Below are 55814 nucleotides of genomic sequence, written 5' to 3'. Positions count from 1 at the left end.
TCTCGACCGCCCGGTCGGCGACCCGTCTGGCGTGCTCGGGCGAGCAGTCGAACGCCTCGACGGGGTCGCGGGCCCGCCCGACGCTCGCGTCGCTCTCGACGGCGGCGTCGGGGATCGCCTCGGGAGTCAGCGCCGCGCGGGCGTCCATCCCCGGGCCGGGCTCGACGCAGACCACGTCGAGGATTCGGTTGCCCGGCGCGCGGACCCCGCCGCCGATCTGGCGGCCGACGACCCACTCCTCGGTCGCTTCGAGGTGAGCGCACAGCGCCAACTCGAAGGGGAACTCTCGCACACTCTCGCTCCGGACGCCGGAAACAAAAGCTAATCGCCGGTCGGGATCGGCTCGTCGCGTCCGGGCTCGGTCGCGTGCGGTCCGTCAGGTCGCCGTCGCGTCCTCGGCGGCCGACGGCGCGGTTTCGCGCTCCATCTCGAGCACGTCGAGTTCGCCGTCGAGAGTCACCGCCAGCACCTCGTCGTCGAGCGGGATCTCGATCCGGATCCGCCACGGATCCTCCGAGCGGACGGTGGTGTACTCGTCGCTGACACACCACGGCAGGTCCCAGTAGGGCTTCGTACAGAGGTCGACGCCGTGGTCGCGGTGGAACGTTACCACGTCCGACTGGTCGAGTAGCGAGAGGCCCACCGCCGAGTAGAGCCGGTGGCGACACTGCTCGCACTCGTGGTCGACCCGGACCTCCAGCCCGAGGTAGTCCTCGTCGTCGTGGGTGACTGCGGTCTTCATCCGGCCGTTACACTCGGGGCAGACCCCGTCGGCCGCCAGACAGTGGAGGTGGCGGACGCGCTGATTGAACGCGTCGAGGATCTCCTCGCGGGTCCGGTCGTTGAGTCCGCCGGGCGGGAACGGATACTCTCCGTGGTTCTTCTCGCACTCGCTACACGCGATGGCCAGCATCTCGTCGGCGTAGTAGGCGTGGAGGGCGGCCCCGCAGGCCGCGCAGGTGCTGTCGGTCTCGAACGGCCCCATCTCGGGGTGCTCGTTGAAGGTCCCGGCGAGCACCGCGCGGACGACCTTCTTGCCCGCCTGCCGGAACTCGTAGCCGTCGTCGGTGCTCGCGACGAAGTGGTCGGTGAGCTGTTTGAGGTGGTAGTTGAACTGCGCGCTGTCGCGCATGTCGACCTCCCGGCGCAACTCCGAGAAACTCACCGGGCGCTCGGGGGCCTTCCAGAGCGCCTCCAGGATCGAGAGCCGCGTCTCGTTGGCGATGACCGAGAACGCCTCGGCGGGGGCCACGCAGTCCTCGCAGTCGTTGATCGTCGCGTTCGGCCCGCTCGTCTCGCTCATACGTCGGCCAACGACCGCTTGGGGCTAAAACGTTCGCTTTAGCTCTCTTTTGTAAAATATATTATTGGTATGGCCGCTCGATCGGTAGCGACCCCGACCGACGACGCGCGCACTTCGGTACCACTGGTCTCGCCCCGACGCGACCGGGCGAACCAGAACAGTAGGTTTATCAGTCGTTCGGGGCGAATCTTCCAGTAGAATTACTTCAGGAGGTCAACGTTGACAGGAACATACGCCCAACCGGAGGTGAATATCGGGCTGGTCGGCCACGTAGACCACGGAAAGACGACGCTCGTGCAGGCGCTTTCCGGCGAGTGGACGGACCAGCATTCCGAGGAGATGAAACGTGGTATCTCCATCCGGCTCGGGTACGCAGACGCCACGTTCCGGCAGTGTCCCGGCATGGACGCTCCGGAGTGCTACACGGTCGATGAGACCTGCCCGGATGGCAGCGAGAGCGAACCGGTCCGAACGGTGTCGTTCGTCGACGCGCCGGGCCACGAGACGCTGATGGCGACGATGCTCTCTGGCGCGGCCATCATGGACGGCGCGGTGCTCGTGGTGAGCGCGAGCGAGCCGGTCCCGCAGGCCCAGACCGAAGAACACCTGATGGCGCTCGACATCATCGGGATCGACAACATCGTCATCGCCCAGAACAAGGTCGACCTCGTCGACCGCGAGCAGGCCGAGCAGAACTACCGGGAGATCCAGGAGTTCGTCGAGGGCACCGTCGCCGAGGACGCGCCGGTCGTGCCTATCTCGGCCCAACAGGAGGTCAACATCGACCTCCTCATCGACGCCGTCGAGGAGGAGATCCCGACGCCCGACCGCGATCCGGATCGGGACGCCCGGATGTACGTCGCCCGGAGCTTCGACATCAACCGTCCCGGCACGTCGTGGGACGGGCTGGTCGGCGGCGTGCTCGGCGGCAGTCTGGTCGAAGGCCGGCTGTCGAACGGCGACGAGATCGAACTCCGGCCCGGCAGGGAGGTCGAGGAGGGCGGCCAGACCGAGTGGCAGCCCATCCAGACAGAGGTGCGCTCGCTTCAGGCGGGCGGCGACACCGTCGACGAAGTGACGCCCGGCGGCCTGCTCGGCGTCGGCACCGGCCTCGACCCCAGCCTCACCAAGGGCGACGCGCTGGCGGGCCAGCTCGCCGGCCCGCCGGGGTCGCTCCCGCCGACGTGGCGCCAGTTCACGATGGAGGTCGATCTGCTCGAACGCCTCGTTGGCGTCGACGACGAGGACGTCGAGGAGATCTCGACGGGCGAGCCGCTGATGCTCACCGTCGGCACCGCGACCACGGTCGGCTCCGTGACCAGCGCCCGCGAGGGCGAGTGCGAGGTCGCGCTGAAGCGGCCCGTCTGCGCGCCCGAGGGGGCCAAGATCGCCATCAACCGCCGGATCGGCGCACGCTGGCGGCTCATCGGCGTCGGCACCCTGCGCGGATAGATGGCCGACGCGGTCGCCTTCGACACGAGCGCACTCATGATGCCGATCGAGTGCGACGTGCGGGTCTTCGACGAACTCGACCGCCTGCTGGGCGAGTTCGAGTGCGTCGTCCCCCGCGCCGTCCGCGACGAGCTGTCGAAGCTCGCGGACGGCGCCGGACAGGAAGCCGTCGCCGCGAGCGTCGGCGCGGACCTGGCGGCCGACCGCTGTCGGACCGTCGATCACGACGAATCGTACGCCGACGACGCGCTGGTCGAACTCGCAGACGAGGTCGACTACGTCGTCACGAACGACGCCCCGTTGAAACGGCGCGTGCTCGACGCGGGCACACCGGTAATTCATATAAGGGGCCGGAACAAACTCGAAATCAGCAAACCTTAGCATGTACAAACGGGTCAGACTCAAAGATACGGTCGAGGTGCCCCCAAAGCACCTCGCGGAGGTCACGCCGAAGCTAGTGAAGCGACTGCTCCAGGACAAACTCGAAGGTCGGATGGACGAGGACGCGGGTAGCGTCGTCAGCGTCACCGAGGTCCACGACATCGGCGACGGCGCGGTGTTGCCAAACCGCCCCGGCGTCTACTACGAGGCGGAGTTCGACGCCGTCACCTACGACCCGAAGATGCAGGAGGTCGTCGACGGCGAGATCGTCGAGGTCGTCAACTTCGGCGCGTTCGTCGGCATCGGTCCGGTCGACGGACTGCTCCACGTCTCTCAGATCTCCGACGAGTACCTCGCGTACGACGAGGAGGGCCAGATGCTCGCCTCCCGCGAGTCGAACCGCACGCTCGGGGTCGGCGACTCGGTCCGGGCGCGCATCGTCACCAAGAGCATCGACGAGCGCAACCCCCGCGAGAGCAAGATCGGCCTCACCGCAAAGCAGGTCGGACTGGGCAAACACGGCTGGCTGAAAGAGGACCGCGAGAAGCGCCAGGCGACCACCGAGAGTGAGTAACGATGGCCAGTGACCGACTCGCCTGCCGCGAATGTCACGCCGTCGCCGAGCCCGATCAGGACACCTGCCCGATCTGCGGGTCGACCAGCCTCACCGAGGACTGGGCCGGATACGTCATCGTCGCCCATCCCGACGAGAGCGAGATCGCCGTCGAGATGGAAGTCACCCAGCCGGGCAAGTACGCGCTGAAAGTCCGGTAGAGCCGTGAGCGACGCCCTCCTCGTCTTGCCCGACGAGCTCCGCGGCGAGCTCAAAGCGCCGCTTGGGCGGATCTTCACCGACGCCGAGCCGCTGGTGGCCGCGGCGGGCGGCCCCCTCATCGCGGTCGGCGACGTGGTGACCGCCCACCTCGCGGCGGCCGGAGCCGCCCCGGACGTCGCGGTCGTGGACGGACTGACCGAGCGTGAGGCTGTCTCCGAGTCGGTCGGCGAGGAGGTCGCCCGCCTCCGCGAGACCGCCCGCGAAGTCCGCGTCGAGAACCCCGCGGCGACCCTGACCCGCGAGTTGCTCGTCGCGCTCCGGGACGCGCTCGCCGACTCCGAGCCGACGATCGTCGTCGTCGACGGCGAAGAAGACCTCGCGACGCTGCCCGCGATCGCCCTCGCGCCGGCCGGCGCGAGCGTGGTCTACGGCCAGCCGGGCGAGGGAATGGTCCACGCGACCGTGACCGACGAGCGCAAGGCAGAGATGCGCGACCTGTTGAGACGGATGGACGGCGACGCCGCGGCGGCGCTCGGTATCCTGGACGGGGAGTAGCGAACGCTGGACGCGGATTTCCGGCGGGTGTACGCGATACTCGACAATTCAGTCGTCGCACCAGTTGCCGTACCGCGAGCGAGGAGCGTAGTCGTTCGAAAGGCACTGCCTTTCGTGATGACGAGAGAGCGTCGCTCTCTCGGATCACGACGAGCGAGCGGGCCGAGGAACCGTCGAACGAGCGCCTCCGGCGCTCGTGAGGCGGTGACGAAGTGCTTTTGATCGACGTTTTGCAAGGGAGGCGCGTTCAGGCGCCGCCCGCAGCAAAAGGTCGTTGGTCGTTCGAAATCCTTTTACACGCTACGAGGAGTATAAGTGAGTAACTGAGTACACATGGAAGTCGAAATCCTCTCCGAGGAGCAGAACCCGATGCTCCACCGGTCCGAAGTGCGGTTCCAGATCGTCCACGACGAAGCGACCCCCTCGCGGCTGTCGGTCCGCGACAGCCTCGCCGCGAAGCTCGACAAGGATTCGAGCGAGGTCGTGGTCCACGAGATGAACACCAAGTTCGGGATGCGCAAGACGGTCGGCTACGCCAAAGTCTACGAGAGCCCCGAGCACGCCCGCGACGTCGAGCAGGACCACATGCTCGAACGCAACAAGATCACCGCCGAAGCCGACGGCGAGGCCGACCCCGAGGAGGCCGAATAATGGCGCGACACGAGCTTTACAACGACGACGGCACCACGGACCGCGAGCAGTGTACCCGGTGTGGCGACTCGTTCCTCGCCGACCACGGCGACCGCCTCCACTGCGGTCGGTGCGGGTACACCGAGTGGAAGTAAGGCGATGCTCCGGTTCGGGGCGCGGCGCACCGTGACCGACCGAGCGGTGAGCGGGGAGCCGTGAGCGAGCGACTGCGCGTCCTCGGTATCGAGGGAACCGCGTGGGCGGCCAGCGCGGCCGTCTGCGTGAGCGACCCGACCGACGGCGCGTCGGCGGTCGATCCCGACTCGGTTTTTATCGAGACCGACGCGTACCAGCCAGACAGCGGCGGCATTCACCCCCGCGAGGCGGCCGAGCACATGAGCGACGCCGTCCCGGCGGTCGTCGAGACCGCGCTCGAGGCGGCCGACGGCCCGATCGACGCGGTCGCGTTCTCGCGCGGGCCCGGGCTCGGCCCGTGTCTGCGAACCGTCGGCACAGCCGCCCGCGCGCTGGCCGGCGCCCTCGACGTGCCGCTGGTCGGGGTCAACCACATGGTGGCCCACCTCGAGATCGGCCGCCAGCAGTCCGGGTTCGACTCGCCGGTCTGTCTGAACGCCTCGGGTGCGAACGCACACGTTCTGGGCTACCGCAACGGCCGATACCGCGTCCTCGGCGAGACGATGGACACCGGCGTCGGCAACGCCCTCGATAAGTTCACCCGCCACGTCGGGTGGTCCCACCCCGGCGGCCCGAAGGTCGAGGCGGCGGCCGAAGACGGCGAATACGTCGACCTCCCGTACGTCGTCAAGGGGATGGACTTCTCGTTTTCGGGGATCATGAGCGCCGCGAAAGACGCCTACAAACAGGGCGTCCCGGTCGAGAACGTCTGTTTCTCGCTCCAGGAGAACGTCTTCGCCATGCTGACTGAGGTCGCCGAGCGCGCGCTGTCGCTGACCGGGAGCGACGAGCTCGTCCTCGGGGGCGGTGTCGGACAGAACGACCGCCTTCGGGCGATGCTCGCGTCGATGTGCGACCAGCGCGGGGCCGACTTCTACGCGCCCGAGCCCCGATTCCTCCGGGACAACGCCGGGATGATCGCGGTGCTCGGCGCCGAGATGGCGCGGGCCGGCGACACGATCGGCGTCGAGGCGTCGGCGGTCGACCCGAATTTCCGGCCGGATCAGGTCGAGGTCTCGTGGCGCTCGGCCGACGAGTCGGTCGCGCGCCGACGCCCGGGTCGCGACGAGCGACGGGGCGCCGAGGCGACCGTCGAGATCGGTCCCGAACGGGTCACCAAGCGCCGCCTGCCCAAACGCTACCGCCATCCCGATCTCGACGCGCGGCTCCGGCGCGACCGGACGGTCCTCGAAGCCCGACTCACCAGCGAGGCGCGCAGTCACGGCGTCCCCACGCCGGTCGTCTACGACGTCGACCCCGTCGAGGGGACGATCGTCTTCGAGCGCGTGGGCGCGACCGACCTCCGAGACGACCTAACGCCCGATCGGGTCCGGGCGGTCGCCCGTCACCTCGCCGCGATCCACCGCGCGGGGTTCGTCCACGGCGATCCGACGACCCGGAACGTCCGGGTCGAGCGGCCGACCGGCGGCCCGGACGCCGGCCGGACGTATCTCATCGATTTCGGACTCGGCTACTACACCGACGACGTCGAGGACTACGCGATGGACCTCCACGTCTTCGGCCAGAGCCTCGACGGGACCGCCGACGACGCCCCAACGCTCCGCGAGACGTTCGCGGACGCGTACGCCGAGGCCGGGGACCCGGACGTGCTCGCGCAGTTAGCGGCGATCGAGGGCCGGGGCCGCTACCAGTAGCGGTCCATCGGCGGTCCTCGATCACCGAAGGCTACAAGCGCGCCCCGGCCCATGGTGCGTCTATGTACGTGCTGGGCGTCGTCGGCGAGTCGGCGCGCGCGATCGCCGACGACTTGGCGGAGCAGTTCGGCGGGGACGAACGGGTCGCGGTCGTGACGCGCGAGCATCCCGACATCGAGGACGGAGCGCCGGGAGACACGAGAGTCCAGTTCGGCGAGGACGGGTGGCGGGCGTCGGGTCGGGACCGATCGCTCTCGGATCTCCTCGAGGACCTCGCCCCGGAGTACGACTACGCCGTCCTCGCGGGATTCCCCGAAGCCGACGTCCCGCAGGTGATCGTCGGCGACGCGTCTGCCCGCGGGACGGCGCTGGTGGAGGCGGCCGAACCCGCGGACCTCGACCCCGCCGAGGTCCGGGCGCGCCTCGATGCGACCGAGCCCTACGAGACCCTCGAATCGCTGGTCGCCGAAGCGAAGCGCTCGGCCGACGCCCCCTTTTCGGGCGCCATCGCCACCTTCACCGGCCGGGTTCGCGCGAAGGACGACGACGACGACGAGCCGACCGAGTACCTCGAGTTCGAGAAGTACGAGGGCGTCGCCGAGGAGCGGATGACCGCCATCGAGTCGGAACTCGAAGACCGCGACGGCGTGTTCGACGTGTTGCTGTACCACCGGACCGGCGTCATCGAGTACGGCGAGGACATCGTCTTCGTCGTGGTGCTGGCCGGTCACCGCGAGGAGGCGTTCCGCACGGTCGAGGACGGGATCAACCGCCTCAAAGACGAGGTACCGATCTTCAAGAAGGAGGTCACGACCGACGAGCAGTTCTGGGTCCACGAGCGGTCGTGACTCCGGTCGCGCCGCCGAACGTCAGACGTTACCACGACTTTACGACAGAAAACTAGTCTGTAGAAAGAAAGAGCGAGAAGAGTTTTTGAACTTTTTGCGGGACTCAGAAAACGTCGTAAAACGAGCGTTTCACCCCATTTTCCCCTGTCGTGTCGGATTCAAAATGCGAACGCTCGGAAAACTACGCTAACCGTCTCCTCTTTATAACACCCCCTGGTGTCAAAGGAGAAACGAGGCATGAGCGCAACCACGAAGCCCTCCGAAACCCCCGAACCGCAGTCGAAGGAACAGCGGCTCAAGCAGTTCCTCCAGCGCAAGGCCGACGACGGGGAGATGTACTTCAAGAGCAAGTTCATCGCCGACGAAGTCGACCTCTCCGCCAAGGAGATCGGCGCGCTGATGGTGAAGCTCAAAGACTCGGCGACCGACCTCGAGATCGAGAAGTGGTCGTACACGAGCGCGACGACCTGGCGCATCGCCCCCGCCTGACTCCCCGCGGTCGGGTCGCACCGCCGCCCGACTGGTCCCTTCTTCCCCGCTTTCGAGCCGGTAGCGATCGCTGGCTTCGATAGGTTTGTAACCGCCCGCCGAGACGCTTCGGGCGTGTCACTCGTCTCGGCGCTCACGACCGCCATCCTGCCGGTGTTGTCGGTGGCGGCCGTCGGATTCGTGCTCGGCAAGACCCGCGACGTCGATGTCGACGCGCTCGGGACGATCACCATCTACGTCCTCACCCCGTCGCTGGTGTTTTACAGCCTCGCGACCTCGTCGCTGTCGGGCGAAGTCGCCGCGCGGGTCGTCGGGGGCGTCGTCGCGTTCACCTTCGTGATGGTTCTGCTCGCGGAGGGCGTCGGTCGCCTGCTCGGGGAGTCCGAACCCGTACTGGGCGCGATAGTCCTCTCGTCGTCGTTCCCCAACGCGGGCAACTACGGTATCCCGCTCGCGGCGTTCGCGTTCGGCGCGGTCGGGCGCTCGACCGCGGTGCTCTTTATCGCGGGCCAGTCGGTGCTGATGTACACCGTCGGGGTCTACGTCGCGTCCCGGAGCGGAAACACGACCGCTGGCGGCGCCGTCGCGGAGGTGTTCAGGCTCCCGCTTGTGTACGCGGTCGCGATCGCGGGGCTCGCGCGGTGGTTCGACGCCGTCCCGCCGACCGACACCGCCGCGATGGAGACCCTGCGGCTCGTCGGCGATTCTGCGATCCCCGTCATGTTGCTCATCCTCGGGATCCAGCTCGCCAACACCCGCCACGGCGCCGCGCTCTCGCGGGTCGCCGTCTCGAACGGCCTGAAGCTCGTGGTCGCGCCGGCGGTCGGCGTCGCGGTCGCGTTCGCGGTCGGTCTCGGGGCGGACTCGACGGTCGCGCGGGTGTTTGTGCTCGAAGCCGCGATGCCCGCGGCCATCACGCCGCTCATCCTCTCGATCGAGTACGACGAGGGCACGGTCGGCGTCTCCGGCCCGGAGTATCTCAGCACCGCCATCTTCGCCAGCACGCTCGCCAGCGTGGGCACGCTGACCGTCCTCATCGCGGTGTTGCAGTCGGGTGCGGTGATTTAGTCGGCGCTGTCAGGGGGTTTATCAACGCCCGCGCCGTACCTCGTAACCGAATGGGTTCGAACGCCCCGCCCGCCGACGGTCCGTCGCCGGAGCGATTGCGCGGCGTGTTCCGGGTGTACGAGGCCCGCCGCGAGGGCGACCAACTGGTGTACTTCGGGGAACCGCTCGTCGCGCAGGACCAGCTCATGGACGCCGTGTGGCCGCTGTTTCGCGAACACGGCTACGAGGTCCAGCTCTCGACGCGCACCGGCGAGTACGTCCTCGTGGCCGAACCCTCGGACACGAGCATCGACGGGATCCCGTGGACGAACGTACTCTTGTTCGTGTTGACCGCGCTCTCGACGCTGTACGCCGGGGCCGCGTGGTACCACATCGACGTCGCGGCCGACCCCCTCGCGCTCCTCGAAGCGTGGCCGTTCGCCGCCGCGGTCATCGGCGTCTTGCTCACCCACGAGCTCGGCCACTACGTGATGACTCGGTACCACGGCGTCGAGGCGAGCCTGCCGTACTTCATCCCGATGCCGACGCTCATCGGCACGATGGGCGCGGTCATCCGGATGAAAGGCCACATGCCCGACCGCGAGGCGCTGTTCGACATCGGGGTCGCCGGGCCGATCGCGGGGCTGGTCGCGACCGTCGCCGTCACCGCGATCGGGCTCGCCATGGGGCCGATCGACGTCCCGCCGGGGCTCGTCGACAACCCCAACACGATCCAGATCGAGTTCGGCTACCCGCCGCTCCTGACGCTCATCGCCTCGATCATGGGCGAGCAAGTGAGCTACGCCGACCCCACGAAGGCGATCAACCCCGTCGTCATCGGCGGCTGGGTCGGGATGTTCGTCACCTTCCTCAACCTCATCCCGGTCGGCCAGCTCGACGGGGGCCACATCGTCCGCGCGATCCTCGGCGAGCACCAAGAGCGCATCGCCGCGCTCGTCCCGGTCGCGCTGTTCGGGCTCGCGGCGTACGTCTTCTACGTCAAACAGGTCTCCAACGCCTCGGTGCTGTGGGTGTTCTGGGGACTGCTCGCGACGTGGGTCGCCTACGTCGGGCCCGCGACGCCGATCGACGACGACGGGCTCGATACGCGCCGGAAGCTGGTCGGTCTCCTGACGCTCGTGTTCGGCGTGCTGTGTTTCACGCCGGTCCCGATCGAGATCATCACGTAACCTCTCGGTCGGTTCTCGGCTACGTTCCGTGCGTGTACCCCCGATCGGCCAGCGGCTCGCCGTCGAGTTCGACGCCCGCGGCGGTCGCCTCGCCGATCACCGAGATCGGGGTCGGTGAGGCCTCTCTGAGCGCCGGCACTTCGGCCTCGGGCGCCGTGAACACCAGTTCGAAGTCCTCGCCGAAGAAGATCGAGAGCTCGCGGCGCTCGGCTCTCCCGTCGGCCACCGCCCGGACCGACTCGTCGACCGGTAGCGACTCCGAGTCGACCGAGAATCCGCAGTCGCTCGCCGCCGCGAGCTGGTGGAGCGAGCGCGCGAGCCCGTCGCTCGAATCCATCATCGCGGTCGCGCGCGGCGCGACCGCCCGGCCCGCCGCGACCCGTGGCTCGAACCGGAACAGCCCGTTGGCGCGTTCGTACTCGCCGCGGTCGAACAGCGCGAGTGCGGCTCCGCTCCGGCCGAGCGTGCCGGTGACACAGACGACCTCGCCCGGGCTCGCGCCCGACCGGAAGACGGGGGCGTCGGTCCGGCCCAGCGCGGTGGTCGCGGTCGTGAACTCCCGGCTCTCGTCCAGATCGCCGCCGACGTACTCTGCGCCGACCGCTTCGCAGACGTCGCTCGCGCCCACGACGAACGCCTCTAGCTCCTCGGGGTCGAACGCTGGCGCGGCGTACACCGCGACCACGGCGGTCGCCGCCGCGCCCATCGCGGCCACGTCCGACAGCGACGCGCCGACCGCCCGCCAGCCAGCGGTGTACCGGTCGGTCCCGTCGGGGAAGTCGGTCGTCTCGTGGAGCATGTCGGTCGTCAGCACCTGTTCGCCCACGACCGCGGCGTCGTCGCCCGCGGCCGAAAGTCGATCGGCGAGCGCCGACAGTGCCGCCCGTTCGTCCATGGGTCGCCAATCGCGCGCTCGCCGGGAAAGTGCTCCGGTCTCGACGGTTTCGTTCGGTGGCTTCAAGCCGCGACCCGCCGTCTGTCGGGGCGATGGAGGTCAACCTCGGCGACGTGCGGTCGGCCGGCGTCGGCTTCGTCGCGGGCGCGATCGTGCTGGTGGCGGTGTACTCGTTCGTCGGCCTCGACGAGGTGGCGGCGGCGCTGGGCCGTGCCGATCCCGCGATCGTCGCGGCGGTCGTCGCGGTCGCGCTCGCGTGGCTGGTGGCCTGGAGCCTCGCGCTCCGGACCGTGCTCGCGGTCATCGCGACCGAGATATCGGTCTCGCGGGCGTTCATGCTGTTCGCGGGCGCGACGTTCGCCAACAACGTGACCCCGTTCGGACAGGCCGGCGGCGAGCCGTTCAGCGCGCTGCTGGTCTCGCGCACCACCGGCATCGAGTACGAGAACGGGCTGGCGGCGGTCGCGAGCGTCGACACCCTCAACTTCGTCCCGTCGGTCTCGTTCGCGCTGGTCGGGGTCGGCTACTACGCGACCCGGTTCACCGTCGGCGGCCGGATCGAACTCGCGGCGCTCGCGCTCGGCGCGCTCGCGCTCGCGGTCCCGCTCGGGGCGTTTCTCGGGTGGCGAGCGCGCGACCGCCTCGCCGCGGTCGCGGTCTCGGTCATCGTCCCGGCGGGCCGGCTCGTCGGTCGGGTCGTCCCGATCGTCGGGACGCCCGACCGGGCCGACGTGCGACGCCGGATCGAGGGGTTTTTCGCCGCGCTCGAACGGGTCGCGGGCGACCGCCACCAGCTCGGGGTCGCGCTCGGGTTCTCCGCGCTCGGCTGGCTCTTGCTGTCGGTGTCGCTGTGGCTCTCGCTGGTCGCGCTCGGTCACGCGGTGCCGTTCGCGGCGGCGCTTTTCATCGTCCCGCTCGCGAGCGTCGCCAGCGTGACGCCCCTGCCCGGCGGGCTCGGCGGCGTCGAGGCGACGCTGGTCGTGCTCATCGTGCCGATCACGGGGGTCGACGCCGCCACCGCCGGCGCGGCCGCGGTCGTCCACCGCGGGGCGACCTACTGGCTCCCGGTCTTGATCGGGGGCGCCGCGACCGCGATGCTCGAAGCGAACAACGCACACGGCGTGGGCGAATGACGACCCGCTAACGATGCCTTTAAACGCCGCGGAACGGAATTCGTGGGTATGACGACGCTCTACGACGTTCCCGCGGACGACCTCATCGACGCGGTCGCCGCGACGCTCGAGGATCGACTCGACGAACCCGACTGGGCAGAGTACGCCAAGACCGGCGAGAGCCGCGAGCTCCCGCCCGAGCAGGAGGACTTCTGGGCGACCCGCGCCGCGAGCATCCTCCGGAAGGTCGCCACCGACGGCCCCATCGGCGTCGAGCGCCTCTCGACCCACTACGGCGACAAGAAGGGCGGGTCGAACCGCTATCAGGTCGCCCCCGAACACCGCACCGACGGCAGTCGGAACATCATCCGGACGATCCTCCAGCAGCTCGAAGACGAGGACCTCGTCGACACCGAGGGCAACGCGGGCCGCATCGTGACCGGCGACGGTCGCAGTCTCCTCGACGACGCCGCGGGCGAGGTCATGCAGGACCTCGACCGGCCGGAGCTCGAACGCTACGCGTAATCCGTTCTCGCCGGGGCGTTCGCCCCGCCGCAGTTTTCCGCTCCCGGGAGCCGCGCGTCGGGCCCGCCCGACGGGCCGCCCCGTCCGTAATGGTTTTTGGCCGTGCGCGATAACGAACACGTAGTCATGAGCGACCAGCCCGACGACGAGCGCCTCGAAGAACTCCGCAAGAAGAAGATGCAGGAGATGCAAGAGCAGGGCGGCCAGGAGGAGGCCCAACAGCAGGCCCAACAGCAGGCCGACGCCCAGAAGCAGGCGATGTTGCGCAAGCACCTCACCGACGGCGCGCGCAAGCGGCTCAACTCCGTCCGGATGAGCAAGCCCGACTTCGCCGAGCAGGTCGAGCGACAGGTCCTCGCGCTGGCCCAGAGCGGTCGAGTCAACGGCAAGATCGACGAGGACAAGATGAAAGAGCTCCTCCGCGAGCTCAAGCCCGACTCCAAGAGCTTCAACATCCGCCGGCGCTGAGATGGAGCTCGGTCTGCTCTACAGCGGCGGGAAAGACTCGACGCTCGCGGCGCTCTTGCTCGAAGACTTCTACGACGTCACGCTCGTCACCGCGAGCTTCGGCATCACCGACGCGTGGGAACACGCGCGTGCGACCGCCGAGCGGACCGGCTTCGCGTTCGAGACAGTCGAGCTCGACGCCGAGGTGGCCGACGACGCGGTCGAGACGATGGTCGCCGACGGCTACCCCCGGAACGGGATCCAGCGGGTTCACCTCCACGCCCTCGAAGCCGTCGCCGAACTGGGCTTCGACGCGGTGGCCGACGGCACCCGCCGGGACGACAGAGTGCCGTCGGTCTCGCGGGCGCAGGCCCAGAGCCTCGAGGACCGCCACGGCGTCGACTACATCGTCCCGCTGGCCGGGTTCGGACGGGGCGCGGTCGACGCGCTCGTCGAGGAGACCCTCGACGTCCGGACGGGCCCGAGCGACCAGATCCCGAAGGCCGACTACGAGGACGAACTCCGGGCGTTGCTGGCCCGCGAACACGGCGAGGCGGCGGTCGCCGAGGTGTTCCCCGACCACACCCAGACGTACGTCGAGGGGTTCGCGCGCGCCGACGCCGAGTCGGGGGCGCCGGACGCGAAGTAAAAGGTTTCAAGCGCGCGCTCGCCCAACGTCTCCCCATGTACGACCGAATCAAGGGCTTCCGGGACTTCTACCCCGCGGAGATGGGCGCGCGCCGCGAGACGTTCGACGCCGTCGAGGACACCGCCCGACGCTACGGCTTTCGGGAGATCGACACGCCCGCGCTGGAGCGGACCGAAATGTACGTCGACAAGAGCGGCGAGGAGATCGTCGACGAACTCTACAGCTTCGAGGATCAGGGCGGCCGCGACGTGGCGCTGACGCCCGAGCTCACTCCGACGGTCGCCCGGATGGTCGTGGCGAAACAGCAAGAGCTCAGCAAGCCGATCAAGTGGTTCTCGACGCGACCGTTCTGGCGGTACGAGGAGCCCCAGAGCGGCCGCAAACGGGAGTTCTACCAGACCAACGTCGACATCTTCGGCTCCTCGGCGCCCGAGGCAGACGCGGAGTTGCTGGCCTGCGCGGCCGACGCGCTGACCGGGCTGGGACTCACCGCCGAGGACTTCGAGTTCCGGGTCAGTCACCGCGACATCCTCGGCGGGCTCCTCGACGCGTTCGACGCCGACGTCGACGTCGACGCCGCGATCCGGGCGGTCGACAAGAGCCAGAAAGTCGACCGGGCGGAGTTCTACGGCCTGTTGACCGATGCGGGGCTCTCCTACGAGCAGGCCGAGACGTTCGACGACCTGCTCGACACCCCCGAAGACGACCTCGACGAGCTGGTCGCGTTCGCCGAGACCGACCGAGTCGAACACGCCGTCGACAACCTCACCGAGGTGCTCGAAGCGACCGCCGACTTCGGCGCGCGCGAGTACTGCGCGCTCTCGCTGGAGACCGCCCGCGGCCTCGACTACTACACCGGCGTCGTCTTCGAGTGTTTCGACGCGACCGGCGACGTGAACCGCTCGATCTTCGGCGGCGGCCGGTACGACGACCTCATCGAGGGGTTCGGCGGCCAGCCTACGCCCGCGGTCGGATTCGCGGTCGGCGACGCGACGCTGACGCTGTTGCTCCAGCGGGCGGGCGTCTGGCCCGACGAGGCGATCGCGACCGACTACTACGTGTTGCAGGTCGGCGACACCCGCGCGGTGGCCGCCGACATCACCCGCGAGCTCCGCGAGGCCGGTCACGTCGTCGAGACCGACGTGGCGGGCCGGAGCTTCGGCGCCCAGCTCGACTACGCCGACTCGATCAACGCCGAGACGGTCGTCATCGTCGGCGAGCAGGACCTCGCCGACGGGAACGTGACGGTCAAGGACATGGCGTCGGGCGACCAGACCCAGACGCCCGTCGAGGCGTTCCCGCCCGAAGGCGTCTCGCGGCCGACCTACGAGGACTTCGAGTAGCGCACAGTCAACTTTTTTGACACCCCCTCCCGTACCCGCAGATATGAACGACCGCGGGACGACGTTCGAGCGAAAGCGGCTCCTTGGCGTGCTGGCGGTGCTGACGTTCGGCCTGACCGCGCTGACCGCGGTGCTGGGGCTGGTGGGGCTGACGCCGGTTATCTTCGTGTTCGGGTTCTTCATCGTGGTGCCGCTGGTCGCGATCCTCGGGGACTCGCTGCCGTTCGTGGCGAGCGCTGGCGAGGCTGGCGATCGAGCGCCCGACGCGGACGCGGTCGACCCCGTCGAACGCCTCCGGGACAGATACGCCCGCGGCGATATCTCCGACGAGGAGTTCGAGCGACGGCTCGAACGGCTCATCGAGACCGAGGGCGTCGAGGCGGGCGAGACGCGCGAGCGAGTGTTCGAGCGGGAGTGAGGTTCCGGCGCCGACCGCGACGAGCGCCGTCGCTCCGGGCGTTCGAGTGGCGAACTGACGGCACGACCGAACCGAGACTGCCCGCGGCGGGGTGTGCCCCGCGACCGCGAGGCCCCGCCGCGGCGACGCTCAGATCACGCCCGGGGTTGGCCCCGGCTTCCGATTTAAGCGCTCGCACCGACGCCGCCGCGTCCGTTCCCCCGACTTAAGTTCCTCGGCGACCGATCCCGATTCGATGCGCGCGTTCCGCGTCGCCTACGACGGCCGGCCGTTCCACGGCTTTCAGCGCCAGCCCGACGTTCCCACGGTGGAGGACAGACTGTTCGACGCCCTCCGAGCGCTCGGCGTTGCCGACCGCAAGCCCGACGGGTACGCCGCGGCGGGCCGGACCGACGCCGGGGTCTCGGCGGTGGCCCAGACCGTCGCGTTCGAGTGCCCCGACTGGCTGACGCCGGCGGCGTTCAACAGCGAACTCCCGGGGTCGATCCGTGCGTGGGCGAGCGCCGACGCCCCGCCGGACTTCCACGCGACCCACCACGCGGCGTCCCGGGCGTACGAGTATCACTGTTACGCCCCCGGCGCCGACCTCGACCGGGCGCGGGCCGCGCTCGACGATCTCCGCGGCGAGCACGACTTCCACAACCTCACGCCCGACGAGGCGAACACCGTCCGGGAGCTACGTGGCGAGGTTCGTCGCGACGGCGCGTATCTGGTCTTCGCGCTCCGGGCGGGCGGGTTCGTCCGCGAGATGATCCGGCGCGTGGTCTCGCTGGTGCGGGCCGTCGCGACCGGCGACGCCCCGGCGTCGAAAGTCGAGCGCGTGCTCGGCGCCGAGCCGATTCAGGGGCCCGACGGCGTCGCGCCCGCGCCGGCGTTCCCGCTCGTGTTGACCGACGCGTCGTACCCGTCGCTGTCGTTTCGGCCCGACGCGACCGCCGCCGCGAGCGCCCGCGAGGTCTTCGAGGACTTGCGCGAGGAGCGGGCGACGGCCGCGCGGGTCGCGGCCGCGGTCGCCCGACGAATCGACGGTTGAAACCCGTTTTTCGGCCCCGGGACAGTGCCCGGTGTGGTCTCCGATCGAACGTTCTGGGAGGCCACCAAGCGACTCGTCGCCGGAATCGTCGCCGCGGAGTTCGATCGCCGGCCGGAGTGACGTCTGAACCCCCGAACTCGTTCGCCGTCAGACCTACGGATTTTCGGACCCAACTCGCACCGATGGTCGACTGCGAGATGGCCGCCGACTGCGAGCGGGCGGCGACCCGCCGACTCCGCATCGCGTACCCCCGCGGGCAGACCTGCGAGGAGTACTACTGCGACGGCCACGCCCGGACGGTCCGCGAGGAGTTCGACCTCGAGGAGGTCGAAGTCGTCGAGACCGAGCCCCTCCGGTGAGGGTGTCGCCCCTCGGGACCGCTCAATCCCACCCGTCGGGCCAGATACCGGCGGCTCGCATCCCCTCCTCGTAGTCGTCCTCGCGGAGGCGGTTCGCGACCGCCTCGGCGGGCTGGCGGGGCAGGTCGTCGGTCGCGGCGAGTTCGCGGATCACGAGCGCGGCGAGCATGGCGTGTTCCCGGAGGTTCCGGTCGTCGACCTTGTCGCGGGTGTCGGCGTGGGTGTGGCCCCACCCGCGGCCGCGCTCGCCGGACTTGCTGTGGAGCTGGAGCGCCGGGACGCCGCGCTTCAGGAACGGCCAGTGGTCGCTGAACGGGTGAACCCGATCGGTGGTGTCGATCGGCCGATCGGTCGCCTCGGCGACCCGCGCGGCCACCTCGCCCGTCGCCTCGGAGCCGTGGGTGTACGCCAGCAGGTCGCGGAACCGCCCCGCGCCGTCGACGTTCACCACCGCGCGGACGGTTTCGAGATCGAGGGCGTCGGCCAGCGCCTCCGCGCCCAGCAGTCCGGTCTCCTCGCAGCCGACGCCGGCGACGCGCACCCGGGCGTCGAGGTCCATCTCCGCGAGGAGGTTGGCGGCGGCGACGACCACGGTGATGCCACAGCCGTTGTCGAGCGCGCCCTCGGCGATGTCGTGGGCGTCGTGGTGGCCGACCACGACGATCTCCTCGTCGGTTTCGGGTCCGAGCACGGCCTGCGCGTTGTGGCTGGTCCCGCGCTCGGTGATCGCCTCGACCCGGAGCGCCGCGGTCGCGCCCCGCTCGGCGTAGTCGGTCAGCCACGCGCCGGTCTCCTTGCTCACGCCGACGCCGGGGATCGCGGCCTCGGAGTCGAACGTCAACGACCCGGTCGGCGGAAGCTGGCCGGGCTTGTGATTGTGGAAGACGAACGCCTTCGCGCCCGCGGCCGCCGCGTGGCCGAACGTCTCCATCCGGTGGACGAACCGCGACCCCTCCGGCGTGGTGGTCGAGGCGACCGCGATCTTCCCCTCGACGTCGCAGTCGTCTATCTCCGCGGGCGTGCCGTGGCCCACGTCGACGAGTTCGCCCCGGACCTCCCCGGCCGGCGAGTACGGCAGTGCGACGGTCTCGAACGAGCGCTCGACCGGGTCGGTGACCGCGAGCTCGGCGTCCCCGCGGGTCCACCGGTGCATCTCGAAGGCGTCGACCGAGACGTCGCGCGCGCCGGCGCGCTCGAACCCCTCGGCCACCAGGTCGGCGGCCCGCCGCTCGCCGGGGTGGCCCCCCATTCGGTTCTCGATCTCGGTCAGTCGAGTCAGAAACTCCCACGGATAGGGGTCGCGCCACGCCTCGCCGAGCAGGCGGTCGGTGTCGCTCATGGACGCGTGGTTGCTCCGACGGCCCAAAAAGGTGGCCCGGGGTCGGCGCGTGCACGCTCGGCCGACCCGATCGCGGCGAGTCGTCGCCCGGTTGCGGTTCGAAATGACAAGAGCTTACATTCCGCGTTTCCCTATCGGGTGGTATGAGTTCGGTTCCCGAACGGTCGGAGATCGACGCCGAGTACAAGTGGGACTTGGAGAGCATCTACGCGACCGACGACGAGTGGGAGGACGCCTACGAGGCCGTCTCCGAGCGCCTCGACGACCTCCGGGACTACGAGGGGCGGGCCACCGAGGACGGCGAGACCCTGCTGGCCGTGCTGGAACTCCGCGACGAGATCATGCGCGAGGTGAGCCAGATCGTCTCCTACGCCCGGATGCGAAAGGACGAGAACACCGCCGACCAGCACTACCAGGGGCTCGCGACCCGCGGGATGTCGCTGTCGTCTGACGCCTCCAGCGCCGCGAGCTTCATCGAGCCCGAGATCCAGTCGCTCGACCGCGAGGAACTCGACGCGATGGTGGAGTCGACCGACGGGCTCGGCGAGTACGACCACTACCTCGACGACGTGATCCGGATGTCCGACCACACCCGGTCGGCCGAGGTCGAGAACGTGCTGGCCGAACTCGGCGAGGTGACCGGCGCGGCCGGCGACATCTACGGCATGCTGCTGAACGCAGACATGGAGTTTCCCACCGTCGAGAAGCCCGACGGCAAGGCGGTCGAGATCACGCAGGACAACCTCACGACCCTGTTGAAAAACCCCGACCGGGAGTTCCGCGAGACCGTCTACGAGGGCTTTTTCGACCGGCTGGGCGAGATGCACAACACCATCGGCACCGCCTACGAGAACAGCGTGAAAGCCGACGTGAAGCTCGCGCGCATCCGCGGGTACGACACCGCCCGCGAGGCCGCCATGGACGGTCCCAACGTCCCCGCGGCGGTGTACGACAACCTCGTCGACACGGTCCGGGACAACCTCGACAAGCTCCACCGCCACGCCGAACTCAAGCGCGCGAGCCTCGGCGTCGACGAGCTCCGGATGTGGGACGTCTACATGCCGATGACCGAGACCGAGACTCCCGAGGTCTCCTACGAGAAGGCGACCGACCACGTCGTCACCGCGCTCGACGCGCTCGGCGACGACTACCAGAGCCGGGTCGCCGACGGCCTCGACTCTCGGTGGGTCGACGTCTACGAGACCCAGAACAAGCGCTCGGGGGCGTACAGCGCGGGCACATACGACACCCAGCCGTTCATCCTGATGAACTGGCAGGACGACATCTCCTCGATGTTCACGCTGGCCCACGAACTCGGCCACTCGCTACACTCCCAGCTCACCAGCGAGGCCCAGCCGTACGTCTACGGCGACTACGAGATCTTCGTGGCCGAGGTCGCGAGCACGGTCAACGAGACCCTGCTGACCCACCACCTGCTCGAAACCGTCGAGGACCCGACGTTCCGGCGCCACGTCCTCAACGAGTATCTCGAACGCTTCCGGTCGACGCTGTACCGCCAGACCATGTTCGCGGACTTCGAGCACCAGGCCCACCAGGTCGTCGAGGAGGGCGGCGCCCTCACGCCCCAGAAGGCCGACGAGATCTACGGCGACCTCAAGGCCGAGTTCTACGAGCCGGCGGTCGTCGACGACCGGATCGCCCGCGAGTGGTCCCGGATCCCGCACTTCTACCGGGCGTACTACGTCTACCAGTACAGCACGGGGATCAGCGCGGCGGTCGCGCTCGCCGACCGGATCCTCGAAGAGGGCGAGCCCGCGGTCGAGGACTACCGCCGATTCCTCGAGAGCGGCTCGCGGGAGTACCCCCTCGATCTCCTCGACATCGCTGGCGTCGACATGTCCTCGCCCGAACCGATCCAGCGCGCGCTCGACGTGTACGACGAGTACCTCGACGAGATGGAGACGCTCGTTCGGGAGTGAGCGGTTCACGGCGGGCCCGGCGCGGTTTTCAGCCCGTAAGAAGCCGGAGTGTATTTTAAGTACCGTCGCTGACTTGTTCGGGCCATGGAACGGTCAGTTCGGTCGCGATACGAGGACGCGCTGTGGTGGTCGATGGACAGGCTCGGGGTGAGCGAGTCGGTCGAGCGCAAGGTCGTCGCGGCGATCGCCCTCCAGTTCGCCGTCTCGGCGGCGCTCGCGGTGCTCCCGTTTTTCGCGGCCGGAATCGGTCGGATCGCGATCACGCTCGTGTTGCTCGGGCTGTCGGTCGTCGCGTTCGTGAACACCGTGCTCATCGCGCGCCGGGACCTCGTCGAACCCATTCTGGCGCTCGAACGGAGCGCCGACGCCATCGCCGCGGGCGACCTCGACGCGTCGCCGCCCGAGACCGATCAGACCGACGAACTGGGCAACCTCGTCGCGTCGTTCGGGGACATGCGGGCGTACCTCGGCGTGGTCGCCGACCAGGCCGACGCCCTCTCGCGCCAGGAGTTCGACGACCCCGCGCTCGATCGCGAGGTCCCCGGCGAGTTCGGCGACTCGCTCGATCGGATGGCCCGGAGCCTCCGGGAGTACACCGACGAGCTCGAGGCCACGACCGCCGACCTCGAACGCCGGTCGGAGAACCTCCGGCGGCTCGTGACCACGTTCGCCGACTCGGCCGACCGCGCCAAGGAGGGCGATCTGAGCGCGGCCATCGACGGGTCGGTCGCCGAGACCGACCTCCACGAGGAGGTCGTGGACAACTACAACGCCCTGCTCGGGACGCTCGGCGAGACCGTGAGCGAACTCGCGGCGTTCGCCGACGAGGTCGCGTCCGCGAGCGAGCGCGCCGAGGGCGACGTCCGGGAGGTCAGTCAGGCGAGCGACGACGTCGCGGACGCCGTCGGCGAGATCTCGGACGGCGCGGCCGAGCAGACCGAGCGCCTCGACGAGGTGGTCGCGGAGATGAGCACCCTCTCGGCCACCGTCGAAGAGATCGCGGCCTCGGCCGACGAGGTCGCCGAGACCGCCGGCACCGCGACCGATCGGACCGACTCGGGCCGGGAGGCCGCCCGCGAGGCGGTCGCCGAGCTCGATCGGGTCGAGGACGGCATCGAGCGCGCCGCCGAGGCGGTCGAGGAGCTCGCGGCCGACATCCACGAGATCGACGAGGTGGCGTCGTTCATCGACGAGGTGGCGAGCGAGACCAACCTCCTCGCGCTCAACGCGTCGGTCGAGGCCGCCCGCGCGGGCGAGGCCGGCGAGGGGTTCGGCGTGGTCGCCGACGAGGTCAAGAACCTCGCGGAGGACACCGGCGAGGCCGCCGACGAGATCACCGGCCGGATCGAGGCGATACAGGAGCGCTCCGAGCGCACGCTCGCGGACGTCCGCGAGACCAGCGAGCAGGTCTCTCGGAGCGTCGAGACCGTCGAGGACGCGCTCCGGGACTTCGAGGACATTGCCGACGTCGTCGGCGACGTGGACGCGAGCGTCCGGGAGATCAGCGAGGCGACCGACCAGCAGGCCGAGTCGACCACCGACGTGGTGGCGATGGTCGAGGAGGTCGCCTCGATCAGCGAGCAGACCGCCGCCGAGTCCGAGACCGCCGCGGCCGCGAGCGACCAGCAGGCCAAGTCGCTGTCTGACGTCTCCGGGCAACTGGGCTCGCTGTCGACGAAGGCAGACGAGCTCGACGCCTTGCTCGGGACGTTCACGCTCCCCGACGACGCCCGGGAGGGCCCGACCGCCAGCGCCCGGACGCCGACCGGCGCGGACTGACCCGAGCGAAACGCTTTTTTGCGGTCAAACGACCGAGACCCAAAGGCACTTTTAAGCGGGTGGCCTAGGAGGGGATAGCAATCATGTCGCGAAGCCCACCCGTCCCGGACCAACCGACACTCGAACTCGACCCCGAAATGAGCGACAGGGAACGGCTCGCGGCGCTCCGCGACCACTTCGCCGAGATCGTGGACGTCAACGACACGCTTGAGGAGCGTCTGGCGGCCGCCCGCGAGCGCCGCGAGAGCCTCCGCGAAGACGTCGACCACCTCGAACGCGAGAACGAGACCCTGAAAACCACCTCGCTGTACGTCGCGACCGCCGAGGAGCTCACCGACGACGGCATCATCATCAAACAGCACGGCAACAACCAGGAGGTGCTGACCGAGGTCTCCCCGCGGCTCCGCGAGCGGATCGAGTCGGGCGACCGCGTCGCGGTCAACGACTCGTTCACGGTCCAGACCATCCTCGAATCCGAGAAGGACGCCCGCGCGCAGGCGATGGAGATCGACGAGTCGCCCGACGTCCACTACGAGGACATCGGCGGGCTCGAAGACCAACTGCAGGAGGTCCGGGAGGCGGTCGAACAGCCCCTCGAGAACCCCCAGCAGTTCGAGTCGGTCGGGGTCGAGCCGCCGAGCGGGGTGTTGCTCCACGGCCCGCCGGGCACGGGCAAGACGATGCTGGCGAAGGCGGTCGCGAACCAGACCGACGCCACGTTTATCAAGATGGCCGGCTCCGAACTTGTCCAGAAGTTCATCGGCGAGGGCGCAAAGCTCGTCCGGGACCTCTTCGAACTCGCGAGCGAGCGCGAGCCCGCTATCGTCTTCATCGACGAGATCGACGCGGTGGCCTCGAAACGGACCGACTCGAAGACCTCGGGCGACGCGGAGGTCCAGCGGACGATGATGCAACTTCTCTCTGAGATGGACGGCTTCGAGGACCGCGGGGAGATCCGGATCATCGCCGCCACGAACCGCTACGACATGCTCGATCGGGCCATCCTCCGGCCCGGTCGGTTCGATCGGCTCATCGAGGTGGGACTGCCCGACGCCGAGGCCCGCCGGAAGATACTCGACGTCCACACCCGCGGCATGAACGTCGCCGCCGACGTCGACTTCGAGGCGCTGGCCGACGACACCGACGGGTACAGCGGGGCTCACATCGAGAGTCTCACGACCGAGGCGGGGATGTTCGCCATCCGCGACGGCCGGACGGAGGTCGTCTACGAGGACTTCGCGGAGGCGATCGAGAAGCTCGACACCGACGACGAAACTGGCATCGTCACCGAGGGCTCGCTCCCGAGCTACGCCTACTGAGCGGGTCGGCGGCTGTTTTAGCGGATCGGCGCTCGGGCGCGACGCGACTTCCGACGCGTCGCCCCGTCGCTGACGGCGTTACGCGTCGCTTTTGGGGGGTCGCGATCGGCGCAGAAGTCGAGCGGAATCGCTCAGTCGTCGTCGACGATTACCTCGACCGGCTCGTCCTGGCGGGGTTCGGCCTCGCCCGACTGCTCGTGCCAGAGGAGCGCGCCCGCGACCGCCAGCACGATCCACGACCGCCAGTTGGCGAGGTTGAGCGTGTAGCCGATGCCGAACGGCTTCTCGACGAGCATCCCCTCGTCGGGCTTCCAGTACGACGAGAGCATCCGGCCGATGCTCGGCCGCTCGAAGTTGTAGGGCATACCGAAGAGGGTTCCGCTACTGGGTTTGTCTGCCATGTGCGGACCGTACGGTCGACGGGAATAAAGTGCTTTGGCTGGCGCCGGCGTCCGCGGACGAGCCCGACCGACGACGCCGGCGAAGCGACCCGCTACCCGGCGAAAACAGCGTCGACCGCCGGTCCCCGGAGTTGGCAATCCTTAAGGCCGCGTCCGGGCTATTCCGCGACAGAATGAAAGTAGTCGTCTCCATCGGCGGGAGCGTGCTCGCCCCGGACCTCGGCTCCGAACGAGTGCGCGCCCACGCCGACGTCATCGAAGACCTCGCCGCGGAGGGCTGTACGGTCGGGACGGTCGTCGGCGGCGGCGGCGTCGCCCGCGAGTACATCGGCGCGGCCCGCGAACTCGGCGCCAACGAGATCGAGCTCGACGACATCGGGATCGACGTGACCCGACTCAACGCCCGGCTGCTCATCGCCGCGCTCGGCGAGCAGGCCGCCCCGAGCCCGCCCGAGGACTACGAGGCCGCGGGGGCCGCGATGCACCGCGGGGACATCGCGGTGATGGGCGGGGTCACGCCCGGCCAGACCACCGACGCTGTGAGCGCGGCGCTGGCCGAGTACGTCAACGCCGACCTGCTGGTGTACGCCACCAGCGTCCCGGGCGTGTTCAGCGACGATCCGAACGAGGTCGCCGACGCCCGGCGGTACGACGAGCTCACCGCGGGCGAACTCGTCGACGTCATCGCGGGCCTGGAGATGAACGCCGGCAGTTCCGCGCCGGTCGACCTGCTCGCCGCCAAGCTCATCGAGCGGTCGGGGGTCCGCACCATCGTGCTCGACGGCACCGAGCCCGAGCGCATCGCCGACGCGGTCCGGTACGGCGACCACGACGGGACCGACATCATCCCCGAGGGCGCCGACGATCAGATGACCTACTGGGCGAGCGACGAGCGATGAGCGACGACCCACCCGAGCTCCACCCCGACGACGACCCCTACGTGCTACAGGGCGCCCAGCCCCACCCGTTCTGGGCCGAGTCGGTCGCCGAACTGATCCTCGACCGCGAGCCCGAGGACCCGATCGTGATCAAGGGCGGCATCTCGCCGTCCGGGGTGCCACACCTCGGCAACATGAACGAGATCGTACGGGGCTACTTCGTCGCCGAGGCCCTGCGCGAGCGCGGTCGGGAGGTCCGGCAGGTGTTCACCGCCGACGACCGGGACCCCCTCCGGAAGCTCCCCCGGAAGCTCGCGGACCTCGACGGCAACGTGGTCGACCTCGGCGAGGTCGACGCCGGCGCGCTGGGCCGGAACCTCGGCAAGCCCTACACCGCGATTCCCGACCCGTTCGGTTGCTGTGACTCGTACGGCGAGCACTTCTCGAACCTCATCGAGCGAAGCGCCGACCAGCTGGGCATCCCGGTCGAGACGGTCTCGAACACGGAGCTCTACGAGTCCGGCGAGTTCGAGGACGTCACTCGCTACCTGCTCGAACACCGCGAGCAGGCCCGAGCGGTGCTCTCGAAGTATCAGGACAAGGCCGACGAGGAGTACGTCCCGTTCAACCCGATCTGCGGGGAGTGTGGGACGGTGACCGAGACCGTGACCGCCGTCGATCTCGAGGCCAGCACCGTCGAGTACGTCTGCACCGACATGGAGGCCGGCGATCGGACGATCGAGGGCTGTGGCCACGAGGGGACCGCGACCTTCCGAGAGGGCAAGCTCCCGTGGCGCTTCGAGTGGCCCGCCCAGTGGCGCGTCCTCGGCGTCGACCACGAGCCGTTCGGCAAGGACCACGCCGAGGGCTCGTGGCCGAGCGGCTCCGACGTGGCTCGCAACGTCCTCGGGGACACGCCGCCGGTCCCGATGGCCTACGAGTGGTTCACCCTCGACGGCGAACCGTTCTCGTCGTCGGCCGGCCACGTCGTCATGGTTCAGGACGTGCTCGAACTCCTCGAACCCGAGGTGCTCCGGTACTTTTTCACCAAGGACCCGAGCAAGGGCCGGGACTTCAGCGTCGAGCACCTCGACCAGCTCGTCGACGAGTTCGACGCCTTCGAGCGCACCTTCTACGGCGAGGACGACGGGGGCGAGGCCGACCCCGAAATCGCGGCGGCCGCCTACCCGCCGGTGATCCGACCGACGCTGGCCGCCCGGTTCGACGCCGACGGCGATCCGGTCTCCGAGCCCGAGCGCCCCAGCCTCCCGGTCGCCGACGACGCCCGTCGGGCTCGGACCGACGAACTCGCCGACGGGTCGTTCGCCGACCGCGTCCGATTGCCCTACACGTTCGCGGCGGTGCTCGGGATGACCGACGACCCCGCGCTCCGCGAGGAGATCGCGCGCCGGGAGGGCCACGTCCCCGACGACGCGCCCGAGTGGGTCGTCGAGTTCGCGCTCTCGCGGGTCGCCCGCGCCCGCGAGTGGGCCCGCCGGACGGGCAACGAGTTCGACTACGATCTCAAGCGCACCGAACTGCCAGACGTCGACCTCGATCCCGAGACCGAAGCGGCGCTCGACGAACTCGCGGAGTTCGTGGCGTCCCACGACGACCCCGAGGCGATCCAGGGCGAGATCTACGAGACCGCAAAGCGCCACGACATCGACGTCGGGGAGTTCTTCGCGGTCGGGTACCGGCTGTTCTTCGACGAAGAGCAGGGGCCCAAGCTCGGGCCGTTCCTCGCGAAGCTCGACCGGGAGTTCGTGCTCGCTCGACTTCGCCGCGAGGGGTAAACGCCGCCTACTCCTCGCGCAACGACAGCATAACAAAGTGCGGCGTGGTCGTTTTTCGAACTGCCACGTCGGCCGACGAGCTTATCGTCGGCGCGACCCAATGGAATTACTATGGCCCTAATCGAACTCAACCTCGAGAAACCCGCGCTCAAGCGGGTCGAAGCAGGAGAACAGCGAGCCGACGACGGCGAGAACGTCGAACTACAGGCGGAGATCGAAGCCGACGAGACGGCCGCCTCAGAGTCGGTCGACGAGGATTCGTCGGGCGGCGGTCGCATCCGCCGGTACGGCCGCAGGCTCGCGATCCTCGGCGGCACCGCCGCGGGGATCGCGGCCGCCCGGAAGCTCCGCCAGCGCCGCAAGGGCTCGGAGCAACAGGAGCTCGAAGAAGACTGGCAGACCGCCGAGTAACCGTCGGCCTTTCCAAACGCCTTTGACCGCGGCGTCCTTTCTTTCACCCGATGAATACGCTCGCGTGGGTGCTCGTCGGACTCGCGCTCTACTGGTTGGCGGTTCTCGCGCTCGACTCGAAGGGACTGTTGCCCTCCTACGTCGGCACCCAGGGACCGATCCTGACTATCCACACCCAGCGCGGCAAGCAACTGCTCGACCGGCTCGCGGCGCCCAAGCGGCTCTGGCGCGCGTGGGGGAACTTCGGGCTCGGCATCGCGCTGGTCGTGATGGTCGGGACCTTCCTGTTGTTGGTGTTGCAGGCGATCGCGGTCGTCCGGAACCCGCCGCCGGCGACCGCGGCGACCCAGCCGCGCAACGTCCTCGTGATCCCCGGCGTCAATCAGTTCCTCCCGCTGTCGGTCGCGCCCGAGATCCTGTTCGGCCTGCTCGTGGGGCTCGTCGTCCACGAGGGCGGCCACGGCCTGATGTGTCGGGTCGAGGACATCGAGATCAAGTCGATGGGGCTGGCGGCGCTCGCGTTCCTGCCGGTCGGGGCGTTCGTCGAACCCGACGAGGACAACCGCCGGGACGCCGACCGGGGCAGTCAGAGTCGGATGTTCGCGGCGGGGGTCACCAACAACTTCGCGGTCACTCTCGTCGCCTTCCTCCTGCTGTTCGGGCCGGTCGTCGGCTCGATCGGAGTCGCCTCTGGCGCGGCGGTCGGCGGCGTCATGCCCGGTTCGGCCGCCGAGAGCGCCGACATCGCGCCCGGCGACCGGATCGTGGCGGTCGGCGACGCGCCGATCGAGACCAACGACGACCTCGACGCCGCGCTCGCCCGGATCGACGACCGGACGGTCGAGGTGACGCTCGCGGGCGGGGACACCCGGACGCTGGACCGATCGTTGCTGGTGACCGACTTCCACCCCGACTCGCCGTTCGCGTCGGTGCTCTCGGTCGAGTCCGAGGACCCGACCACGATCGCGTCGATCAACGGCACCGAGGTTCGGACCGAAGACGACCTCCGGCGCGCGCTCGCCGACCGGACGGTGGCGAGGCTGACGACCGCCGCGGGCGAGTCCGCCACCGGCGCGGTCGGCGCGCTCTCGATCGTGCAGGCCGACGGCCCGAGCGACGACGCCGGGATGCCGGCCGACGAGACCGTCGTCATCACCGAGATCGACGGCGCGCGGATCGTGAACGCCTCGGACCTGAGTACGACCCTCGATCGGTACGAGCCCGGCCAGAGGGTCCCGGTCGAGGCGTACGTCAACGGCTCGGCCGAGCGCTACGAGGTGACCCTCGGCGAGGGCGGCGACGGCGGCGCGATCGTCGGCATCGGTCTCGCGCGCGGCACCAGCGGCGTGACGACCAACAGCTTCGGCGTCCAGCTCTACGACGCCGAGCAGTATCTGAGCCTGCTCGGCGGCGAGTTCGGTAGTCTCGGCGGCGGCATCTCGGATCCGATCGTGTCGTTCCTCTCGGGGGTGTTCGGCGTGCTGTTGCTCCCGTTCGCCAGCGTCTCGCTCGGGGCGATCGGCGTCACGAACAACTTCGCGGGCTTCGTCGCGTGGAACAGCGGCTTCTTCGTGGCCGAGGGCGGCGCGCTCTCGGCGCTCGGGAGCACCGGCCTGTTCTTGCTTGCGAACGTCCTCTTTTGGACCGGCTGGATAAACCTCAACCTCGGCTTCTTCAACTGCATCCCGGCGTTCCCGCTCGACGGGGGCCACATTTTGCGGATGAGCGCCGAGGCGGTCGTCTCCCGGCTTCCGACCGACCAGGGCCGCCAGCTGACGACGATGGTCACGACGACCGTCGGACTGGTGATGTTGGTGAGCCTGCTGGTGATGGTGTTTGGCCCCCAGTTGCTGGTGTAGCGTCCCGGCGGTCGCGACCCCGGGTCACTCCTCGTCGAGGCCCATTCGCTCGGCGAACTCCTCGGGGGTGTCGGGGATCCGCTCGAACTCCTCGAAGTCGCGCTCGTGGTGGCGAATTATCTGTTCGATCATCCACTCGCTGAACTGCTCGTCGAACTGCCACCCGCCCGGCGTGCTCTCGACCGCGAAGCGGTCGTCGGTGGCGAACGCCACGAAGACGTGGTAGAACCCCAGGATGACGTCGGCGAACTCCCGGGCTTTGCTCGCGCTCTCGGCGCGCTTGCGTTCGAGTTCCTCGCGGCCGGCGTCGGTGAGTTCGAAGTACTTGCGGTCGGGCTCGTCGGCGCGCTCGATGCGTTCGGCCCACCCTTTCTCCTCGAACTTGTAGAGGATGGGGTAGACCGATCCGTAGGACGGCTCCCAGTGGCCGCCGCTGATCGACTCGATCTCCTTGAGAATCTCGTAGCCGTATCGGGGTTTCTCGTCGAGAAGCTCGAGCACGAGATGCGAGATGAGCCCCTTCGGCGGGCCGCTTTTCCGCATTGACCAACCGTACCGACCACGTTTTTGAAAGGCTTTCGGTCACCGAAACGCCGGCGTCCGTCCCTGAAGCGCTCGGACGGACTCAAAAGCTCCTTACCTCCGCGACCCCGAGTCCGACGTATGACCCGAGAACCCCCGGCGACGAACGAAGGCTGGTACGCGCTGCACGACTTCCGGACGGTCGACTGGGACGCGTGGCGGGCCGCGCCCGAGCGCGACCGCGAGGCCGCCCTCGAAGACGGCGTCGACTTCCTCGCCGACCACGCCGCGGTCGCCGACGCCGAGGACGGCTCCTCGGCGGTCTTCTCGATGCTCGGCCACAAGGCCGACCTGCTGGTGTTGCACTTCCGGCCGACGATGGCCGACCTCGACACCGCCGAGCGGTCGTTCGAGGAGACCGGCTTCGCGGCGTACACCGAGCGGTCGACCTCCTACGTCTCGGTGACGGAGGTCGGGGGCTACACCAACGAGGAGATGACAAACGACCCGTCCGAGATCGAGGACACCGGGCTCGCACGCTACGCCGAGAGCAAGCTCTACCCCGAGATCCCGGACAGCGAGTTCGTCTGTTTCTACCCGATGGACAAGCGCCGCCAGCCCGGCCAGAACTGGTACGACCTGCCGTTCGACGAGCGCGCCGAGATGATGGACACCCACGGCGAGATCGGCAAGACCTACGCCGGACAGGTCAAACAGATCATCACGGGCTCGATCGGCTTCGACGACTTCGAGTGGGGCGTCGACCTGTTCGGCAACGACCCGACCGCGATCAAGGACCTGCTGTACGAGCTTCGGTTCGACGAGAGCAGTTCGAAGTACGCCGAGTTCGGCCCGTTCTACTTCGGCCGGCAGTTCCCGCCCGAGGACCTCCCTGCGTTCATGGCTGGCGAGGCCATCCCGACCGAGGGCGCCGACGAGAGCGAGGCCCACCACGGCTCCGGCGAGGGCCACCACGCGGAGGGCGGCGACAGCCATCCCCACAGCGGTGGCGACGACCATCCCCACGGCGGTGGCGACGGCGATAGCGGCCACCACGACGGCGACGGCGACGACGCCGACGAGGAGTCCATCCGGGGCGAACTCGAAGACCTCGACATCTACGCGGGCCAGCCCCACGGCGAGGACGTGTACGCGATGGTGCTGTACTCGGAGGCCGACCCCGACGAACTGTTCGAGGAGGTCGACGGGCTCCGGAGCAACTTCGACCACTACGACACCCACGTCAAGACCGCCGTCTACGAGAACCCCCACGGCGGGCGCTCGGCGGTCGTGAGCATCTGGGACACCCAGAGCGCGGCCGACACCGCGGGCGGGTTCCTCGCGGACCTCCCCGACATCGTGGGCCGGGCCGGCGAGGAGAGCGGGTTCGGCACGATGGGGATGTTCTACACGGTCAAACCCGAGCACCGCGAGGACTTCGTCGAGAAGTTCGAGACGGTCGGCGGCCTGCTCGAGGAGATGGCGGGCCACCTCGACACCGACCTGCTGGCCAACCGCGAGGACGAAAACGACATGTTCATCGCCAGCCAGTGGGAGTCAAAGGAGGACGCGATGGCGTTCTTCCGGAGCGAGGAGTTCTCGAGCACGGTCGACTGGGGCCGGGACGTGCTCGCCGACCGACCGCGTCACGTCTTTCTCGCCTGAAGCGCGCGAATCGACCCCGCGGCGGAAGTGAAATTTCGGGAGACGAACGCCACGCCTGACCGTGGTTTCCGGACGAAACGGAGGGGTCCGCGATCGGTCGAAACTGACCCGTACCGCCGGAACCAAAACCCCCATCAACGCAGGCGCCAAACTCCCCGCTAACAGAGACGAGTCCCTACATGACAAAACGACACGTCGAGCTCCCCGACGAGATGGAGGCCTCGTTAGCGGAGTTCATCGCGACGGTCGACGAGCGGCTCGCGGGCGAGGAAGACACCTGCGAGGTTGTCGAGGAGGTGCTGGTGGATCTCCACGGCGACCGACCGGCCTACGACCGCTGGCAGGACGGCGAGGCGGTCTCGCCCGCCGAGCGGGTCCGCCTCCAGAGCTACGACCCCTGTAACGCCACCTTAGAGAGCGAGTACTACGCCGAGAAAGACGAAGAGCGCTTCCGGGAGTCGAAACACCTCCAGTGGCTCTGGCGCCAGTTCGACGCCACCCCGATGGCCGACAACGTCGCGTTCGCGCTCCGATTCCGCCGGATGCTCGCCGACCACCTGTTCGACGAGTGTGGCGACGACTGTCGGTTCTTCAAGGGCATCACGTTCACCTACGGCCACAACATCACCGTCGGCGACAACGTCGTCGTCCACGACGACGTCCACCTCGACGATCGGGGCGAACTCGAGATCGGCGACCGGGTGTCGATCTCCGACGGCGCCCACGTCTACTCCCACGACCACGACGTGGTCGACCAGACCGAGATCAGCAACTACCGCACCGTCGTCGAGGACGACGCCCGGATCACCTACGACTCGATGGTCCGGGCGGGCGTGCGGGTCGGCGAGAACGCGATCGTCGGCGCCAAGTCGGTGGTCCAGCGCGACGTCCCCGCCCACCACATCGCGGTCGGCCAGCCCGCACAGAGCGTCAAGATCAAGCCCGGCTGGGAGGACGTCGCCGACCCCCTCGACGCCGAGGGCGGCGACACCGAGGCCCGGCGCATCGAGTACGACCTGCCCGAGGACCTCGAAGTGTTCGACGAGTTCCAGCGCGATCTCAGCCCGCCCGAGTGAGCCGGCGCCGCCGGTCGCCGGCGCTGTTCGGCGCCAACCACCGGTCTTTTCTTCGGCGGCCCCGTGGCTTCGAGCCATGGACCGACGCGCGTACCTGGGGTCGCTGACCGCGGGGCTGGTCGGCCTCGGCGGGTGTCTCCGGACCGGCGGGACCGAGCCCGACGAGACCACCACCGAGCGCGTCCGCTTTCGCACCGAGACCGTGACGATGGAGCTGACGGTGCCGTGGGGCGCCGGCTTCGACCCCGAGGGGTACCTCTACGTCACCGAGCGTCCCGGCCGGATCCAGCGGGTCACCCCCGACGGCGACGAGCGCGAACTGATCGCGGACTTCACCGACCGCATCGCCCACCGGGGCGAGGGCGGCCTGCTCGGGCTGGCGTTCCACCCCGAGGACCCCGACCTCGCGTACACCTACGGCACCTACCGGGTCGACGGGGACCTCCTCAACCGCGTGGTCCGCCACCGGGTCGCCGAGGGCTTTGCCCCCGACGGCGTCGTCGTCGACGCCATTCCCGCGGGGACGGTCCACGACGGCGGTCGGATCGCCTTCGGCCCCGAGGGGTACCTCTACGTCACCACGGGCGACGCCGGCGACCCCGAGCGCGCTCGGGACCGCGAGTCGCTCGCAGGCAAGGTACTCCGGGTGGCTCCCGACGGCGACGCCCACCCGGACAACCCCGCGGAGGGCGACCCGCGGGTGTTCACCTACGGCCACCGCAACCCGCAGGGGCTGGCGTGGGCCGACGGGACGCTCTTTGGGACCGAACACGGCCCGGACCGCGACGACGAGATCAACGTCCTCCGGGCGGGCCGAAACTACGGGTGGCCCGACGCGATGGGCCCCAGCGACGACGAGTCGTACGTAGACCCCGTGACCTCGTACACGCCGACGATCGCGCCCGGGAGCGCGGCGGTGTACGACGGCCCGATCGACGACTGGCGCGGGGACCTCTTCGTCGGGACGCTCGCCGGCCGCCACCTCAGGCGGGTTCGCATCGAAGACGGCTCGGTGGTCGACGAGGAGCGACTGCTCGACGAGGAGTACGGCCGGCTCCGGACGGCGTTCACCGGCCCGGACGACCACCTCTACGTCACTACCAGCAATCAGGACGGACGGGGGACGCCGGCCCCCCAGGACGATCGAGTCCTCCGGCTCCAGCCGGTCTGAGAAACGGGCGCTCGGTCGGGAAAAGAGCGACTCTGCGACGGCGCGGTCGACTCAGGGCGTCTCGTTGGTTTCGAGGCTGAAGTCGTCGGTCGGGTGGGCGGTACAGGTGAGGACGTACCCCTTCTCGACCTCGTCGGCGGCGAGCGTCTCGTTGTTGGTGTGACGGACGTACTCGTGGGCGTCGCCGTCCGCGACCTTCCCGCCACAGGAGAGACACTGGCCCTGCCGACACGCGTAGGGCAGGTCCCAGCCCTCGTCTTCGCCCGCGTCGAGGAGGCTCTCGTTGTTGGCGACCTCGATGGTCTCGCCCTCGTTGACGAACTCGATCTCGTAGTACTCGACCTCGTCGTCGGCGATGGCGTCGGGGTCGAATCCTTCGTCTTCGTCCTCCTCGTCGCCCGCGAGTTCGCCCTCGGCGCCGCCGCCGACCGCGACCGCGCCGCCACCGCCGCCGATCGAGCGGTTCATCGGCTCGGGGAAGTCGGTCTCCGGCACGGTCGAAGCGCGGCGTTCGAGCACCTCTTTGGAGATGTCTTCGCCGGGCGTCCACTCGGTTCCCCTCGAGAAGTGAAGGGCCACCACGATGAGGAGCATCGTGACTCCGAGACCCAGACCCAGTGCGTCTACCATGCGCGGGGCTACGGAACACTGGTTTAACAGCATTGTGATTGCTCGCCGGCCGGCGACCTGCCCCTCGACAGCTCGGGGCGGGGCGTCGGTGCCGGCATCGAGTTTCCGTAAACCACACGCTTTTGCCCGCAGCGGCCCAGCGATCCGCCATGCCAACCGAAATCGCGGTCGTCGTTTACGACGGCTTCGACGAACTCGACGCCGTGGGTCCCTACGAGGTGCTGTCGGCCGCCGCCGACGCCGGGTGTGACCTCGCGGTGTCGCTGGTCGCGCTCGACCCGACCGACGACGTGACTGCGGCCCACGGCCTCCGGATCGGGGTCGACGGGACGCTCGCCGACGCCGACCCCGACGTCGTCGTGGTGCCGGGCGGCGGGTGGAACGACCGCTCGGACGCGAGCGCGCGGGCCGAGGCCGAAAAGGGCGACCTCCCCGACGCGCTCGCGGACCTCCACGCCTCGGGCGTCGAACTCGCGGCGGTCTGCACCGGCGGCATGCTGTTGGCCGAGGCGGGGATCCTCGACGGCCGGCCGGCGGTCACCCACGCCAGCGCGATCGACGACCTCCGGGAGACAGACGCCGAGGTCGCGGACGCCCGCGTGGTCGACGACGGCGACGTGCTGACCGCGGGCGGGGTCACCTCCGGGCTCGATCTGGCGCTCCACCTCGTCGAACGGCTCTGCGGGCCGGAGACGGCCGAGGAGATGGCGACCCGGATCGAGTACGAGCGCCGTGGCGGGGTGCGACGGACGGCTCGGTGATCGGCGCCGATCCGCGGCCTCGAAACCAGCGTCTACGGAATGCGTACGCGTGATAGCAGGTATCTCAGTAATTTGATATAGGTGTCGCGCGTCTCCAAGCGTACGGAGATTCTCTCTCATGACTACCAGTACACTCAACCCCGACTCCAGCAACACGTTCACCAGCACTATCGGCGGATACACCGTCAGCGGGCGGGCTCACAGCCTGAGCGCGTGGTTCGTCCTCTCGCTCCGACTCATGATGGGCTGGGCCTTCGCGTACTCGGGGTTCGCGAAGCTCGCCGCCGCCGAGCCGTTCAGCGCCGGCGGCTACCTCACGAACGTCGCGGCGGCAAACGCCAACCCCCTCGCGGGACTGTTCGCGTGGATGGGCTCGACGCCGTGGTTCGTGGAGTTCGCGAACGTCGCGGTGCCGTGGGGCGAGCTCCTCATCGGGCTCGGGCTCCTCGTCGGCGCGTTCGTCCGGCTCGCGGCGTTCTTCGGGGCCTTCATGATGCTGATGTTTTACTTCGGCAACTGGGAGATGGCCCACGGGTTCATCAACGGCGACTTCGCGTACATGCTCGTGTTCCTCGCGGTCGCGGCGTTCGGCGCCGGCCGCATCCTCGGCGCCGACGCGTTCATCGAGCGCTACGCGGTCGACGGCGAGCCGCTCGTCGAGCGCTACCCCGTGTTAGCCTACGTCCTCGGGTGAGGAATCGCGACCGGGTTCACGTCCGGGCGTGAACTCGGAAACGCTTTGGCGAGCGGGCCCTCGGGTCCGACGCGTGAAACGACTCTGGGTGGCGGGCGGGCTCGCTTCGCTCGTTCTGGCGATCGCTTTCGGGATCGCGGCGCCCACTACTCGGTCTCTGTCGTCACCTGTTGACCGTCGCGTGGCCTCCCACCGGCGGTCCGGCGTCGCGACCCGCCGATCGGCCGCGACCCAGTTTTGTGGGGCATGCTACCAAACAGGCGGGAGCTTGATACGGCGCTGGACTGAACAGTCGCCGATGGCCGACCACCGACGGGAGAACCGACGGCTCTGGAACGAGTGGAGCGACGACTTTCAGGCCCTGTGGAACGCCGAGACCGCCGAGGGAGGGCTCCCGCCGGCCCCGTCGCCGTTCGGGCCCGACGCCCCGGGCGGTCCCCAGCCCGACCTCCTCGATTCGATCGAGGGGAAGGCGTACGTCGAACTGGGGTGTGGCGGCGGGCAGGGAAGCGTCGGCACCGCCCGACTCGGCGCCGAGCCCGTCGTCGGCGTCGATTTCTCGGGTGAGCAACTCGAACACGCGAAGCGACTGCGGGACCTGTACGGGGTCGACGCTCGGTTCGTCGCCGGCGACGTGACCGCGCTTCCGTTCGCCGACGACAGCTTCGACGCGGCGTCCTCGGAGGCGGCGTTCCAGATGGTCGAGCGGATCGACAGGGCGCTCGGCGAGGCCCACCGCGTCCTGCGACCCGGCGGCGTCTTCGTGCTCAGCGTGCCACACCCGCTCTCGGAGGCCCTCGACCCGGAGACCGAGACGTTCGAACGCGGATACTTCGACACCGGTCGCCGGGAGATCGCGATCGACGAGGCGTACGACTCCTCGCTGATCGTGTTCGACCGAACGGTCGGGGACCTCCACGACGCGCTGGTCGAGGCCGGCTTCGAGGTCCGGCGGCTGATCGAGCACAGGCGCCACGAGGTCGTCCAAAACGACCCGGCCGACAGCGACCTGCCCGATCTGCTGTGGCAGATGCCCCAGAGCGTTCGGTTCTGGGCGGTCGCGCGGTGATCGCTCGCCGCGCTCGGCTCGCGGATCTATTCGTCGCGTCGCGCGACCTCGTGGCGACCGAATCCGTACCGGAGCCGGTTCGCCAGTCTGCGCGAGAACCGCCCCTCGTCGGGCGCCCGCGAGCCGAACCGCTCGGCGAGCGCCTGATAGATCAGCGGGAGCGGGACCTCCTGTTCGAGCGCCTCCTGGACGGTCCACGTCCCGGTCGAGCCGCCGGCCACGTAGTCGTCGACCGTGCCGAGGTGGGTGCCCTCCTCGCGGAACGCCTCCTCGCAGAGTTCGAGGAGCCACGACCGGATGACAGCGCCGTTGTTCCACGTCCGGGCGACCGCTTCGAGGTCGAGGTCGTACCGGCCCTCCGCCAGCAGTTCGAAGCCCTCGCCGTACGCCTGCATCAGCGCGTACTCGACGCCGTTGTGGACCATCTTGACGTAGTGGCCCGACCCGGCCGGCCCCATCCGGTCGTGGCCCGCCGGCCCGGTCGCGACCGCGTCGAAGACCGGGGTCAGCTCCTCGTAAGCCCACTCCGGGCCGCCGACCATCAGCGAGAAGCCGAGTTCTGCCCCGGCGGGACCGCCCGAGGTGCCACAGTCGAGGTACGCGGCGTCGGTCGAGTCGGCTCGGCGCGTCGAGTCCTCGAAGTGGGAGTTGCCGCCGTCGACCACGACGTCGTCGGCGCCGAGGTGCGGTTCGAGGTCGTCGAGAGCGGCGTCGACCGGCTCGCCCGCCGGCACCATGAGCCAGATGCGCTTCTCGTCGCCGAGGCGTTCGGCGAGGTCGACCACCGAGTCGGCGGGGGTCGCGCCCGCGTCGGCGGCGTCCGCGACCGCCTGCTCGTCGAGGTCGAACGCGACCACGTCGTGGCCCGCGTCGAGTACCCTGTCCACGACGATCCGGCCCATCCGGCCCAGTCCGATGACGCCCAGTTGCATGGGCGGTCGTGGTTCGGGAGCGAAGGTAGTGGTTGCGGTTCGACTCGGGCGCGCGTTCGGTTCGGCGGGGACGCGGGGCGTCCCACGCAACGAGAACCTTTATCAGTACCCGACTGTTTCGGTTTCGTATGAGGCTGACCGCGTCGGTAGTACGTTGAACCGTCCAGCGCAACGGCGCGTCTTTCTCGCCGGATGACCTCTCCGACAGAGTCAGCTATTCCACTATGACAGACGTTCCCGACAGCTACGACCCCGAGACAGTCGAACCGAAGTGGCAGGAAGCATGGCGCGGCTCGGAGGTGTACAACCCCGACGGCGAGCCCGACTACGTGGTCGACACCCCGCCGCCGTACCCCACCGGCCAGCTCCACATCGGCCACGCGCTGGGCTGGAGCTACATGGACTTTGCCGCCCGATTCCACCGGATGCTCGGCGAGAACGTGTTGTTCCCGCAGGGGTGGGACTGTCACGGCCTCCCGACCGAGGTGAAAGTCGAGGAAGAACAGGACATCCACCGCACCGACGTCCCGCGCGAGGAGTTCCGAGAGCTCTGCGTCGAACTCTCCGAGCGCCGTATCGACGGGATGAAAGAGACGATGCACGCGATGGGGTTCTCGCAGGACTGGTCGGCGGAGTACCGCACCATGGACCCCGAGTACTGGGAGAAGACCCAGCGGTCGTTCGTCGAGATGGCGGAGGGCGACGAGGAGGAGAGCTACGTCTACCGCGACGAACACCCCGTCAACTGGTGTCCGCGCTGTGAGACCGCGATCGCCGACGCCGAGGTCGAGAACGTCGACCGCGAAGGGCGACTCCACTACGTCACCTTCGACGGGGTCGACAACGACGACATCGAGATCGCGACCACTCGCCCGGAACTGCTGGCGGCCTGCGTCGGGATGGCGGTCGACCCCGACGACGAGCGCTACGCCGACCGGGTCGGCGACACCTTCGAGGTGCCGCTGTTCGGCCAGGAGGTCGAACTGCTGGCCGACGACGACGTCGACGGCGACTTCGGCACCGGCGCGGTGATGATCTGTACGTTCGGCGACAAGCAGGACGTCGACTGGTGGGCCGAACACGACCTCGACCTGCGGCCGGTGTTCACCGAGGACGGTCGGCTCGGCGAACTCGCCGGCGAGTACGAGGGCCTGACCGTCGAAGCGGCCAAGACCACCATCGCCGAGGACCTCGAGGAGGCGGGCTACCTCAACGACACCGAGCCCACCGACCAGTCGGTCGGGGCGTGCTGGCGGTGTGACACTCCGATCGAGATCCTCTCGAAAGAGCAGTGGTTCGTGGAGGTCCGACAGGACGAGATCCTCGAGAAGGCCGCCGAGGTCGAGTGGATTCCCGACCACATGTACGACCGCCTCGAAGACTGGACCGAGGGGATGGAGTGGGACTGGGTGATCTCGCGCCAGCGCGTGTTCGCCACCCCGATCCCGGCGTGGTTCTGCAACGACTGTGGCCACGTCCACGTCGCCGACGTCGAAGCGCTCCCGGTCGAGCCCACCGAGTCCGACCCGGCGATCGAGGCGTGCCCCGAGTGCGGGGCCGACGACTGGGAGGGCGAGACCGACGTGATGGACACCTGGATGGACTCGTCGATCTCCCCGATGCACGTTCAGGGGTGGCCCGACGCCGACTTCGAGCCGACAACGCTCCGCCAGCAGGGCCACGACATCATCCGGACGTGGGCGTTCTACACCCTGCTCCGCGTGACCGCGCTCGAAGACGAGATGCCTTGGGAGGAGGCGCTGATCAACGGGATGGTGTTTGGCGACGACGGCCACAAGATGAGCAAGTCCCGGGGCAACGCGGTCGGCCCCGAGGAGGCCGTCGAGGAGTACAGCGCCGACGCGGTCCGGCAGGCGCTCGCGCTCGGCGGCCAGCCCGGTAGCGACATCCAGTTCCAGTGGAAGGAGGTCACCTCCGCCTCGCGATTTCTCACCAAGTGCTGGAACATCTTCCAGTTCGCAAGCGAGCACCTCGACGAGGAGACTCCCGAGATCGGCGCGCCGGCCTACCGCGACGCCGACCAGTGGATCCTCACGAAGCTCGCCGACACCGCCGAGACGGTCGAGGCCGACATGCGCGAGTACCGCTTCGACAGCGCGCTCCGCGAACTCCGGGAGTTCGTCTGGGAGGATCTGGCCGACGACTACCTCGAACTCGTGAAGGGCCGCCTCTACGAGGGCCGGCCCGGCGAGCGCGACGCCGCCCGCCACGCGCTGTACACCGCGGTGTCGGCGTCGGTCCGGATGCTCGCGCCGTTCGCGCCCCACTTCGCCGAGGAGGTGTACGACCACCTGCCCGGCACCGAGGGGAGCGTCCACGCCGCCTCGTGGCCCGACGCGGCCTTCGAGGGCGACGAGGACGCCGAGGCGAAAGGCGACCTCATCGCCGAGGTCGCCAGTACGGTCCGGGCGTGGAAGTCCGACGAGGGGATGGCGCTCAACGCCGACCTCGACCGGATCGAGGTGTACTCCGATCAGGGCCGGGGCTACGACACCTACGACCTGAGCGAGGCGGTCAACGCGCCCGTCTACCTCGAAACCGGCTCGCCCAACGTCGAACTCGTCCCGGTCGGCGTCGACCCCGACCACAGCGTCATCGGCCCGCAGTTCCGCGACGAGGCGGGACAGGTGGTCGGGGCGCTGGAGTCGGCCGACCTCACCCAGCTCAAAAACGAGAAGGAGATCGAGGGCGAGATCTCCCTGGAGGTCGACGGCGAGAGCGTCTCCATCGACGGCGACGCGGTCGAGATCGAGGAGGAGTACCGCGCCGAGAGCGGCGAGGAGGTCGAGGTTCTGGAGACCGAGCGCGCGACCGTGCTGGTGTTCCCCTGACTCGGGGTCCGACCCACCGATCGCGCCGTCGCGCCGCGCCACGCCGGCGCTTCTGACCGAGCGTCGGGCGTGTGCCCCGAACCGGCGCCGTTTTCACCGACCGCTCCGACTCCGAGGTATGGATCAGCGAGTACACGACCACGCCGAGGTTCTGGTCGACTGGAGCGCGCGGATCGAGGCCGGCGACGACGTCGTCCTGCGGGTCGACGACGGCGCCCACGAGCTGGCGGTCGCGGTCGCCGAGGCCCTCGGCGAGCGGGGCGCGAACCTGTTGGCGACCTACGCGTCCGACGAGATCGAGGCCGCGTACCTCCGGGGCCACGACGGCGACTTCGAGGAGAACCCGGGCTTCGAGGTCGCGATGCTCGAACGCGCCGACGCGGTGCTGTCACTGCGTGGCGCGTCGAACACCGCCGAGCGCGCGGCCGTCGCGGGCGAGACCCGCGCGGCCTATCGGAAATCACGGGCGGCGATCCGGGAGCTTCGGATGGACACCGACTGGGTGTCGACCCAGCACCCGACCCGGGCTCACGCCCAGCAGGCCGGGATGGGAATCGCCGAGTACCGCGAGTTCGTCTACGACGCCGTCCTGCGCGACTGGGAGAGTCTGGCCGAGGAGATAGCCCGACTCAAGGACCTGCTCGATTCGGGGAGCGAGGTCCGCCTCGTCGCGGACGACACCGATCTCACGATGTCTATCGAGGGTCGGACCGCGGTCAACAGCGCGGCCTCGGTCGCCTACGACTCGCACAACCTCCCGAGCGGGGAGGTGTTCACCGCGCCCGCCGACCCCGAGGGCGAAGTCTCCTTCGACGTCCCGATGACCCACGACGGCGCGCGCATCCGCGACGTCCACCTGACCTTCGAGGACGGGGCGGTCGTCGACTGGTCGGCCGAGGTCGGCGAGCAGGCGCTCGAGTCCATCCTGACGACCGACGAGGGCGCCCGCCGGCTCGGCGAACTCGGCGTCGGGATGAACCGCGGCATCGACCGGTTCACCGACAGTATCCTCTTCGACGAGAAGATGGGCGACACCGTCCACCTCGCGGTGGGTCGGGCGTACGACGCCTGTCTCCCCGAGGGCGAGTCGGGCAACGAGTCGGCGGTCCACGTCGACATGATCACCGACGTGAGCGAGGACTCGCGGCTGGAGATCGACGGCGAGGTGATCCAGCGCGACGGGCGGTTCCGCTGGGAAGACGGCTTTTGACCCGAATCCGGCTCCGAGCGTCGGGCGTGTGATATTTCAGGTCGCGGCGACGACGCCTCTTCTATGGTCCGACGGCGCTTGGCCGATCTGCCCGCCCGCGAACTCGTCGCTCTCGGCCTCGTCTCGCTCCTGTTGGTCGGACTCGCGGCGCGGAACGTGATCGAGGCCGACTCGGTCGAGCAGGCGATCCGGGCGGTCGCGATCGTCGCCGCCCTCGGGGGCGTGTTCGGCTACCGGCTCGCGAGCCGCCACCTCTCGTCGGGTCGCGACGGGGCGCTGGCCCTGCTCGCGGTCGCTTTCGTCGCGGGCGTGCTCGGGGTCTTCGCCCCCGAGGCCTTCGACGCGGAACTGGTGGTCGGGCTCGCGGCGCTCGGACTGCTCGGTCTCGCGCTCCTCGCCGAGCCCCACGTCGACCTCTCGACGCGGGCGTTCGGCGGCCTGCTGGTCGCGGTCGGGTTCGCGATCGTCGCGGCCGAACTCACCGTCTTCGACGGCGGCCGCGGAATCGTCCTCGGCGCGCTGATCGCCGTTCTCGGCGCCGCCACGGTGGTGAATCCCGAGGGGCTCGAAGCGATCGACGAGCGGGTCGGGCGCGACGACGGCGAGTGAGCTACGTCCACCACTCGGTGCGCCGGTCCTCGTAGGTCGCGTTCCGGAAGGGGTCGGGCCACTCGGACTCGGCCTCGAACCCGAAGCCGTAGCCGACCCAGTAGCCGACGTGCCACCCCACGGCGTCGGTCTCGACCCGCGAGAGAGTCACCCGGAGTTCGTCGTAGCGTTCGAGCGCGCCGTCGCCGTCCGGATCGACCCCGTGAACCCGGCCACACGAGCCGGTGCCGTCCCGACACGGCAGGTCGTCGCTGACGTTCACGACCACGTCGGCGTCGGTGCGGTTCTCGACGAACTCGTAGGTCACGTTCGTGGGGACGGTGCCGTTCGCGCCGTCGGCGTAGTAGTCGAGTGCGCGCCGGACCTGCTCGCGAACCGCGGGCTCGCCCCCGTCGTCGACGTACACGCTGAAGTTCGAGTCGGTCCACGGGAGCCGGCGCTCGGTCGCGTTCGCCCGCGGGAGGGTCGCGAGCTCGGAGGTCGGCGACATCACCGCCTGCGGTCGCGCGGAGTGGTTCAGCCCGAGGACGTGCCCGAGTTCGTGTTTCAGAATGAGCCGCGTCGAGGCGTTGGCGTACGAGCCGACGACGTCGACGGTGACCGGCGGGGAGACCTGACTCGACCCGGTGACGAACGGCGCACACCCCGCGGCCCCGGTGACGTTCGCACACGAGTCGATGCGGTCGACGAACCGGACCACGACGTCGGGGTCGTCGGCGTCGCGGTCGAGTTCGAACTCGACGGGGTAGCCGACGTATCGGCTGGAGTTGTTCGACCAGAACGCGAGCGACGACCGGACCAGCGGTTCGAACTCCCGAGAGGCGTTCGTCGTGTCGTTGACCGCGACGGTCAGCGTGGTCCGGCCCCACGGGTTCGTCCGGTCGGGGGCCGCGTCGGTTAGCGCGCGCTCCGGGGCAGTCGTGGCCGCGTCGTCGATTCCGGGCGTGGCGGTCACGCATCCGGCGAGCACGAGGAGGACCGCGACCAGCAGTGTGCGCCACATCGAGTCCCACGACAACGCTATCGCTCATCAATGTTTAGTGCTTATTTGAAAAAGGGGTCGCCTGTGGCGAGGTAAGCAACGGGGTCCTCGCGCGAGTTGGCCCGGCTTATACCGGGCCGTTCGGACCCACCGGGTCGGCTACTCGGTCGTCCACTCCAGCGCCGCCTCGTAGTCCGAGAACGTCTCGGTCTCGATGTCCGGGATGTCCCCGACCGAACTCGCGACCGCCATGCTCTTGATGCCGTCCGAGACCATCGCCCACTTCGTGATGCCGTAGGACTTGCCGACGCGGGCGGCCTCGGCCGCCTTCTCGTAGACGCCCTCGTGGAGCGCCTCCTCCATCTCGACGAACGAGATGTGGGCCGTCACTTCCCCGTCGGTGGCGAGCTCTTCGAACCGCTCGTTTACCTTCGCGAACTCGGCCTCGTCGGCGGGCATCCCCGCGGTGAAGTGCGCGACGAGCGTGTTGCCTTCGACGTACAGCTCCCATTCGGACTCTGTCATCGAACGGTAGACGGCGGCGGTATCGGATTAACGTTCGTATTCGTGCCGAAAACCATAGTATCGCCGACAAACGGGGCGAGCGCGTCCGTCTCGGCGCTCGGCGCCGAATCCGCACGAGGGAGGCCCGACGAGGCCCACCGCGGACCGGTTACGGCCCGGGATCGAAGTACCGAGCCAGCTCCCGGCCGAACTCCTCGGCGAGGTCGGCGACCGCCTCGCCGACCAGCACGTCGTAGTCGGTCCGGAGTTCGCGCTCGACGCGCACGCCGAGCGCAACGTCGAGGATGGCGTCGCTCTCGAGGAACGTCGCGGCGGTGGAGAACTCCCGGTTGCGCTCGACGACGTACCGGTCGCCGTCGACGAACGGGCCGTAGTCGTCGCCGTCGGCGTACTTGGTGTAGAACCCCTCGGCGTGGTCTCGGACGTGGACCGGCGGGCCCTCGTGGCGCTCGATCGCGGGGCGCTCGGCGACTTCGAGCTCCGCGAACAGCGCCGCCGACTCGTCGGCGAACGCCGCCGTCCGGAGCACGTCGAACCCGCGACGGTCGAGCTCCTCGCGGAGGCCGTCGAGGGACTTCCGGAGCTGGGGGTAGAGCTGGTCGTCGACCACGTCGGGCGCGTCGAACCGCACCGCGACCGGCGCGGTCGCCCGCCGCCGGACGTGCTCGCGGACCGCATCCGCGGTGAGGGGATCGACCCGCTCGGCGACGAACAGCGACTCCCGGGGCGAGTCGAGCAGTTCGCGAGCGTAGTGCTGGAGGCGCGCGACGTTCTCGGGCGCACAGACCGCCGCGACGTTGCGCTCGGGATCGGTCGGGTCGATCACGACGAGGGGGTCGTCGAACTGCTCGCCGGCGTCGCCCGGCGTCGAGTCCGCCCCGTCGGCTCGGCCGTGGTCCTCGGGGTCGAACCGGACCGGCGGGTGCCACTCGGCGGCGGCTTCGATCGTCGCCCGGAAGCTCCCGTGTTCGAGGACGAGCAGTTCGGTGAGATACCCCGAGAACCCCCGGGTCCGGAGGTCGCTCCCGTACGCCCCGATCCCCTTGAGGAACTGCTTGAACAGCCGGACCTCGCCGGCGAGCTCGGGGTCGAGGCGCTTGGCGACGTAGTCGTTGTGAAACGGTGTGCGGTCGACCGCCGACTGGATCTCGGTCGCCGAATCGAGCCGGTAACACGGCACGAGGTCGACGTCGAAACCGTCGAACTCGCCGACGACGTAGGGATGCTCGGCGTACTCCTCGCGGCCCTCCGGGAGCACGGCGTGGCCGACTTCGAGGCCGTACTCCTCTAAGTCCTCGCGGGGCAGATCAGGGGGAAACCGGACGAACAGGTCGATGTCCCGATCGCCGCTGATCCACGTCCCGCGGGCGGTGCTCCCGACCTGCCGGAGGTCGGCCTCGACGGGGAGGTCGGCGACGGCGTCGGTCGCCCGCTCGCGGAGGACCGCGACCGCCTCGGCCAACCGCTCGCGCTCGCGCTCGTCGGGAGCGATCCGCTCGCCGACGGCCTCGACCACCGCCTCGAATGCCGACTCGTCGCCCGTCATTACGCCACGGTTACCGCGCCGGCGCCGAAAGCGTATCGCCTCGCCGCCCGCGGGCGAAAACGAAAGCCCTATCAAAGGACTCCCGCATACGATAGAATGCGTTCGGAAGCCGTCGTAGCTCAGCTGGTAGAGCGCCACGCTGTTAACGTGGTGGTCCCAGGTTCGAGTCCTGGCGACGGCGCTTCTCTCGGCGACTATCGACGACGAGTCCCGGCTACGTCCCGTCGTCCGCCACGAGCGTCTCGGGGCCCGGCAGTTCGATTCGGACCTCCAGCACCCGGTTGTTCTCGGCGGTCTCGACGACGAGGCCCACCCCGTCCTCGGTCACCGACTCGCCCTCCTCGGCGAGCCGACCCGTCCGGTCGAACATCAGACCGGCGACCGTCTCGAACCCGCCGTCCTCGGGGAGCGCGGTGCCGAGCGCCTCGTTGACTTCGTGGACGTTGAGCTCCCCCCGGACGACGGCGGTGTCGTCGTCGAGCCACCGGACGGGCACCGTCTCGGACTCGGTGAGTATCTCGCCGATGATCTCCTCGACGATGTCCTCGATGGTGACGACGCCCGCGGTAGTGCCGAACTCGTCGACGACGATCGCGAGCCGGCGCCGTTCGGTGCGCAGTTCGGTCAGCAGTTCGTCGACGTCTTTGGTCTCCGGAACGACGAACGGCGCGCTCGCGACCTCCCGGACCGACCGCGAGCCCCCGCGCTCGCGGGCCGCAAGCAAGTCCTGTACGTCGACGATCCCGACCACTTCGTCGAGGGTGTCCTCGTACACCGGCAGTTGGGTGAACCCGGTCTCGACGCAGACGTCGATCGCCGCCGAGAGGTCGGTGTCGGCGGGCACGCCGACCACGTCGAGCCGCGGGACCATCGTCTCTTTGACGATGCGGTTCCGGAACCGGAGGAGTCGCTGGAGCATGCGGTGTTCGTCCTCGCTGAACACGCCGTCGCGTTGCCCGGCCTCGATCATCTCCCGGATCTCCGAGCGCGTGACGTAGGCGGCCTCGACGTTCCCCTCGCTTCCGGTGGCTCTGTTGATGACTCTGGTCAGGAAGTCGAAGACCTCGACGAGGGGGTACAGCGCGTACTGTGCGGCCCGGAGGGGTCGAGCGATGCGGAGGGCCCACGACTCGCTGTGCTCGACCGCGAACGACTTGGGCGCGCTCTCGCCGAACAGCAACACGACCGAGGTGATACCGAACGTCGCGATCAGCACCGACTCGGTCGCGCCGAAGTGGAGTCCGAGCACGCCGGTCGCGATGCTCGACATCGCGATGTTGGCGACGTTGTTCCCGACGAGGATCGTCACCAGCAACCGCCGCGGATTCGATTTCAGGTCCGCGAGGGTCCCGGCTCCCGGCGCGCCGCTCTCGACCAGCGCGCCGATTCGGTGGTCTCCGAGCGAGAAGATCGCGATCTCCGAGGACGCGAAAAACGCCGATAGCAGTATCAAAACCCCGATCGCGGCGACGCCTACCGCGGTGATGGTCCCGCGCGACGCCTCGGCGGCGACGAACGCGACGGCCGGGTCGGCGAGGCCCCGCGACGGATCGAGTGCGTGCATACGGCCCGCTACGGTCTCGACACCTAAAGGCCCGAGATTCGACGCCCGCGCCGCCGCCTCGCCGCGACCGGGGTCGCGGTCGCGCCGAACCGAAGTCATTTAAAGAATCGGCGCTTTACGTGGATCTGCGGGCCCGTAGCTAAGTCTGGTAAAGCCCCCGGCTCATATTGGGACTGGAAATCCAGTGCCATGGGACACCGGGTGACTCCTTGGTTCGAATCCGAGCGGGCCCACGTTCCTCTCCTCGGTAGCGTCGCGTCCGGCGTGGGACGTCCGATCGGGTCAGCGACCGAAGGTCGGATTCGAATCCCGCGAGTCGCAGGCGCGCGAGGGAGCGAACGCGACCGAGCGGGACCGTCTCGCACCGGTTCGAATCCGAGCGGGCCCACGTTCCTCTCCTCGATAGCGTCGCGTCCGTCCCGTCGCCCGCCGGGGCTCGTCGCTTGCTCCGACCGCTACGATGATTAGCCTGTGGTCGGTAGGACCGCTCGAATGTCTGTACTCACACCGACCCCGCGTCGACCCGCGGCTCCGACGGGAGGGCGCCCGTGACGGGACCGCGCATCGGCGTCGACGTCGGTGGCACGTTCACCGACGTGACGCTCGTGACCGGCGACGGCGAGCTCGTGACCGCCAAGGTACCGACCACCGCCGACCAGAGCGAGGGCGTGATCGCCGGGATCCGGAAGGCCTGCGACGACGCCGGCGTCGATCCGAGCGCGGTCTCGGAGTTCACCCACGCGATGACCGTCTCGGTCAATGCACTGCTCGAACGCGGCGGCGCCCGGACGGCGCTGGTGACCACCGAGGGGTTCGGCGACGTGCTCGAAATCGGTCGCCAGACCCGCCCCGAACTCTACGATCTCGACGCCGAGAAGCCCGCTCCGCTGGTGCCCCGACGCCGGCGCTACGAAGTCGCGGAGCGTGCGACCCCCGACGGGATCGAGACGCCCGTCGACCCCGACGACGTGCGGGCGATCGCGGCCGACCTCCGCGAGTCGGGCGTCGAGAGCGTCGCGGTCGCCTTCCTCCACGCCTACGCCCACCCCGAGAACGAGCGCCGGGCGGCCGAACTGCTCCGCGAGGAACTCGACGTGCCGGTCTCGGCCTCCCACGAGGTGCTCGCGGAGTTCCGGGAGTACGAGCGCACCGCGACGACCGCGGTCGACGCCTACGTCACCCCGGCCATCGACGCCTACGTGGGCCGGCTCGAAGCCCGCGCCGCCGAACTCGGCGTCCCCGCGCCCCGGATCATGCAGTCGAACGGGGGCATCGCCGACGCCCGGACGGTCCGGGACAAGGCGGTCACGACCGTGCTCTCGGGCCCCGCGGCGGGCGTCGTCGGCGCGAACCGGGCGGCCGAACGCGTCCGGGCCGACCGCGACCTCGCCGGGCTGGTCACCTTCGACATGGGCGGGACGTCGAGCGACGTGAGCCTCGTCCGGGACGGCCGAGCCGAGCGGACCACCGACGCCAGCGTCGGCGGCGTCCCGGTCCGGGTGCCGATGGTCGACGTCCACACCATCGGCTCGGGCGGCGGGAGCCTCGCGTGGGTCGACTCGGGCGGCGCGCTCCGGGTCGGCCCCGAGTCGGCCGGCGCGGAGCCGGGGCCGGCGTGTTACGGCAAGGGCGGCGAGCGCGCGACCATCACCGACGCGAACGTGGTCCTCGGATACGTCGGCGCGAGCACTGCGCTCGGCGGCGAACTCGAACTCGACGAGGCCGCGGCCCGCGACGCGCTCGCGGCCCTCGCCGACGAGGCGGGGCTCGACTCGCCGCTGGCGGCGGCCCGGGGCGTCTACGAGGTGGCGAACGCGAAGATGATCCGGGCCATCCGGTCGGTCACGGTCGAGCGGGGCTACGACCCCCGGGCGTTCGGGCTGGTGGCGTTCGGCGGCGCGGGGCCGATGCACGCCGCGCCGCTCGCCGACGCGCTCGGGGTCGACACGGTCGTCGTTCCGGTCGCGGGCGGCGTCCTCTCGGCGTACGGCCTGCTCGACGCCGACGAGAAACACGACGCGGTCCGGACCCGGCTGACGCCGCTCGCGGAGGCCGACCCCGACGAGGTCGACGCCGACCTCGCGGCGCTCCGCGCGGCGGCGCTCGCGGACGTGGCCGACGGGGCCGACGCCGCGGTCCGGCTCTCGGCGGACTGCCGGTACGCCGGCCAGAGCTTCGAACTCGAGGTGTCGATCCCCGAGTCGTTCGACCCCGACGCGGTGCGCGAGCGCTTCCACGACGCCCACGAGCGGGCGTACGGCTACCGAGTCGACGAGGCGGTCGAGCTGGTGACTCTCCGGGCCACCGCCCGCGTCGAACGCGGCGTCGACGACACCGCCTACGAGGCCGGCGGCGACAGTCTCCTCGGAACGCGGGAGGCCGCATTCGGCGATGCGGTGTACGAGACCGAGATCCACGACCGGCTCGCGCTCGCCCCCGGGGACGCGGTCGACGGCCCGGCGGTCCTCGAACAGGCCGAGAGCACGACCGTGGTGGCGCCCGAGTGGCGAGCCACCGTGCAGGCCGACGGCACCGCGGTGCTCACGCGGGGGGCGGACCGATGAGCGCCGACTCCGAGATCGACCCGGTCACGCTCGAAATCCTGCGCAACCAACTGGAGGGGATCGCCGAGGAGATGGGACAGGTCCTGATCCGCGGGGCGTACTCCCCGAACATCAAAGAGCGCCAAGACTGCTCGGCCGCGCTGTTCGACGCCGACGGCCGGATGGTCGCGCAGGCCGAGCACATCCCCGTCCACCTCGGCGCGATGCCCGAGGCGGTCGCGGCGATCCGGGACGAGGACCCAGAGCCGGGCGACGCCTTCCTGCTCAACGACCCGTTCGCGGGCGGGACCCACCTGCCCGACGTGACCATCGTCTCGCCGGTCGCGCCCGACGGCGAGATCGTCGGCTACGCGGTGACCCGCGCCCACCACGCCGACGTCGGCGGCATCTCGCCGGGGAGCATGCCCGCCGGCGCGACCGAGATCTACCAGGAGGGCGTCCGGATCCCGGGGGTTCGGCTCGCGACCGCCGACGGTCGGAACGACGACGTGCTCGAACTCCTGCTCGCCAACGTCCGCAACCCCGACGAGCGCCGGGCCGACCTCCGGGCCCAGCTCGCGGCCAACGAGCGCGCCGAGGACAGGGTCGGGGAGCTGCTCGACGACCACGGTCCGGCGCGTCTGCGGGCGGCCTTCGACGCCGTCGTCGACTACTCCCGGGAGCGCGTCGAGGCCGAACTCGAAGCGATCCCCGACGGCACATATCGCGCGGCCGACGCGCTGGAGGGCGACGGCGTCACCGACGAGGACGTGCCGGTCGAGGTCGCCGTCACGATCGACGGGACGGGCGTCGACGTGGACTTCGCGGGCACCGCCCCGCAGGTCGACGGGAACCTGAACGCGCCGCTGGCGGTCGCCAAGAGCGCGGTCTACTTCGTGGTCCGGGCGGTGACCGACCCCGAGATCCCGCCGAACCACGGGTGCTACGATCCGGTCGACGTCCGCGCGCCCGAGGGGTGTCTGTTGAACCCCGAGCCGCCGGCGGCGGTCGTGGGCGGGAACGTCGAGACCAGCCAGCGCGTGACCGACGTGGTGCTCGCGGCCTTCGGGCAGGCGATCCCGGGCGCGGTGCCCGCGGGGAGTCAGGGCACGATGAACAACCTCATCATCGGAAGCCGGGCGAGCGACGGCTACACCTACTACGAGACCATCGGCGGCGGGTTCGGCGGCCGGGCCGGCGCCGACGGGATGGACGGCGTGCAGGTCGGGATGACCAACACGCTCAACACCCCGGTCGAGTCCATCGAGACTGAGTACCCCCTCACCGTCGAGCGGTACGCGCTCCGACCCGACAGCGGCGGCGACGGCGAACACCGCGGCGGACTCGGAATCGAGCGGTCGGTGCGCGTCGAGACCGACTCGGTGGTGTCGCTGTTGACCGAGCGCCGGCGCCACGCCCCCGAGGGCCGGGCCGGCGGCGACGACGGCGCGACCGGCCAGAACCGAATCGACGGCGAGTCGGTCCCGGCCAAGACCACTCGCGACGCCCCGGCGGGGACGACCGTCACGGTCCGGACGCCGGGCGGCGGCGGGTACGGCGACCCCGACGACAGGGACCCCGCGGCGCGCGACCGCGACCGCGCCGACGGCAAGGTCACCGACGACGCCGAGTGACCCTCCTCGCTCGCGCCGGCGGATCGACCGTCGGAGGGCTACGCGAGGACGGTTCCGCAGTCCGGACACGCCTCGTCGACGACGGTGACCCGCGCGTCGCAGTCCGGACAGAACTCCAGATAGCAGGCTCGATCGCCCATATGTGACACACGGTCTCACTCGTCATAGGCGTTTGGCCGGCGTCGCCGACGCCGCGCTTTCGGCGTGTTTCGAAACCCTTTTCTTTTCGTTGGGCCTCGTACCGAGTGCGCCGCCTTAGCTCAGACTGGGAGAGCACTCGACTGAAGATCGAGCTGTCCCCGGTTCAAATCCGGGAGGCGGCATTTTCCTGCGAACGAAACTACTCCGCGGCGAGATTCGACCCGATCCGTCAGCTCTGCGCGTCTCGTCCACGATCCCAGCCGTTCGATCTGCCGAACAGTATCGGTCGTGCAGTCCCCCTCTCTGGGGATGGATGCGAAAAGATAAGCATCCGTGACAGTTCATCTATCGCAATGATCGAGTGGCTCGGTGGAGAAGGATACGTCGTCGATATTGCCATCCCGCTGTTCGGCATTCTGCTGGTCGGAATCAGTTCGAGGGTAGCCGAGACGAACGGGAGCGAGCGTTACGTTTTCCCGGCGTTCTGCTGTTGGCTGGGATACGAGGTTCTGCTCGGACTCGAAGCGGGCACCCTCGTCGCACTGCCTCGACCGCTCGGCCCGATCGGTGCCGTGTTGCTGTTGGTCGGGTTTCTCGGATTGCTCTTTCGCGGCCTCTACGCCCTGTGGAAAGTACGAGAACCGTCCGGGTCCTCGGCGTGAGGTCGCCGACAGGCGCGCCGAATCGGGTTCGCGGTGGCTCTTGGTCGCGGGGCTCACCGAAGCGTCCACGCGGGTCCGACGAACTGACCCCGTCTCCGCGAACGTCGCGAGCGAGCCGCCGGTCGCGAATCTGCCCCGAACTACCGGTCGACTCCACACCGAAGCCAAGACTTATGTCTGGGATTTCGCTAGCGTCAGGTGATGCAGTCCCCGTTCGACGTGTTACGCGTCGACACAGACGCCGAGGAGGCGGAGATAGAGCGGGCGTACCGCGAACGCGTGAAGGAAGCTCATCCGGATCAGGGCGGGTCGGTCGAGGAGTTTCAGGCGGTCCGGACCGCCTACGAGCGGATCAAGGCCGGCTACGTCGAGGACGGTCGGCCGCCCGATTCCTCGCCCGCACCCGATCCCGATCCCGATCCTGACCCCGGCGCCGAGTCCGAACCCCCGGGCGACGCCCCCCGGGGAGAGCCCGAGCGGGCCTACTCGGAGGTCACCTACCTCAACTACGACGTCCTCGCGGACTTCGGGTGGGAGACCGACGACGAGGACCTCTTCGAGAAGGCGGGCGACGCGGGGCTCGACGACGACGATTACGGGCGCTTTGCGGTCGAACCCGGGGAGTCGCTCCTCGAAGCCGCCGAGGCGGACGGCTACGCCTGGCCGTTCGCCTGCCGGGGCGGGGCGTGCGCCAACTGCGCGATCAAGCTCGTCGACGGCGAACTCTCGATGCCCTCCAGTCACGTCCTCCCGTCCGATTTGATGGAGCGGGGCATCCGGCTGTCGTGCAACGGGATGCCCATCACCGACGAGCTGAAAGTGCTGTTCAACGTGAAACACATGCCCGAACTCGGCGACCTCCTGTTGCCCCCCGACCCGTTCGAGAAGGCGTATCCGAACGACTGACCGGCCCGGACGTGACCCGCTCGGGCTCGCGTCCCTACTTTGGAATCGCGGCGAGACGCCGAAGACTCCTCACGGAAAGAAAACGTTTACCTTCGATTCGAAACACTGTTTGGTCGTGGTCCGCTTTCCGAACCCCGTCCGGCTGCTCATCCTCTACATCGGGCTCGCGCTCGCTCGCGCGGGCGTGGTAGACCCCGAGCACGTCCGGCACACGACCGACCTCGCGTGGCCCCGGATCGTGACCGGCCTCGCGCGGATGTCGAAAAACGCCGTCGACGTGGCGATGGTCGGGGTCGCGGTCGGCCCGGTCGCCATCGCGGGCGTCGGGTTCGCGTCGCCGTACTGGGGTATCGCGTTCTCGCTGGGCGGCGGGCTCGCGGGCGGCACCATCGCGCTGGTCTCCCAGCGCTACGGCGCCGAGGCGTTCGACGAGCTCGGGGTCGCGGTCCGGGCGAGCGCGACGCTGGTGGTCGCGGTCACGGTGCCGGTGACCGCGGCGTTCTGGCTGTTCCCGGCCGAACTCATCTCGGTGATGACCGACGACGCGCGAGCCATCGAACTCGGCGCCGCCTACCTCCGGACGCTCGCGGTCGGCGTCCCGTTCGCGGGGCTCAACCTCATCGGGAGTCGGATCTACATCGGCGCCGACGACGCCTGGACCCCGATGCTGGTCCGGGCCGGCGGCGCCGTCGCCAACATCGCGCTGAACGCCGCGTTCATCTTCGGGCTGGAGATGGGCGTCACTGGCGCGGCGCTCGGGACCGTGCTCGCGAACGTGGTCGTGACCGCCGCGTTCGCCGCCGGCCTGATCGCGGGTCGACTCCCCGGCGCGGGCGAGCTCCCGGTGCGGGTCGACCCGTTCGGCTCGTACGTCCACGTCGAGACGATGCGCGATCTGGTCACCATCGGCCTGCCGGTCGTGGGTCGCAACCTCGTCTGGACGGTCGCGAAGTTCCCGATGCTCGCCATCGTCGGGCTGTTCGGCCCGAGCGTGGTCGCGGCCTACGTCATCGCCCGGCGCATCTGGGGGCTGATGAACACGCCCGGCTGGGGCTTCGGGCTGGCGTCGAGCAGTCTCGTCGGACAGGCGCTCGGGGAAGGCGACGAGCTCGGGGCCGAGTCGTACGCCCGGGACGTGATCGCGTTCGCGGTCGCGACCTACGCGGTCGCCGCGGTGCTGGTCGCGGCGTTCGCCGAACCGATCGTCGGGCTGTTCGTGGGCGACGCGACCGACCCCTCGATCCCGGTCGCGGTCGGGCTCGTCTACGCCGCCTGCCTCGCGGTGCTGGCCCAAGGGGTCAAGGGCGCGGCCGCCGGCCCGCTCGACGCCAGCGGCGACACCCGCTGGCCCTTCTACAGCCAACTCGTCGGGATGTTCGGCTGTGCCATCCCGCTCGCGTATTTGGGCGCGACCACGTCGCTGGGGATCGCGGGGCTCTACCTCTCGTTTCTCGGGGAGACGATCGTGCCGGCCGCGATCAACTACTACCGCTTCTCGACCGGCAAGTGGAAGGCGATCAGCCGGGACTTCCGGCCCGACGCGCCCGTCGCGGACGACTGATACTGGCGGCTGTACTTACGCGAAAAGCTCGTTCGGAGACGCCAGTGTGTCAATCCATAACGACTCTCCGGCGACTGGAGAGTAAAATAGCTACAGCCGCCAGTACGAGCCGGGACCCGTGGTCGTTCCTCGCCCATCGTCGTCGCGGCTCGTGGTAGCGCGTCTCTCGGAACCCTTATCAGTCCCCCGCGTCTTTCTTTAGAAGCAATGGCAACAGGTACGGTCGACTTCTTTAACGACACTGGCGGCTACGGTTTCATCGACACTGAGGATGCGGACGAGGACGTTTTCTTCCACATGGAAGACGTTGGCGGCCCGGACCTCGAAGAGGGAACTGAGATCGAGTTCGACATCGAACAGGCGGACAAGGGTCCGCGCGCGACCAACGTCGAGCGCCTCTAAGTCGGTTTTTACTGACTGCGCGAGACGATCAGACGGTTTTTCTTTCGACGCTACCCCGACAGCCCCGGCGCCGTCGGTTCGAGGGAGGGCGTGTCGTGATAGGTCGGAAAAGTCGCTCTCTACTCGCTGAGCCGTGCGAGTTCGTCCTCGGAGAGTTCGACGTCGGCGGCCCCGACGTTCTCTTCGAGGTGCTCGACGCTCGACGTCCCCGGGATCGGGATCGTCACGTCCGAATGGTGGAGGAGCCACGACAGCGCGACCTGCCGAGCGGTCGCCTCGCGGTCGCCGGCCACGTCCTCCAGCACGTCGGCCTTCTCGCCGAGGTCGCCCCCGCCGATAGGGAAGTACGGGATGAAGCCGATGTCGGCCTCCTCGCAGGCTTCGAGCACGTCCTCGTGTTCGCGGTTGCCGACGTTGTACTCGTTTTGGACGGTCGCGACGTCCACCACGTCGCGGGCGCGGTCCAGTTGCTCGACGTCGACGTTGCTCAGCCCGACGTGCTCGACCAGCCCGTCGTCTTTGAGCTCGGCGAACGTCTGGACCACGTCCTCGAACGGCCCGTCGACGTCGGGCGTGTGGAGCTGGTAGAGGTCGATGGTGTCGACGCCGAGCCGATCGAGGCTACACAGCACCTGATTCCGGACGAAGTCCGGCCCGCCGTGAGGGAGCCACTCGCCGTCCCGGTTCCGGAGCAGTCCGGCCTTGGTCGCCACCACCGCGTCGTCGGGCGAGAGCGTCTCGCCGATGATGCGCTCGCTGACCCCGGGGCCGTACGAGTCGGCGGTGTCGACGAAGTCGACGCCGAGCTCGACCGCCCGCTCCAGCACCGCCCGGGCCTCGGCTTCGTCGTCGGGCCGACCGATGATGTCGTCGCCGGTCAGCCGCATCGCGCCGAAGCCGAGCCGGTTCACGGTGAGATCGCCGCCGATGTCGAACGTGTCTTCGACCATACGCGTCCTGCGGTCGCCGGCTCATTAGTCGTTCGGGGCGGAGCGGGACCTGCCGCTACGGTCGTGTTTAGTTAAGAGTGAAGGATGAGGCGGGAGTGATTTTGTGCTGATCCATGGCCAAAATCACCCGCCTCAGCGGTTGTAGTGACTGGATCGACTTGGAGTTTGTGGAGCGTGAACGGAC

55 protein-coding genes, 3 tRNA genes and 1 pseudogene (1 of these 59 running past the window's edge) are annotated in these 55814 nt (G+C 69.3%); 46 read left to right on the top strand and 13 right to left on the bottom strand.

What is annotated here, in order from left to right; all coding sequences use genetic code 11:
- Positions 1-292, bottom strand: the beginning of a protein-coding gene (locus EPL04_RS09080; RefSeq protein WP_134671023.1) for a DUF5787 family protein. The gene continues 671 nt to the left of window position 1, outside the view; only the first 292 of its 963 coding nucleotides appear in the window; it begins with the start codon at positions 290-292; the stop codon falls past the left edge of the window.
- An 84-nt stretch (positions 293-376) separates the two neighbouring features.
- A complete protein-coding gene (locus EPL04_RS09075) occupies positions 377-1303 on the bottom strand; it encodes an ArsR/SmtB family transcription factor (RefSeq protein ID WP_134671022.1) in 927 nt (308 codons plus the stop codon).
- A 219-nt stretch (positions 1304-1522) separates the two neighbouring features.
- Here EPL04_RS09075 and EPL04_RS09070 point away from each other — a divergent pair, with 219 nt between their 5' ends.
- The 12 genes from EPL04_RS09070 (at position 1523) to EPL04_RS09015 (ending at position 10520) form a co-directional block, all read left to right on the top strand.
- On the top strand, positions 1523-2755 hold the full coding sequence (locus EPL04_RS09070) for a translation initiation factor IF-2 subunit gamma (RefSeq protein ID WP_134671021.1): 1233 nt from the start codon (positions 1523-1525) through the stop codon (positions 2753-2755).
- Entirely contained in the window at positions 2756-3136 is a 381-nt protein-coding gene (locus tag EPL04_RS09065; RefSeq protein ID WP_134671020.1) for a PIN domain-containing protein, read from the top strand.
- 1 nt (position 3137) lies between these two features.
- On the top strand, positions 3138-3710 hold the full coding sequence (locus EPL04_RS09060) for a DNA-directed RNA polymerase (protein ID WP_134671019.1): 573 nt from the start codon (positions 3138-3140) through the stop codon (positions 3708-3710).
- Positions 3711-3712: 2 nt separating this feature from the next.
- Positions 3713-3910, top strand: a complete 198-nt coding sequence (gene spt4, locus EPL04_RS09055; protein WP_134671018.1) for a transcription elongation factor subunit Spt4 — start codon at positions 3713-3715, stop codon at positions 3908-3910.
- 4 nt (positions 3911-3914) lie between these two features.
- On the top strand, positions 3915-4466 hold the full coding sequence (locus tag EPL04_RS09050; RefSeq protein WP_134671017.1) for a GTP-dependent dephospho-CoA kinase family protein: 552 nt from the start codon (positions 3915-3917) through the stop codon (positions 4464-4466).
- 333 nt (positions 4467-4799) lie between these two features.
- Entirely contained in the window at positions 4800-5117 is a 318-nt protein-coding gene (locus tag EPL04_RS09045; RefSeq protein WP_134671016.1) for a 30S ribosomal protein S24e, read from the top strand.
- Entirely contained in the window at positions 5117-5251 is a 135-nt protein-coding gene (locus EPL04_RS09040) for a 30S ribosomal protein S27ae (protein ID WP_134671015.1), read from the top strand. Before EPL04_RS09045 ends, EPL04_RS09040 begins: the two co-directional genes overlap by 1 nt.
- A 60-nt stretch (positions 5252-5311) precedes the next feature.
- Complete coding sequence (locus EPL04_RS09035; protein WP_134671014.1) at positions 5312-6946, top strand: bifunctional N(6)-L-threonylcarbamoyladenine synthase/serine/threonine protein kinase; 1635 nt, start codon at positions 5312-5314, stop codon at positions 6944-6946.
- A gap of 62 nt (positions 6947-7008) precedes the next feature.
- On the top strand, positions 7009-7794 hold the full coding sequence (locus tag EPL04_RS09030) for a molybdopterin synthase (protein ID WP_134671013.1): 786 nt from the start codon (positions 7009-7011) through the stop codon (positions 7792-7794).
- A 237-nt stretch (positions 7795-8031) separates the two neighbouring features.
- Positions 8032-8283, top strand: coding sequence for a DUF7123 family protein (locus EPL04_RS09025; protein WP_134671012.1), 252 nt, complete (start codon positions 8032-8034; stop codon positions 8281-8283).
- Positions 8284-8397: 114 nt separating this feature from the next.
- On the top strand, positions 8398-9351 hold the full coding sequence (locus EPL04_RS09020) for an AEC family transporter (protein ID WP_134671011.1): 954 nt from the start codon (positions 8398-8400) through the stop codon (positions 9349-9351).
- Positions 9352-9401: 50 nt separating this feature from the next.
- Complete coding sequence (locus tag EPL04_RS09015) at positions 9402-10520, top strand: site-2 protease family protein (RefSeq protein ID WP_134671010.1); 1119 nt, start codon at positions 9402-9404, stop codon at positions 10518-10520.
- A gap of 19 nt (positions 10521-10539) precedes the next feature.
- Here EPL04_RS09015 and thiL read toward each other — a convergent pair whose 3' ends face one another.
- Positions 10540-11415, bottom strand: coding sequence for a thiamine-phosphate kinase (thiL, locus tag EPL04_RS09010; RefSeq protein ID WP_134671009.1), 876 nt, complete (start codon positions 11413-11415; stop codon positions 10540-10542).
- Positions 11416-11507: 92 nt separating this feature from the next.
- Between thiL and EPL04_RS09005 the strand changes: the two genes are divergently transcribed.
- From EPL04_RS09005 to EPL04_RS18730, 8 genes are all read left to right on the top strand, one after another.
- Positions 11508-12548 (top strand): lysylphosphatidylglycerol synthase transmembrane domain-containing protein, encoded by a 1041-nt coding sequence (locus EPL04_RS09005; RefSeq protein ID WP_134671008.1) that lies wholly within the window; start codon positions 11508-11510, stop codon positions 12546-12548.
- A 48-nt stretch (positions 12549-12596) separates the two neighbouring features.
- Complete coding sequence (locus tag EPL04_RS09000) at positions 12597-13052, top strand: 30S ribosomal protein S19e (protein WP_134671007.1); 456 nt, start codon at positions 12597-12599, stop codon at positions 13050-13052.
- A gap of 126 nt (positions 13053-13178) precedes the next feature.
- Positions 13179-13520 carry a DNA-binding protein gene (locus tag EPL04_RS08995; RefSeq protein WP_134671006.1) on the top strand — a complete coding sequence of 114 codons (342 nt, stop codon included), beginning with the start codon at positions 13179-13181 and terminating at the stop codon, positions 13518-13520.
- Position 13521: 1 nt separating this feature from the next.
- Positions 13522-14148, top strand: a complete 627-nt coding sequence (locus EPL04_RS08990) for a DUF7411 family protein (protein WP_134671005.1) — start codon at positions 13522-13524, stop codon at positions 14146-14148.
- 35 nt (positions 14149-14183) lie between these two features.
- Positions 14184-15491: a histidine--tRNA ligase gene (hisS, locus tag EPL04_RS08985; RefSeq protein WP_134671004.1), complete on the top strand. Its 1308-nt coding sequence runs from the start codon at positions 14184-14186 to the stop codon at positions 15489-15491.
- A gap of 43 nt (positions 15492-15534) precedes the next feature.
- Positions 15535-15909: an SHOCT domain-containing protein gene (locus tag EPL04_RS08980; RefSeq protein WP_134671003.1), complete on the top strand. Its 375-nt coding sequence runs from the start codon at positions 15535-15537 to the stop codon at positions 15907-15909.
- Positions 15910-16144: 235 nt separating this feature from the next.
- The gene (truA, locus tag EPL04_RS08975; protein ID WP_134671002.1) at positions 16145-16942 is read left to right on the top strand and encodes a tRNA pseudouridine(38-40) synthase TruA; all 798 of its coding nucleotides are present in this window, start codon (positions 16145-16147) and stop codon (positions 16940-16942) included.
- 182 nt (positions 16943-17124) lie between these two features.
- Complete coding sequence (locus EPL04_RS18730) at positions 17125-17301, top strand: hypothetical protein (protein ID WP_167599447.1); 177 nt, start codon at positions 17125-17127, stop codon at positions 17299-17301.
- A gap of 22 nt (positions 17302-17323) precedes the next feature.
- On the opposite strand, the gene EPL04_RS08970 is transcribed toward EPL04_RS18730, so the two are convergent.
- Entirely contained in the window at positions 17324-18640 is a 1317-nt protein-coding gene (locus EPL04_RS08970; RefSeq protein ID WP_134671001.1) for a M28 family peptidase, read from the bottom strand.
- 143 nt (positions 18641-18783) lie between these two features.
- Here EPL04_RS08970 and pepF point away from each other — a divergent pair, with 143 nt between their 5' ends.
- From pepF to pan2, 3 genes are all read left to right on the top strand, one after another.
- Positions 18784-20580: an oligoendopeptidase F gene (gene pepF, locus EPL04_RS08965; RefSeq protein WP_134671000.1), complete on the top strand. Its 1797-nt coding sequence runs from the start codon at positions 18784-18786 to the stop codon at positions 20578-20580.
- 84 nt (positions 20581-20664) lie between these two features.
- Positions 20665-22359 carry a methyl-accepting chemotaxis protein gene (locus tag EPL04_RS08960; protein ID WP_209019604.1) on the top strand — a complete coding sequence of 565 codons (1695 nt, stop codon included), beginning with the start codon at positions 20665-20667 and terminating at the stop codon, positions 22357-22359.
- Between the two features lie 83 nt (positions 22360-22442).
- Positions 22443-23678: a proteasome-activating nucleotidase Pan2 gene (gene pan2, locus EPL04_RS08955; RefSeq protein WP_134670999.1), complete on the top strand. Its 1236-nt coding sequence runs from the start codon at positions 22443-22445 to the stop codon at positions 23676-23678.
- A gap of 131 nt (positions 23679-23809) precedes the next feature.
- Here pan2 and EPL04_RS08950 read toward each other — a convergent pair whose 3' ends face one another.
- Positions 23810-24079: a DUF5808 domain-containing protein gene (locus EPL04_RS08950; RefSeq protein WP_134670998.1), complete on the bottom strand. Its 270-nt coding sequence runs from the start codon at positions 24077-24079 to the stop codon at positions 23810-23812.
- A gap of 173 nt (positions 24080-24252) precedes the next feature.
- Between EPL04_RS08950 and pyrH the strand changes: the two genes are divergently transcribed.
- The 4 genes from pyrH (at position 24253) to EPL04_RS08930 (ending at position 29023) form a co-directional block, all read left to right on the top strand.
- A complete protein-coding gene (pyrH, locus tag EPL04_RS08945; RefSeq protein ID WP_134670997.1) occupies positions 24253-24978 on the top strand; it encodes a UMP kinase in 726 nt (241 codons plus the stop codon).
- Positions 24975-26753, top strand: coding sequence for a lysine--tRNA ligase (gene lysS, locus EPL04_RS08940; RefSeq protein ID WP_134670996.1), 1779 nt, complete (start codon positions 24975-24977; stop codon positions 26751-26753). The genes pyrH and lysS overlap by 4 nt, the downstream gene beginning before the upstream one ends.
- A 111-nt stretch (positions 26754-26864) precedes the next feature.
- Positions 26865-27164 (top strand): hypothetical protein, encoded by a 300-nt coding sequence (locus tag EPL04_RS08935; RefSeq protein ID WP_134670995.1) that lies wholly within the window; start codon positions 26865-26867, stop codon positions 27162-27164.
- Positions 27165-27214: 50 nt separating this feature from the next.
- Positions 27215-29023: a site-2 protease family protein gene (locus EPL04_RS08930; RefSeq protein ID WP_134670994.1), complete on the top strand. Its 1809-nt coding sequence runs from the start codon at positions 27215-27217 to the stop codon at positions 29021-29023.
- Positions 29024-29047: 24 nt separating this feature from the next.
- On the opposite strand, the gene EPL04_RS08925 is transcribed toward EPL04_RS08930, so the two are convergent.
- Positions 29048-29566 carry a PadR family transcriptional regulator gene (locus EPL04_RS08925; RefSeq protein ID WP_134670993.1) on the bottom strand — a complete coding sequence of 173 codons (519 nt, stop codon included), beginning with the start codon at positions 29564-29566 and terminating at the stop codon, positions 29048-29050.
- A 120-nt stretch (positions 29567-29686) separates the two neighbouring features.
- On the opposite strand from EPL04_RS08925, the gene EPL04_RS08920 reads away from it, so the two are divergent.
- The 3 genes from EPL04_RS08920 to EPL04_RS08910 all read left to right on the top strand — a co-directional run bounded on the left by EPL04_RS08920 (position 29687) and on the right by EPL04_RS08910 (position 33457).
- Complete coding sequence (locus tag EPL04_RS08920) at positions 29687-31210, top strand: heme-binding protein (RefSeq protein WP_134670992.1); 1524 nt, start codon at positions 29687-29689, stop codon at positions 31208-31210.
- A gap of 179 nt (positions 31211-31389) precedes the next feature.
- On the top strand, positions 31390-32286 hold the full coding sequence (locus tag EPL04_RS08915) for an acyltransferase (RefSeq protein WP_134670991.1): 897 nt from the start codon (positions 31390-31392) through the stop codon (positions 32284-32286).
- Positions 32287-32362: 76 nt separating this feature from the next.
- Positions 32363-33457, top strand: a complete 1095-nt coding sequence (locus tag EPL04_RS08910) for a PQQ-dependent sugar dehydrogenase (RefSeq protein WP_134670990.1) — start codon at positions 32363-32365, stop codon at positions 33455-33457.
- A 51-nt stretch (positions 33458-33508) separates the two neighbouring features.
- On the opposite strand, the gene EPL04_RS08905 is transcribed toward EPL04_RS08910, so the two are convergent.
- Positions 33509-34087 carry a 2Fe-2S iron-sulfur cluster-binding protein gene (locus EPL04_RS08905; protein WP_134670989.1) on the bottom strand — a complete coding sequence of 193 codons (579 nt, stop codon included), beginning with the start codon at positions 34085-34087 and terminating at the stop codon, positions 33509-33511.
- A gap of 149 nt (positions 34088-34236) precedes the next feature.
- Between EPL04_RS08905 and EPL04_RS08900 the strand changes: the two genes are divergently transcribed.
- The 3 genes from EPL04_RS08900 (at position 34237) to EPL04_RS08890 (ending at position 36611) form a co-directional block, all read left to right on the top strand.
- Complete coding sequence (locus tag EPL04_RS08900; RefSeq protein WP_134670988.1) at positions 34237-34848, top strand: DJ-1/PfpI family protein; 612 nt, start codon at positions 34237-34239, stop codon at positions 34846-34848.
- Between the two features lie 118 nt (positions 34849-34966).
- Positions 34967-35542, top strand: a complete 576-nt coding sequence (locus EPL04_RS08895; RefSeq protein WP_134670987.1) for a DoxX family membrane protein — start codon at positions 34967-34969, stop codon at positions 35540-35542.
- A gap of 298 nt (positions 35543-35840) precedes the next feature.
- A complete protein-coding gene (locus EPL04_RS08890; protein WP_134670986.1) occupies positions 35841-36611 on the top strand; it encodes a class I SAM-dependent methyltransferase in 771 nt (256 codons plus the stop codon).
- A gap of 26 nt (positions 36612-36637) precedes the next feature.
- Here EPL04_RS08890 and gnd read toward each other — a convergent pair whose 3' ends face one another.
- A complete protein-coding gene (gene gnd / locus EPL04_RS08885; protein WP_134670985.1) occupies positions 36638-37543 on the bottom strand; it encodes a phosphogluconate dehydrogenase (NAD(+)-dependent, decarboxylating) in 906 nt (301 codons plus the stop codon).
- A gap of 224 nt (positions 37544-37767) precedes the next feature.
- Here gnd and EPL04_RS08880 point away from each other — a divergent pair, with 224 nt between their 5' ends.
- The 3 genes from EPL04_RS08880 to EPL04_RS08870 all read left to right on the top strand — a co-directional run bounded on the left by EPL04_RS08880 (position 37768) and on the right by EPL04_RS08870 (position 42214).
- Complete coding sequence (locus tag EPL04_RS08880; RefSeq protein ID WP_134670984.1) at positions 37768-40395, top strand: valine--tRNA ligase; 2628 nt, start codon at positions 37768-37770, stop codon at positions 40393-40395.
- Between the two features lie 118 nt (positions 40396-40513).
- Positions 40514-41605, top strand: coding sequence for an aminopeptidase (locus tag EPL04_RS08875; RefSeq protein WP_134670983.1), 1092 nt, complete (start codon positions 40514-40516; stop codon positions 41603-41605).
- Positions 41606-41668: 63 nt separating this feature from the next.
- Positions 41669-42214 (top strand): hypothetical protein, encoded by a 546-nt coding sequence (locus tag EPL04_RS08870; RefSeq protein ID WP_134670982.1) that lies wholly within the window; start codon positions 41669-41671, stop codon positions 42212-42214.
- Position 42215: 1 nt separating this feature from the next.
- Here EPL04_RS08870 and EPL04_RS08865 read toward each other — a convergent pair whose 3' ends face one another.
- The 3 genes from EPL04_RS08865 to cca form a co-directional block, all read right to left on the bottom strand.
- Entirely contained in the window at positions 42216-43217 is a 1002-nt protein-coding gene (locus EPL04_RS08865) for a matrixin family metalloprotease (protein ID WP_134670981.1), read from the bottom strand.
- Positions 43218-43355: 138 nt separating this feature from the next.
- Positions 43356-43721 (bottom strand): hypothetical protein, encoded by a 366-nt coding sequence (locus EPL04_RS08860; RefSeq protein WP_134670980.1) that lies wholly within the window; start codon positions 43719-43721, stop codon positions 43356-43358.
- A 148-nt stretch (positions 43722-43869) separates the two neighbouring features.
- Entirely contained in the window at positions 43870-45267 is a 1398-nt protein-coding gene (cca, locus tag EPL04_RS08855) for a CCA tRNA nucleotidyltransferase (protein ID WP_134670979.1), read from the bottom strand.
- Between the two features lie 108 nt (positions 45268-45375).
- Here cca and EPL04_RS08850 point away from each other — a divergent pair.
- Positions 45376-45448: transfer RNA gene (locus EPL04_RS08850), tRNA-Asn, on the top strand.
- 33 nt (positions 45449-45481) lie between these two features.
- Here the strand turns inward: EPL04_RS08850 and EPL04_RS08845 are convergent.
- Positions 45482-46831 (bottom strand): hemolysin family protein, encoded by a 1350-nt coding sequence (locus tag EPL04_RS08845; RefSeq protein WP_134670978.1) that lies wholly within the window; start codon positions 46829-46831, stop codon positions 45482-45484.
- A gap of 129 nt (positions 46832-46960) precedes the next feature.
- Between EPL04_RS08845 and EPL04_RS08840 the strand changes: the two genes are divergently transcribed.
- From EPL04_RS08840 to EPL04_RS08805, 8 genes are all read left to right on the top strand, one after another.
- A tRNA-Ile gene (locus EPL04_RS08840) sits at positions 46961-47064 on the top strand.
- A gap of 315 nt (positions 47065-47379) precedes the next feature.
- Complete coding sequence (locus tag EPL04_RS08835; RefSeq protein WP_134670977.1) at positions 47380-49395, top strand: hydantoinase/oxoprolinase family protein; 2016 nt, start codon at positions 47380-47382, stop codon at positions 49393-49395.
- Positions 49392-51008, top strand: coding sequence for a hydantoinase B/oxoprolinase family protein (locus tag EPL04_RS08830; RefSeq protein ID WP_134670976.1), 1617 nt, complete (start codon positions 49392-49394; stop codon positions 51006-51008). Before EPL04_RS08835 ends, EPL04_RS08830 begins: the two co-directional genes overlap by 4 nt.
- Positions 51009-51257: 249 nt before the next feature.
- Positions 51258-51331: transfer RNA gene (locus tag EPL04_RS08825), tRNA-Phe, on the top strand.
- 171 nt (positions 51332-51502) lie between these two features.
- Entirely contained in the window at positions 51503-51811 is a 309-nt protein-coding gene (locus tag EPL04_RS08820) for a hypothetical protein (protein ID WP_134670975.1), read from the top strand.
- A 201-nt stretch (positions 51812-52012) separates the two neighbouring features.
- Positions 52013-52717, top strand: a complete 705-nt coding sequence (gene fer, locus EPL04_RS08815) for a ferredoxin Fer (protein WP_134670974.1) — start codon at positions 52013-52015, stop codon at positions 52715-52717.
- A 115-nt stretch (positions 52718-52832) separates the two neighbouring features.
- Positions 52833-54278 carry an MATE family efflux transporter gene (locus tag EPL04_RS08810; protein WP_134670973.1) on the top strand — a complete coding sequence of 482 codons (1446 nt, stop codon included), beginning with the start codon at positions 52833-52835 and terminating at the stop codon, positions 54276-54278.
- Between the two features lie 207 nt (positions 54279-54485).
- Positions 54486-54680 carry a cold-shock protein gene (locus EPL04_RS08805; RefSeq protein WP_134670972.1) on the top strand — a complete coding sequence of 65 codons (195 nt, stop codon included), beginning with the start codon at positions 54486-54488 and terminating at the stop codon, positions 54678-54680.
- A gap of 119 nt (positions 54681-54799) precedes the next feature.
- On the opposite strand, the gene EPL04_RS08800 is transcribed toward EPL04_RS08805, so the two are convergent.
- Positions 54800-55630 carry an aldo/keto reductase gene (locus EPL04_RS08800; protein ID WP_134670971.1) on the bottom strand — a complete coding sequence of 277 codons (831 nt, stop codon included), beginning with the start codon at positions 55628-55630 and terminating at the stop codon, positions 54800-54802.
- 113 nt (positions 55631-55743) lie between these two features.
- On the opposite strand from EPL04_RS08800, the pseudogene EPL04_RS08795 reads away from it, so the two are divergent.
- Positions 55744-55814 (top strand): annotated as a pseudogene (locus EPL04_RS08795) (IS6 family transposase); the annotation flags it as partial.

It is taken from the genome of Halorussus marinus (assembly GCF_004521895.1).
Taxonomy (GTDB): Archaea; Halobacteriota; Halobacteria; order Halobacteriales; family Haladaptataceae; genus Halorussus; species Halorussus marinus.
The sequence above is the reverse complement of the archived record's forward strand: the minus strand, read 5'-3'. Positions and strand labels throughout refer to the sequence as shown.

Bases quoted from the DNA above. Each gene is read 5' to 3' on its own strand.
- EPL04_RS09075 (WP_134671022.1), bottom strand. From the start codon at position 1,303: ATGAGCGAGACGAGCGGGCCGAACGCGACGATCAACGACTGCGAGGAC.
- EPL04_RS09065 (WP_134671020.1), top strand. From the start codon at position 2,756: ATGGCCGACGCGGTCGCCTTCGACACGAGCGCACTCATGATGCCGATC.
- EPL04_RS09060 (WP_134671019.1), top strand. From the start codon at position 3,138: ATGTACAAACGGGTCAGACTCAAAGATACGGTCGAGGTGCCCCCAAAG.
- spt4 (WP_134671018.1), top strand. From the start codon at position 3,713: ATGGCCAGTGACCGACTCGCCTGCCGCGAATGTCACGCCGTCGCCGAG.
- EPL04_RS09045 (WP_134671016.1), top strand. From the start codon at position 4,800: ATGGAAGTCGAAATCCTCTCCGAGGAGCAGAACCCGATGCTCCACCGG.
- EPL04_RS09040 (WP_134671015.1), top strand. From the start codon at position 5,117: ATGGCGCGACACGAGCTTTACAACGACGACGGCACCACGGACCGCGAG.
- EPL04_RS09030 (WP_134671013.1), top strand. From the start codon at position 7,009: ATGTACGTGCTGGGCGTCGTCGGCGAGTCGGCGCGCGCGATCGCCGAC.
- EPL04_RS09025 (WP_134671012.1), top strand. From the start codon at position 8,032: ATGAGCGCAACCACGAAGCCCTCCGAAACCCCCGAACCGCAGTCGAAG.
- EPL04_RS09015 (WP_134671010.1), top strand. From the start codon at position 9,402: ATGGGTTCGAACGCCCCGCCCGCCGACGGTCCGTCGCCGGAGCGATTG.
- thiL (WP_134671009.1), bottom strand. From the start codon at position 11,415: ATGGACGAACGGGCGGCACTGTCGGCGCTCGCCGATCGACTTTCGGCC.
- EPL04_RS09005 (WP_134671008.1), top strand. From the start codon at position 11,508: ATGGAGGTCAACCTCGGCGACGTGCGGTCGGCCGGCGTCGGCTTCGTC.
- EPL04_RS09000 (WP_134671007.1), top strand. From the start codon at position 12,597: ATGACGACGCTCTACGACGTTCCCGCGGACGACCTCATCGACGCGGTC.
- EPL04_RS08995 (WP_134671006.1), top strand. From the start codon at position 13,179: ATGAGCGACCAGCCCGACGACGAGCGCCTCGAAGAACTCCGCAAGAAG.
- EPL04_RS08990 (WP_134671005.1), top strand. From the start codon at position 13,522: ATGGAGCTCGGTCTGCTCTACAGCGGCGGGAAAGACTCGACGCTCGCG.
- hisS (WP_134671004.1), top strand. From the start codon at position 14,184: ATGTACGACCGAATCAAGGGCTTCCGGGACTTCTACCCCGCGGAGATG.
- EPL04_RS08980 (WP_134671003.1), top strand. From the start codon at position 15,535: ATGAACGACCGCGGGACGACGTTCGAGCGAAAGCGGCTCCTTGGCGTG.
- truA (WP_134671002.1), top strand. From the start codon at position 16,145: ATGCGCGCGTTCCGCGTCGCCTACGACGGCCGGCCGTTCCACGGCTTT.
- EPL04_RS18730 (WP_167599447.1), top strand. From the start codon at position 17,125: ATGGTCGACTGCGAGATGGCCGCCGACTGCGAGCGGGCGGCGACCCGC.
- EPL04_RS08970 (WP_134671001.1), bottom strand. From the start codon at position 18,640: ATGAGCGACACCGACCGCCTGCTCGGCGAGGCGTGGCGCGACCCCTAT.
- pepF (WP_134671000.1), top strand. From the start codon at position 18,784: ATGAGTTCGGTTCCCGAACGGTCGGAGATCGACGCCGAGTACAAGTGG.
- EPL04_RS08960 (WP_209019604.1), top strand. From the start codon at position 20,665: ATGGAACGGTCAGTTCGGTCGCGATACGAGGACGCGCTGTGGTGGTCG.
- pan2 (WP_134670999.1), top strand. From the start codon at position 22,443: ATGTCGCGAAGCCCACCCGTCCCGGACCAACCGACACTCGAACTCGAC.
- EPL04_RS08950 (WP_134670998.1), bottom strand. From the start codon at position 24,079: ATGGCAGACAAACCCAGTAGCGGAACCCTCTTCGGTATGCCCTACAAC.
- pyrH (WP_134670997.1), top strand. From the start codon at position 24,253: ATGAAAGTAGTCGTCTCCATCGGCGGGAGCGTGCTCGCCCCGGACCTC.
- lysS (WP_134670996.1), top strand. From the start codon at position 24,975: ATGAGCGACGACCCACCCGAGCTCCACCCCGACGACGACCCCTACGTG.
- EPL04_RS08935 (WP_134670995.1), top strand. From the start codon at position 26,865: ATGGCCCTAATCGAACTCAACCTCGAGAAACCCGCGCTCAAGCGGGTC.
- EPL04_RS08930 (WP_134670994.1), top strand. From the start codon at position 27,215: ATGAATACGCTCGCGTGGGTGCTCGTCGGACTCGCGCTCTACTGGTTG.
- EPL04_RS08925 (WP_134670993.1), bottom strand. From the start codon at position 29,566: ATGCGGAAAAGCGGCCCGCCGAAGGGGCTCATCTCGCATCTCGTGCTC.
- EPL04_RS08920 (WP_134670992.1), top strand. From the start codon at position 29,687: ATGACCCGAGAACCCCCGGCGACGAACGAAGGCTGGTACGCGCTGCAC.
- EPL04_RS08915 (WP_134670991.1), top strand. From the start codon at position 31,390: ATGACAAAACGACACGTCGAGCTCCCCGACGAGATGGAGGCCTCGTTA.
- EPL04_RS08910 (WP_134670990.1), top strand. From the start codon at position 32,363: ATGGACCGACGCGCGTACCTGGGGTCGCTGACCGCGGGGCTGGTCGGC.
- EPL04_RS08905 (WP_134670989.1), bottom strand. From the start codon at position 34,087: ATGGTAGACGCACTGGGTCTGGGTCTCGGAGTCACGATGCTCCTCATC.
- EPL04_RS08900 (WP_134670988.1), top strand. From the start codon at position 34,237: ATGCCAACCGAAATCGCGGTCGTCGTTTACGACGGCTTCGACGAACTC.
- EPL04_RS08895 (WP_134670987.1), top strand. From the start codon at position 34,967: ATGACTACCAGTACACTCAACCCCGACTCCAGCAACACGTTCACCAGC.
- EPL04_RS08890 (WP_134670986.1), top strand. From the start codon at position 35,841: ATGGCCGACCACCGACGGGAGAACCGACGGCTCTGGAACGAGTGGAGC.
- gnd (WP_134670985.1), bottom strand. From the start codon at position 37,543: ATGCAACTGGGCGTCATCGGACTGGGCCGGATGGGCCGGATCGTCGTG.
- EPL04_RS08880 (WP_134670984.1), top strand. From the start codon at position 37,768: ATGACAGACGTTCCCGACAGCTACGACCCCGAGACAGTCGAACCGAAG.
- EPL04_RS08875 (WP_134670983.1), top strand. From the start codon at position 40,514: ATGGATCAGCGAGTACACGACCACGCCGAGGTTCTGGTCGACTGGAGC.
- EPL04_RS08870 (WP_134670982.1), top strand. From the start codon at position 41,669: ATGGTCCGACGGCGCTTGGCCGATCTGCCCGCCCGCGAACTCGTCGCT.
- EPL04_RS08865 (WP_134670981.1), bottom strand. From the start codon at position 43,217: ATGTGGCGCACACTGCTGGTCGCGGTCCTCCTCGTGCTCGCCGGATGC.
- EPL04_RS08860 (WP_134670980.1), bottom strand. From the start codon at position 43,721: ATGACAGAGTCCGAATGGGAGCTGTACGTCGAAGGCAACACGCTCGTC.
- cca (WP_134670979.1), bottom strand. From the start codon at position 45,267: ATGACGGGCGACGAGTCGGCATTCGAGGCGGTGGTCGAGGCCGTCGGC.
- EPL04_RS08845 (WP_134670978.1), bottom strand. From the start codon at position 46,831: ATGCACGCACTCGATCCGTCGCGGGGCCTCGCCGACCCGGCCGTCGCG.
- EPL04_RS08830 (WP_134670976.1), top strand. From the start codon at position 49,392: ATGAGCGCCGACTCCGAGATCGACCCGGTCACGCTCGAAATCCTGCGC.
- EPL04_RS08820 (WP_134670975.1), top strand. From the start codon at position 51,503: ATGATCGAGTGGCTCGGTGGAGAAGGATACGTCGTCGATATTGCCATC.
- fer (WP_134670974.1), top strand. From the start codon at position 52,013: ATGCAGTCCCCGTTCGACGTGTTACGCGTCGACACAGACGCCGAGGAG.
- EPL04_RS08805 (WP_134670972.1), top strand. From the start codon at position 54,486: ATGGCAACAGGTACGGTCGACTTCTTTAACGACACTGGCGGCTACGGT.
- EPL04_RS08800 (WP_134670971.1), bottom strand. From the start codon at position 55,630: ATGGTCGAAGACACGTTCGACATCGGCGGCGATCTCACCGTGAACCGG.